The organism is Psychrobacillus sp. NPDC096623, from assembly GCF_044762655.1.
Lineage (GTDB): Bacteria > Bacillota > Bacilli > Bacillales_A > Planococcaceae > Psychrobacillus.
In genome coordinates, this window is the sequence record NZ_JBIWER010000002.1 from 865,071 (window position 1) to 922,329 (window position 57,259).

The window sequence follows — 57,259 nt, forward strand, 5'->3', positions numbered from 1 at the left end:
GCAATTTCCACTAATTTCTTCGAGATAAGTGGACGTGATAAAGCAGAAACTAATGGATATTTATTCTCATACCATGTATGAGCTTGAAGAGAGATCAATGCATATTCATTGGCAAATTCTTCTCTTGCATCGATCATATAACTTTCGATTGCTCCAACCTCTAGCGCTTTGTTTTTCACGAATGCAAGGTCTTTTCCTTCACCAACGTCTAAACAAACAGCTACAACATCGTATCCTTCATCCTTTAACCACGTAATTGCAACTGATGTATCTAACCCGCCTGAATATGCTAAAACCACTTTTTTGTTCATTATTAAATCCCTCCGATGAATTTATATACAAGTTTTTAGTATTAATATACATAATGTATCATGACTTGTGTATAAATACAACTAATATTTAATAATTATAAGTGATTATTCATTTTCCTCTTTTTCTACCCGCTGCTCATTAACCTCATCCGAAATTAGTGTAAATGCAATGCCGCGTTTATTCAGCTGATTTTCAATTTCTTGAATAACATTCTGCAAAACTGTTAAACGTGCATATAATTTATCGTCACCTTGGACAATAAACCATGGTGCGTCCGAACAATTAGTCTTGGCAAACATATCTTCGGTTGCTTCTAAATACTGATCATATTTTTCTCGATTTCGCCAGTCCTCGTCTGTCAGCTTCCACATTTTATAAGGGTCGGTTTTGCGTTCTATAAATCGTTTCAATTGTTCTTCCTCTGAAACATGTATCCAATGCTTAATAACAATGTAATTTTCTGCTGATAATGTTTTTTCGAATTGATTTATTTCTTTAAAAGCTCGTTTCCATTCCTCTTTAGTTGCTAGTTTTTCCACTCGCTCCACTAAAACTCTTCCATACCAGGAGCGATCAAAAATGGCTATTTGTCCGTGTTGTGGCAGCTTTCTCCAAAAACGTTGTAGGTAGTGATAGCGCAATTCATGGGGCTGAGGTGCAGAAATAGGATGTACTATATATCCTCTAGGATCTAAACGCTGTGTTAATCGTTTAATAGCGCCACCTTTACCTGCAGCATCCATTCCTTCAAAAGCAAGTATTAGTCCTATCTTTTCTTCTAAAAGAATCTGCTGTAAGCTTAACAACTGATATTGAAGTTGCTTTAATATTTTTTTATATTCTTTTTTAGAATGTTCAAAATGGGTTGCTTCTAAATTATTTAGTCTATTTTTCAACATAACCCCTCCGATGTTTTTTTAACTGTATACCCAATTATCTAATAGATTAATATTTTCAATGTTTTGTTCTAAGATAACCTAGATAAAATAAACCCAGTCCTTTTTAAAACATGTTTCTATCTTTTGCGAAGGGCTTTGTGTAGCTTTAAAATAAAGATTAATCATAAGCATCTTCCACTGAATAATAAAGACCCATTTTGACAAAGGATTGATCAAAATGGGTTCTTATCCATCAGATTTAAGTTTGTTTTTTATAAAAAGATTGATTTTTTTGGAAAGCGAATTTTTAACTAAAGCACTCGTTAGTGTAAGAAGAAAGAATCCTTATCTCTTTCATAACAAGTTTCATACTCATCTTTAATTATTATACTAATACAAGCCGCACCACTTTCATCATAAATTCCTTTTCCTATTTGTAATTCAACACTTCTATCCTCCCCAGGAAATTCAGGTTCTTGATTAATGATATTAAGAGTATCCTCATCTACCCAGCCCATAATCCATAGCCATCATTTTTGTATCTATCTTTATTTCGACTAATCCAGTCTTTTGTTTGTTGAAAACTAAAAGGTGCAGGGTAAAACTTCATTGTTTCACTGTCGGAAAGAATACTTTGCAAAGGAGTAATATCCTCATCTTTATACTGTCTTAAAAGTAACCTCTGCGTTTCAAGAACAAACATTTCTCATCACCCTTCCTATGTAGTAATCCCTAGTTTTAACAATTACTTTAGATATTGATTAGATAGCTTATTTAACTAAACTGCTGCGTTAGTTCAATAAGAAAAAATGCTTTACTCCTTATTGAAGTAAAGCACCTATTAATTCAATTTCATGTTTCTTATTTTAACGATTCGTTCCACACTAAATCCAACTACTATCCCGATAGCAATTGGAAGTAATGCAATTTCTGCATCAAGAATCGAACCGTCTTTTAATGGCTCATTTTGAAACATTTTGAACTCTAATGCAGCTATATTAAATATAAAGCCTATTACATAAAGTAATACCATTGTTCCTAATGATGATAATAGTGGAAGCAATAAATTTTTATACATAAAAGACCTCCTTTTTATTAAATAAACCTCGATAGTTAATTCACTGTGGAAAAGCTTCTCTAAAGGGTGCCCCTTGTTCTACTAAATCATCCGTTAGTTGAATCAGGTAAATTAGTTTTGGTGCAAGTCATATTGGGCTTTCAAAAACAAACGTTAATTGCCAAGTTAGCTGTATATAACTAACTATTGAATTGAGCTAGAAAATTCAATTTGTTTCAGATCTACCTTTTTAGCCCACTCACTATCATCCCAAATATTAGGGTTGCCAATTGTTAGATTTTCTCCCCGTACCATGAAATCATAACTATCTTTTGTACCCGTATACCAGTCAACAATAACTAACTTGCCGTTTACATTACGTACGAGAAATTCAGTGGGTTCACCATAACTACCTACTGTCTTTTTAATTTCCACAGGTAATTTTAAATAGAGAAAACCCCCGGCTACGTCATCAGTATACTCCACTTCAAAAGTGCCAACATCAACACTTTTCACCAAATTATCAGTAAGATTGTGCGTTAAGTACAAGTCAAATTGGTATTGAATCTTCTTTTGCGTATACTGTTCAAGGTTTACGTTACCGATAAATGCACCCATTTCAATATTCGAGCCGTTCCAGACCGCTTTATAATAGTCAGTAAGCACTCTCGCACACATTTCATAAGCCGTTTCAGAATCCTGAATTGATAGTCCTCCTTTATTTTTAGCTACATATTCAGGGGGATCCTGTAAAACATTCCTTTCAGTGTTGAGCGTAATTTCTTTGTTAAGAGCACTAACTTCAATGCTTTCCTTCGAGACTATGGTTTCAGGTTCTTCGTCAATTAATTTATCTGTATTTTGTTCACTTTCTTTATTCTCCATTGTTGTACTACAACCACTTAAAGTAATAAGTAAACAAAAAGTTAACAAGATCTTCAGTCGGGCTTTCATAAAAACTCTCCCATTTTTTTATGAATTAGACGAAGTATATATAATAATGTTACATATTCAACTAACCTGCGACCCTGCGACGTAAGTTCAATAAGAATGCTGCTCTTAAAGGAGCCTCTTGTTCTACTAAAGCACACGCTAGTTGAAGAATAGTCTCTAATTCTACCCGCTTCTTCAACACAAGTGTAACTGGAAAATGTTTTACTTTTTATTTTTATGATTAGAATTTAGTAATTCTTCCTCTATTTCTTCGTCTGACACAAATACCTCATCATTGTTTTGCCTCTTATTTTTAGGAATTAACAATAAAATGCCCAAGATTAAAACAATTACAATTAGCCAAACAGAAATAGTATGAAGCTCTTGCCCTGCTGCCATAGCAACTTGCAATATAATTGAGGCTGTCAGTAATGATAAACTAATTATTAAAAGTCCAAATAACCTGTACATAACATCCCACCTTCATAAAGTCGTTACTGATAGTTATTCTAAATAATAATTAGTTTTCCTTCTTCAACTAAACTGCCCCGTTAGTTCAATAAGAAAAAAGCTATCCTTACAGGCAGCCTCTTATTTAACTAAAGCACCCAAAGTGAAGCTTATTCAATAATCGCGCCATTTAATTGAATATCTAAAATATCATCTGAGTTATAGAATCAATTAAGTATTCCAGTTGAATATAAACATATTTTCTATCGATTTGAAGGTATCTTGCAAACGGAAAACGAATGGTTGGAGCTTGCTTATCCCGATAATGTGTACGGCCTACAAATCATTTGGCTCCTTTATTGCGATTGAAACGATCGTTTTTACGTAATAGTCAATGCTCGTGGTCCTCCTGTTGTTCCTTCATGACGCTTAAGATTGTGAAGCTTTCAACGTTGGAATCCTGCTGACACCCTTCCAGTGTATAGGTGAATAATTGCTGTCCCTCCTCTGATACCAGCGCCGAACAGGTCATGTTCACTTTGGCGGGGCTGTCTCCCCGATCCTTATTTTTTGAAAGATCAATTTCCAAATCGAATAAAGATCCGTCGAAAGATAAATTGTACAATGTTGGATTTCCTTCCGGCGTATAATTGGCAATCCGTACGGAAGCCACTTCTTTCGCTTCAATGTTATCCAAGAATAGTTCAAAGCGAGGGAAATTGTAAACAGGTCCATTCATATTAATGACATCGCCGTTTTTAACCGCTGTTTCGCTATCATACGAACAAGCGGATAGCATGCATGTTCCGAGAAACAATAATAGATACAAAAGTTTTCTCATATTAATCCTCCCATGGTATCCATGATATTTCACCTTCACTGTATGCACTAAACCATCATTCTATCCCACAGCAATCCATAAAAAACATTTCTGAAGGGGGTTTTTATGTTAACTTCCGCAAGTTTTCATAAACTGTTCACAGACAAATTTGACGTAATTCTATGTTTCTTTTAGTGCGATTGATACATCATTGTCGGCTTATTCACACCAAATTTTCTACTGCACAAATAACTTTTTTTACAAGAATATTTATAAAACACATCTAATTTTAATCAAATTTTCATTTATATAAACTAGACTGACGTTATATTTAACATTAAACTACTAGGGAGCATCTACGATGAGACCAAAATCGAATGCTAGGAAAAATACACACTTTTTATCCAACTATATTCCAAACCCAACAGAACGAAAAACAATTGTGATCTGTATAACAATAAAGCTCCCCTTTTGTTTAACTCTACATATTTAACTTATTCAACATCAATTTTAATACTCCTAATGGAAGTTTAAGAAAAGAGTATTATTAGAAATACTATAAATGTAAAAGAAGCAACGTCTAAATAGAGGTTGCTCTATTTGACTAAAGCACCCGAGAATAAATATTTCATTGATGATACTCAATTAACCAGCAATCTTGATATTTCCCCTCGTGAAGCTCTCGACTTGGAAGTAATTTTACTTTGTTAAAACCACATTTCTCATAACATTTTATCGCCCTTGTATTCCGTTTTTGAGGGTCCATAACTATTCTGTCTGCACTTTTATCTTCGATTAAAAATTTAATCATAGATGTAATAAGTAATGTGCCGATTCCTTTGTTCCAATACTCTATCTCACCAATAAATTGGTCCATTCCATAAACATTTTCGGTAAAATACCCATATTCCTTTTTCGTTTTATCATCTAATTGATAGAATTGAATATAGCCAATTTCGTTGCCATCATATTCCACAATACATTTAACTTCTTCATCTTCAGCAGCAAAAAAAACTTCATTCACTTTTTCTAAATCAAAAGGATTATCTCTACCTTCATAGAATTCAAGAACCAAAGGGTCTGAGAGCCATTTTGCTAACAGGACATTATCTTCTTTTTCTAATTTTCGCACTTTTAATTTCCCATTATGAAACAACATAATAATTCTCCCTCCCATTATAAAAAGTTGTTTATATAATTCGTTTCATTAATTCATAATTCCTAATGAGTTGTTTAACTAGCCTTCCACTTTAAGTTCAACAAGAAAAAGGCTTTACTCCTAATTGCATCTTTAGTTCAAAAAGAAAAAGGACTTTACCCCTTCTTGAAGTAAAGCACCCGTGCACCCGTTAGTTCAATAAGAAAAAATTTTTCTTTTGGTCGGATACGTCTCATGACTTCATCCACCGTCCAAAAGAAAAATGAAGTCATAATTCCAGCGATAAAATTTAGTTCCCCTTCTCCTACCCAATAGTTATTAAAGTTTGAAAAGAAATCACTTGATTCAAAGATTATGCCATAGACAAATGCAAAAGACATACCAAAAAACAAATGAATTAGTAGCGCTAAAGTCATTCTTTTAATTCCTCTGAATCGTTTGGTTAAATAATCAGATAAAAAAGTTACAGGAACACCGTAAATTAATATAATCGGTGAAAATAGTAGGCTATAAATCCCAATCATAGGTATCAATTCAAATGGTCTTTCCCATTCACCAAAAATAAAAACTAAGATGAAAGTAATCGACAAAATTGTTGCAAAGAAAAAAGTTATAGCCTCCCTTTAATCAACCATTCTCCCCCTTTTAGTACAATAACTTTGTTATCCTAACCTGCTGTATTACTTCAGTAAAAAGGCTTTACTCCTTCTTGAAGTAAAGCACCCGTTAGTGATGTAATTACTGATTATTAGGGTTCAATATAGATGTATTTTTCTTCCATTCTCCGCCACCAATTTGTTCCCAGTAATCGCCCGTTTGTTTATCAAAAATTCTAAAATAGTCAGTAGCTATCATAATATGTTCGTAACGGTTTTCGTTTTGTACTTTCTCATTTTGACTTTCAACAGACTCATTATTATTAGTCTTCAAAGCCTCAGAAATGAACCAAGAACTAATAACAATACTTACACCTAAAAAGATAATCGAAAATGCCTGTAAATTCTTATTCATTCAACTTTCCGCCCCTTAGTTTTACCTTCTATATTTTACCATAAATATCCAATGTCTTATTAAACTAACCTGCCCCTTTAGTTCAATAAGAAATAAGTGCCACCCCTTCTTGAAGTAAAGCACCCGTTAGTAGAAAATAGTCTGAATTACCTTCAAAGATTTTTCTGTTTTTAAGTTAAATACAAACAAAAAGTGTATTATTTATATTTTTCGTTCAGATAATTAATTTGTTCAACAGCTTCATCTACATGATTTACATCAAAAATTCGGATATTTGTATTAAGTTCTTTTTGAAAAGTCTCTGCTTCTTTGCTATTTTCACTTGGGATGATCATGAAATGAAAACCTGATTTTTCTGCGATTTGTATTTTTTCCTTGATGCCGCCCACAGCTGTTACTTCTCCTTTTCCATTTATGGCTCCAGTAACAGCAATTGGTAAGTGATTTTGAAAGGTTCCATTTATCATCAATTCAGTTAGTAATAAGGCAAGCCCTGCACTATTTCCTATCGCTTGATCGTGATTAAAGTAATCGGTAAGTCTTTGCTCTTCTTTCCCGAAATATTCTCTTAAATCCTCTCTCATCATCTCTTTTGGCGATTTTAGCCCCAACCAACTTAGCAGAGTCCTATTCTTATTTTGATAACTCATTGGATTGGTTAATCCGATAATAGTTAAAACATCTTTATGCTCTTTGGTTAATTGCTCCTGAACCGCCTTTTTACTTTCCATATTATTTAATGTTTCAATTTCAATACTGATAATAAAAATTCCTGAGCGTTCTACTGTCTCCCTAGGTTCAAAGTAAATGTCTGCTATATGTGTTTGTGAAGCGAACCCTATAAGAGGCAGCTCATAGCAAAATAACAGCAAAAGGATGGATAGCGAGATAGTCATTTTTCGTTTTATCCTATGTTTCTTTCGGAATACCACGATAGAGAATGACAATATCAGCAAGCTAATCAGCAAGATAGCTAAATATGAAATTTCATCAATAACATCTTGAAGATATAAGAAAAGAAATAGAAGGTAAAAAAGCAGTGTTAAAGAGAAATGTAAGCTAGTAGAAAAACGTTTTGCATTTTGCATGTTTATCAGCCCTCTCTTAAATTGGGTAACTGGGAAGTATTTCTAAGCAATTATTCTTAATGTAGTTTACGTTCTAAATGAAAAAGAGGTTTCAAGTTATTTACCTTTAACAATTCTATCAATGTCTCAATATAAATCAGTAGTGAAAAAAGGCACTGTAAAGTTTAGATTTTAGGTAGTAAAAAGGCTCAGTTCATCTGAACTAAGCCTTATCTTTTATTTTCCTTCTTCAACTAAACTGCTGCTTGATCATAAGAAAAAAGCTTTACTCCTTCTTGAAGTAAAGCACCCGTTAGTTGAAGAGCGACTTTAATCGCTGTTATCTAAATCATCATTTAGAAAAGATTTTTTGTCTTCTTCAGTTCCATTCTTTTTTTCAAGAAATTGCCCAATTATTGAACTGTTAATACCATTTTTGACTGCTGCTTCTATAACCCCATAAAGAGCTAATAATCCACCAATGGATACTACAACAAATATTACAATAAGCATATTAAGATTATCCATAAAATCACCCCTAAAATTCTAATATTTAATTGAACTAACCTGCACGGTTAGTTTAACAAGAAAAAGCTGCCCTTACAGGCAGCCACTTGTTTAGCTAAGGCACCCGTTAGTTTAAGTACATTTTTTCACAAACTATTAAGTTTCTAATAAAACATCGAATTCTTTAACACAGACGGCATTTCCAGTAATCTCTATATCATAATTCTCTTCATTCTTAGAAACTTGTACCATGACCCGACCATCTTTTTTAATTTCGTGACCTTGTTCAACTATTAGATTTAACGGTTCTTTAAAATTGTTATTTATGTATTTAGCATAAAATGCACCCATTACCCCTGAAGCTGTACCTGTAACTGCGTCTTCAATAGTACCTGAATATGGTGAAGAGAAGTGTCGAGCATGCATATCTGCATTAGAATCATAGGTATCCAAACAGAAAGGATGAATAGATGATTCAGGCATTTCCTTTAAAATTTCAGGAAACTGCTTATTATTTGGTTCCATTTTTTTAAAAGCACCCAGTTGTTTTATCGGTATTATAAGCGTCCAAATACCTGTACTTCCATAGAGTATCGGTAAACCAGCATGTAGGTCTGATTCTTTTAGTCCTATTGATTTGGCTAAATCTTCTTTTGAACCTTTAAATTCCTTGAATTGAGGAGAAGCCTGTTTCATTGTTATAAATATTTCACTATCAACTGAAGTATTAATTTTAATCGGTAGAATGCCAGCGTTTGTTTCAATTGTTAACTTTGTTTTATCTCCCAATAATCCTTTACTTTTTAAAGCATAAACAGTTGACATTGTTGCATGCCCACATAAATTCATTTCATGCCCTGGTGTAAAAAATCGTATTCTAAGGTCAGCTACATCCGATTTAACTGGAAAAGCAGTCTCATTAAAGCCTACTCTGAAAGCAATTTCTTGCATTTCTGCATCAGTCAATTCATCACCATTTAACACTACTCCCGCAGGATTTCCCTGATTAGGTTCTTTACTAAACGCATCATAATGATAAACCTTTATCGACTTCACAACTCATACCTCCAATTGGATATTTTAGAACTCCTTACATTTTACCATTCATTACTAATTTCTTGTTCAACTAAACTGCTTCATTAGTTCAATAAAAGGCATTACTCCTTCTTGAAGTAAAGCACCCGTAAGTGAAATAAGAAATGGGACGCGTATTCCACAATCGCACTCTTTAATTGAGTAACTTAATAAGTCTTAACCCAAAAATCACTTAATTCTTCTTTGCTATCGCCCCTGTCAGTTCAAGAACTTCAACTAAAAAAAGGGCATTAATCCGTCTTGGATCAACGCCCCAAATCTGAGTTTTTATTTCTAAAGTAATCACGAGAACCTTCTCTTATTCTATTAGGTAATACTTGTTCAAGTTCCACATTTAACCATGCAAATGTCTTATTATTTATAAATCCCCGCATTTGTTGTTCCGCCTCAAGCATTACTAAATTAATTGTACAAGTGGGATTACTGGTTTAGGTGCCTAAACCCCATAACTAGCCCTGAAATTCCAAAGAATGTACGAATAATTATTTAAATTCCACCTTCTTTTGAATAACCAACAGCGTTAATTCAATAATAAAAAACTTCATTCCTTCTTAAAGTAAGGCACCAATTAGTTTAAGTGAAATTAAGCACATAGTGTTGTCATACTATAATGGAAAGTAATGATTTATGATTTTCATAAGTCGTTCTGAATTCTCCGATGAGACACTTTCAGATAATCTTGCTCCAGCAATGATTGGAGCCCATTGAAAAACTTCAGACCTTAAAAGTCCACTCCTTTCACAATAAAGTCGCAAATACATATCAGCTAATTCAGACGAAAATTGGGAGTATAAAAGATAGGTCCGATATATATCAGCACGAATATCTCCTGCACTCGAATCAACCCAATCGATAACTACCACTCGGTTATCTGTCATAATCAAATTAAATAAATGAAAGTCACCATGACAGAGCCTATTCTCGTATGTAAATGATTCCAATCTCTTTAACAAATAAGATTTTTGTCTTTTATCTAATTTATTCACAGTCTCAATTTGACGGTATAATTTATCATACATTGGTTCGATTGCATCTGGAATTTTACTATGAATTTCAAATTGCATATCGACTGAAACATTCAAGTAATATTCTGCTTGTTCTTTATCTTTCAACATTAAATCTCCTAATGTTTCTCCCTTAACATACTCCATTATGATTGCTTGTTCTCCGTTTATCTTGGTAACCTCTAAAATCTTTGGTACAGAAAGTCCACATGAATAGGCAAATTTTTGTTTTTTTGCTTCATTTATGGATTCCGTATCTGGCAAAAAATCATTATAGACTTTTACTATTTTGTTATCGGATAGATAAATTTTTGCAGTATTTCCTGTTGCTATTGGATTACCTAAAATCATTGGGTTCTCTCCCTACATTTAAAATTAACCTGCTGCTTTAGTTCAACAAGAAAAAAGGCTTTACCCCTTCTTGAAGTAAAGCACCCGTTAGGGGAAAAGTGGTTGTCATTAACAATCACTTTCACAAAATATATTATATATATAACTTCACACTTAGAATAAACTCATAAACAAAATATCCTGCAAAACCAATTAATAGAATCCCCGATACTATTGTTAACCATTTAATCATATTCCGATTTAATGCTTTTCTTGTAATGGATATAACTGTTAGTAATCCAATATCATGTAGCAATATTCCACATAAAATCCCTAATGCAATAATGAAAAAATGACTTTCTTCGCTTGCATAATTTTTTGCAAGTACTACTCCAAATACATTCACCCAAAAAACAAGATTACCTGGAGATACAGCCACAAGAAGACCATTCCTATAAGAGCTAAAAAAAGACTTTGTTACTTTTTCTCCCGATAAAGTGATGTCTTTATCAGCATTTTTTATTGAATCGTAACCTAAATACAATAAAAACATAGCTCCGATAAGCCACATTGGAATTTGAATAATAGGTAACGCCAAGATAGAAGCAAGTCCTGTTGATAGCAAAATGATTAGCGCAATATCAATTGTCATACCACCTAACCCTACTGCCCATCCATGTATAAATCCATTTTTCAATCCTTGTTTTGTCATTTCGACAGTAATCGCCCCTACAGGCATTGCAATGGTAAGCCCTACCATTACATAAGCAAAATACAAACTCACATAACCACTTCTCTCATAAGTAAAGATGGATAATTTCTTACGTCCGTTTATATGAATAATTATACATAAAAAAATTTATTTTATGCAACAACTTCTTCTACTCCTATTGAACGAAAGCACCCCTTAGTTTAAGTGAAAGGTTTCACAATCTATCATAAATACATAGGTATCAGTATTAACCCGTTAACTTTAATTGAATAACCCCGCTATTAATTTCTTCTGGATAAAAGTTCTGTCTCTTAGCCACTAATAAAAACACATCTTTATAAAAACAGTATCATAATTAATACAACATTTTACGTGAAAGACGTGATATTAAATTTATCCTTCTCAACTTCCGATATCGAGTTTTCTTTTGCTTTCATCTTTTTGTGTATATGTCCCCCTGTATTGTACTTTGAACATTACCGTAAATTAAATAAATCATTTTCGGTAGAAAGAAATTAAGATTCATGGTAAAATCACATTAGGAAAATAAAGGCAATGTAACCTTTGGGTTCAACCTCGCTGAAAAGTAGGTTGGACCCTTTTTGCATTCTTAAACCTAAAGGAGGACTTTTAATGTTAAGAACAGAAATGCTGTTGCATCGGCTGGACGAGATCGGCAAATCACTCGAAAGAAGAGGGGGTGCACTATTATTGTTAGGTGTCGGTTCCGTTGGAATCGAGACTGCTCGGCTGGACGACTATTCAGATTTGGATTTCTTTGTCATTGTAAGGCATGACCAGAAAAGCAGATATATCGACCATTTGGATTGGTTAGAAGAAGTTCACCCTTTAGCTTATTCTTTTAAGAATTCGGAGATTGGCTATAAAATTTTGTTCGAAGACGGTATTTTTGGTGAATATGCGGTATTTGAGGAATCGGAGTTGATTAATGGTTCTTATACGGAAGGGAGAGTCGTTTGGAAGGATCCCTCCTACAACAATACGGGAATTTCAAAACCTTCCAACCCGATACCTAGCCCCAAAAAAGACTCCTTAGACCATCCTTTGAACGAAGCTTTAACTAATCTCTATGTGGGACTCGGCCGCTTTGCCAGGGGAGAACGCCTATCAGCGACGAGGTTCGTACAAGGTTATGCTGTGGACAGGATTTTATCCGTACTTCATTTGATAGAGCAAGAGGTAGATTACTTTCCCGATCCTTTCGGAAACGAGAGGCGCATGGAAAAAAGATACCCTCGTTTCGCGGAAATGATTGCAGACATGATACAGGGATATGATCATGTACCTGAATCTGCACTTCGTATTTTAAGCTTCATAGAAGAAGTGTATCCAGTTAATCGAGAACTAAGCGATGAAATACGACGTTTAGCCAAAATATCCTGCCGATAACAAAGGAGTTTAATCTTATCATATAAAAATAGCTATCTATTTCCCATTTCTGCCATTACTTGTTTTGTATAAGCAGAATAGATCAAAAACAGAGTTAACCTCTCAAAAAGAGACAAATTTCTCTATCAGGAAATTTGGATTATTAGTTATACCTCGAAAGTCCGTTAAACAAATTAAGACTAGGCTGTTTACAAAAAAACTCACCACGTTGTACTGGGCTTCCATTGTTTGTTTTGTATCTAATAATGAAGTCCAGTGCATTAAGGAATGCTTTCTAATACATTCTTCACCGCTGAAGTATTTCCTCTAATTATACTAAACTGCCCCCAATTCCCTCTCGTTTCATATCTGTTAGACCTCCAATTCATTTTTTACTCAACTAACCTGCCCCGTTAGTTCAATAAGAAAAGTGTTTCACTCCTTCTTGAAGTAAAGCACCCGTTAGTTGAACAAGGTTCAACACTTGCACACCATCAATTGGTTCCCATAAGGATCTTTAAAATTAAACCAATGGTTATGCTTAATTTCTGTTGTTAATTCGACATTTTTACCTCTCATATACTCATATGCTTGTTCTATATTATCAGTGTTTAAATGAAAAGGTGGAGTTTTGAAGATATTATCCTCTGAATAGATTTTGCTATCTAATACAATTTCTGGTCCATTCATAGGCACTATATATAAATGACCATATAAAACCTCACCATCTACTGGTAACCCTAATATGTCACTATACCAATTACGTGCTTCTTCAATATTACTTACAGGAATAAAAACTGTTCCGATTTTATTTAATATAGGATTCATAAACTACCTCCAAAAATCAACTTCGAATATACAAGATTTATTCGCTACAATTTATATATTCTCCTTCTTATTAAACTAAACTGCCCCTTTACTTTAGTTTATAACAAATAGAGGTTCCAAATTTAAATAAATTTCCATTTGAAATAATCATAAATCAATTTTTCTTATTAAACTAAACTGCCCCTTTAGTACAATAAAAAAAAGGCTTTACTCCTTCTTGAAGTAAAGCACCCGTCAGTTGAAGAAGAAAGTATCGTGTAGTTTAAGAGTTTCAGTCATTTACTCGTTTAATCCTTTATTATCACTTGCTCACTTAATAAAACGTTTTATATTCGCGATTCCTAGCGTTATCCCTTATAGAAAAATTAAAGCTTGTATTAATGCGAGAGCAGCAGTTCCTATTATTGGTGCAATTTTTAACAGAATTAACCCATCAGTTGTTGAAATTAGTGGATCAAGTGGGTCTTTTGCAGGTGAAGCTAGAAGATTGATGATTCGTTCCCATCTATTAGATTTCATTGGGAAATCCGGTATATCTATGTGATATTCATCCAACTTCGTACACAGATGATGTTCCTTATTAAAGGGATCCTGACTCATATTCATCTCTCTCCATTTCTTCTTTTAATTTTTTGATTGCTATGTGTAATCTTGATTTAACTGTCCCTTTCGGAATTCCAAGGATTTTTGCTATTTCCTCTTGTGGCAAATCGTGATAGTAGAAAAGTATTACAACGGCACGCTGTATTTCAGGGAGCTTTGCAACGGCTTCCCGAATGGTCATTCTGTCTAATTGATGAAATTCTTCGGTCTGTATCGGAGTAAGAAAGGGCAAAAGGTTGCTCCATAACCTGCGACGATTTAATTTTGTTATCATCAATCGATATGCAATTTGAAAAAGATATGATTTTAGTTTTCCTTTACTTGGATTGTAATCGTACTTATAACGTTGTAGTTTAATAAATGTGTCTTGAACAATATCAATGCTTAATTGCTCATCTCTTGAATAACGGAAAATAAATGAATAAAGAGATTGTTTTAATAGAGTGTAAATAATTTCTAACGCTTCGTTATCACCATTTTGATAAGCGATCATTAATTCATCTTCACGTTCACTCAATCTCATCGCCCCAGCGTTCCTTGATAGCTTTCAACGTCATAGAGACTCTACAAACTAAATAAATAATTGATACAAGTGTCCATACTTGTGCTTGGTTTGTAAAAAATTGCACAAAAACATTTTCAACTGTTTCACCACTTGAGACTAAAAAGTTAAGAGCCTGAACACAAATAATGGAATATACGGCTAGACCAAGTGTAAGTGTATCGAAAACGTTCCATCTTAAATATATTTTTGTTTTCTTATAATTGATTTTACGATTTTCACGGACAACATATTTGCGATCCATTGGAATAGCAATCGCTAAAATTAAAACCATTAAAATACCTCCAACGATAAGAGAAACAATCCAACCAGTACCCATTTGTAACATCCCCATTCTACCTTCTTTATTAACTATACAAATGAGAAGACAAAAAAGTTCATTTAAAATGTAAAAGAGTTTTTTGTCTTTCCTTATTCAAATAAAAGTATTGAATTGGACGTTAAAAAAGAGAATTATCTCGATATAGGTTTAGCTTGTCAAAGTTGGTTAATGAAAGATGATTATGAAACTAGCTTTCATAACAAATAGTTTAGTTGTACGATAAGGTGTGATTCAATAGAAATAGATGTGAAGTGTTGATTTTTTTATATTAAGATTTTCAGCAATCGGGTGCTTTAATCGAAGAATTCGACTAACCTACTGCTTTAATTTAATACGTTTGAAACGAATAGCTGTTCTAATTTAAAATAAACTTTCCATTTAAAATTATCAAAACACCATTTTTCTTATTGAACTAACCTGCCCCTTTAGTTTAAGTGTAACATTTCACAATGCATATCTGAGATCAACTTAATGTTTTGGACTTAAAATAGACCATCGTAATAATGGTCTTGTTGAAATAAAGCACCCGTTAGTTGAATAACGAAATTATAATTTTATTTTTTTTATCATTTTAAAATTAGACAAATTGACACCTCTACGTTCCACGGTTTGTGAACAAACAATTTTGTAGCCCCGATGTTCAAAAAACGGCTTAGCTGTAATACTTGCCTCCGTATCAATTTCTAAGAGATTCAATTTCTTAGCCTCAGATTCGAGCATATCAATTAAAGCTGTGGCTATACCCTGGCCTTGATAATCTTTATGAACATATAGTCTATCTAAGTGACCATTATGCGTTAAATCGCTAAAACCAACTACTTTATCATTAACTATAGCAACAAATGTTATATTTTGACCCAATGATTCCTTCCAAGACATCATTTTAGATTCTTGTTCGTCTCTTGGTGCCCAAGCATTCAATTCTGATTGGGAATAGTCTTTCGAGTTTACTGAATGAACCGTTTCATAAAACAAAGAAACAATTCCTTCAGTATCGGTTTCATTATACTTTATAATCTTCACACTCTATTATTCCTTCCATTATTAGGATAAGTATATTCTAATATATTCTTCAACTAATCTGCCCCGTTAATTCTATAAGAAAAAAGCTACCCTTACAGGCAGCCACTTGTTTAACTAAAGCACCTGTTAGTTGAACTTATTTACGAGTTTCTTAACATTTACAGCTCGACGTGATTGTTCTTTTAAATTTGAGTTTTCTTCAAGGTCAAACAATACTGCCTCACCTTTGGTAAGTGATTTAAACCCATCCATTTGAATACTACTGAAATGTACCCACACGTCATCCTCTCCATCAATTGAAATCCAGCCCCACCCCTCATCTTCATGATAAATTTTACATATTCCTTTAATGTTATATATCATTATAAAGCTCCCAATTTTTCATAAGTTGAAAACATTATGTTCTTCAACTACCTGCTTCGTTAGTTTAAGTGTAACATTTCACAATGCATTCTGAGTTCTACTCGATGTTTTGGTTATAAAAATAGACCATCGAAATGATGGCCATGATTAGCTAAAGCACCCGTTAGTTGAAGAAGATATTCTTATTTTTCAAATGCCTTATTAACTGATTCAAAAGCATGAATTACTGTTGTATCAAATAATGGAACTTCGGAATCCTCTTGTTTTATTAATAATCCAATCTCTGTACATCCTAATATAATCCCTTCGGCACCCTTATCAACTAAATTCTTGATAACTTTTTTAAAATATTCTTTTGACGCATGATTGATTTTCCCTAAACATAATTCTTCATAAATCACTTCATTTATAAGCTCTATATCTTCATTACCTGGAATTAATACCTTTATATCATTAGCTTCAATTCTTGATTTGTAAAAGTCTTGCACCATCGTATATTTAGTTCCAAGTAATCCAACTGAAATTACTTTAGTTTTCTTTATTTCATTTGCTGTTGCATCAGCAATATGTAGAATTGGAATATTTATTTTTTCTTCAATATAATTTATTACCTTGTGCATTGTGTTTGTACAAATAACAATAAAATCTGCACCTGCCTTTTCTAAAGAGAGTGCCACATCCCCCAAAGTGTGTCCAGCACTTTCCCAATCACCATTAGCTTGATAACGTTCAATTTCGTCAAAGTCAACGCTATATAAAATGCATTTGGCTGAATGTAATCCGCCTAATTTGTTCTTTATTTCTTCATTTATTAAACGGTAATATTCATTTGATGATTCCCAACTCATTCCACCAATTAAACCTATTGTTTTCAATGCACTAATCCCTCCTTATAGATTGTATGTGTAAGATAGAATATTATAAAATCCACCATAAGATCCTATCTTCTTTAATTTCGACAGTTAAAGAACCTTTTCCTTCTTCAATTAACCTGCACCGTTAGTTTAAGTGAAAAGAATCACAAACTTCACCGCTTATTTGTTTGTAAAATCAGTTTGCACTTTAGCACTTAATTAAGAAAGTCCTTTTATAAAGAAATACCCCTCAGATAAAAATCCAAAGGGGAAAAGCTTTGCGACTTTATTTATAAAAACCATACTTTTTATCAAACTTCATTTCAAATCCACGTTTTGGAGGTTGATAATCTAATGGCATTTGTCTATCTGTCGCTATTTCCCTTCCTTATTTTTAAGCATTTATGTGGGAAATGAAATTGTAGCAGCTGGACGCGGGGAACGCAGATTGCTTATCCTTTGAAAGGGGTCGCTCTTAGCCTTGTACCCCACCTGAACGGAAATCAGTAGTATTATTCATTCATTTAAGTACCATGAAGATAGCGTACAAGGTACATTTTTTATATACATTCTTTTAATAAAAAAAGACTTAATACACTTTAGGAGAGAACTACGTCTACTTAATATTCTAGGAAATATGCACTTTCTTAAAGTGTTCGACAACTGGAAATGGATCGTAATATGGATGAAGAAGTTTCTTCCATTCCTGATATTCGCTCGACTCTCTAAATCCAATCACATGATCTTCTAGGCTTTCCCAACTCACTAGTAGTAAATATTTCCCCTTAGCTTCTATACAACGTTGTAACTCGTGGTTTATATAACCCGGCATTGAAGAAATAATTTTTGATGCTTGACGAAAAGCATTCTCATAATTTTCTTCTAAACCCGCTTTAACTTGTAACATCACAGCCTCTAATATCATGTTACTGCTCCTTTACGTTCTAAATTCTTTAATAACTCACTTAATGTGATTTCCGCCATGGAGTCTATTCGATCATCAAAATTCTCAAATTTTAGGTTTCTTGTTACATTATTTGGAACAATAATACATCGAATCCCTGCCTTTTTAGCTGCACTCAATCCATTAAGTGAATCTTCAAACACAATCGTTTCTTTTGGTGACAACCCCAAGTCCATAAGTGTTTTATGATAAAGTTCGGGATCTGGTTTAATTTTGCTCACATCATCTTTTGTATTAATAACTTCAAAGTAATCTATTATATTAAGTCGCTTTAAGTATGTGTGCACCCACTGCTTTGAAGAACTAGAAGCTAGCGCTATCTTCATATTTTTTTGCTTAGCTGCATCTAAATATTCTTTCACACCTTCACGAAGTACAGGTACTTTCATCTTTTCTTCATATCTAAGTGTTGCATACTCTTCAATCAATTCACAATTGACTGAATCACCAGTGATTTCCCGGAAGTAAGGGTATAAAACATCATTTCCAGTTCCAATACATTGAGAATATCCTTCTAAATCCAAACTAATTTGATGACTTTCCCAAAACACTTCTTTGAATGCCTCATACCAAGTGGTTTCTGTATCAACAATTAAACCATCAAAATCAAAAATAACTCCTTTAATCAATTTCAAAACCCCATTTTTTTTATTGAGTTGTTAAAAAAATTCGTAAAGTCCACCATCGAAGTAATTAAACTCTCCGTTTGTAATCTGTTGTAACCTATATCCTGTATAAAAGGCATCTAGTAATTCCTTATCAAAAAGAAAGGATCGAATAGCAAGCGCTATATCATATCTTGGATCTCCAAAGGCAGTCTCAGATAGGTCAATAAACGTATGAACCTGATTATCCGTAACTAGTACATTATCTATCGTACAATCTCCATGAATAAGCGTTTGTGGTATAGTATCCGGTTTGTTTAATATCAAATTTTCTAATAATTGCTGATTTCCATCCACCTCATAGTTTTTTAGATTGAATGCAGCTCTTTTAAGTTGCATATCTAACCAGCATTCCTGTTGTTTCCATTTTAGTGGTGGATCAGTTACGTGTAACGTTCTTAACATAGTACCAAAGCTATGAATGAGGTTCGTTTTTTCCTCATCTGTTTTAGCATCACTCAATGCCTCTCTTAGTGGAATCCCTGGCTCCATACTCATGAGAAGGTAACTATTATTTTCATCCTCTACAAAGTCGAGATAGGTTGGTATAGATAAAGCAGTATTAGCGTTCAATTCTTGCATAACTTTTGCTTCCTTTAATAACCATGTTCTATACTTTGGTAAAGAGGAACATTTGCAAACATAGTTCCCTTGATCAGCATGAAAAAATTGCACTTTAGAAGTTGCGCCTTGTCTTTTAGGATAAGAAGTCCTCAGTACATTTCCAATTTTTTTTTGAAATTGCTCCGGAATACATTGATTTTTAGTGTTTTTCAACATGTACACCTCATTTTCTACATTTCGGTTGTCATAGTTCATATTCTCTATCCACTTACTATAATCCTGTTGTGTTCAAAGATAATGTGGACACAACACACAAATAATTGTCTAGTTGAATTGTTTAATTGTTACGATTATTATACAAATGTGACATTTTTGTGAAAATTGGATATTTTCCACAATCCGACAAACTTTGCATTTTCCCTATTATACAATGAACAAGTTGCTACATTACCTACAAGAAAAATACTCCAAGAAATGAAGCTAAATACACACTACGGAGGAAATATTTTGAACAGTCATATGCACCAAAAATCATTATTGCTACAAATCGAATTAAAGAAAAAGGAAATGTATAAAAAGGCAAATATTCTTGGATTTACCCATCCAATTGTCGTTACTTGTAGTCAGGAGCTAGATGAATTACTAAATAGATACCAGCAAAAAGCTTCATAAATATGAAATATACAGGTACCTGCTTAGCTTCTACACTAAGTTAGATAAATTTACTTTCTCTTTTAAAAAACCGATTTCTTCATTATTTGAGGAAAATCGGTTTTTTTTATGCTTTAGGAAACTATAAAATCCTTGTTAAGTGGCTAACATAGGCGCTTTCAATTTGTAGCTACTCTTATGTTATTTTTTTGTAAAATACTTTTTCCCAACTGTTTCGACAAACGATGGAGCTATCGCGTATAGTTTGCTTGTAATACTCATATAAGAAGGAAGATCAATCTCTCGCACTGGTTTTTCAATTACTTGTTTAATAGACTCTACAACTTTTTCCGGAGTCAATAGATGTTTCTTCATACTACTTCTATAGCTACCTGTCTGATCAGCTAGGTCGAGAAAGGGAGTATCAATTGGTCCAGGATTAATAGTGGTCACCTCAATACCAAAATGCTTCAGTTCCATCCGGATAGCATTTGCAAATCCAAGTATGGCATGCTTAGATGCTGCATACACAGATGCTTTAGGAGTAGCTACTTTCCCTGCTTGAGAAGCAACAAATATAAAATGACCACTTTCGCGATTTTTCATCTTTTCTGCAAAATACTTTGTCAGCTGCATTGGTGCCAATACATTTACCTGTATCATTTTTTCCATATCTGCTTCATCCATCTCCAATAAATAGGAAAAAGTCCCAACACCAGCACAGTGTATAACAGTATCAGGTGTACCCATGTCATTAAAAAGCGCATCAAAGAACGGAGCGTTTGATAGGTCTGCTTCAACTGTATTTATACCACTAGTCGATAAATTGTTTAATACAATTGTATTTCGACCGGTAGCCCAAATCTCATGACCTTCTTCATGTAGCGTTTTTGCAAGCAATAAACCTACTCCACTCGTTGCACCGGTAATTAAAATTTTTTTAGGATTGTTCATATAAGAAAATTCCTTTTTCATCTCGTCTTGCTGTAATTAGTTCTTCTTCTATTAAATAATCTGTTTGGCCAATCGTTTCAGATAGGGTTAAACCAAGTTCCTTTTCGTAAACCTTCGGAAATAGTTGTTTTGTCAGCTCGAAAATTGTTTTTTCACCTTCACTTAACATATCTAATACTTTAAGCGCTCGTTCTTTTTGTTTTTCCAGTCTAAATGTAACAAGCTCTTGAATATTATATACTTCGTTGCCATGCCCACTATACACCTTTTCGACAGGGAGCTGTTGAATCTTTTTCAATGAAGCATTATATTGTAACAACGACTTTTGACGGGTTTGCTTAGGATCTAAAGGTGGTTCAATTAAAGGATTAGATGAAACCTTTTCCAATATAAGATCTCCTCCTATTAGGACCTGTGAGCTTTCATACCAAAATGCTAAATGGCTTTGCGCATGTCCTAACGTTTCAAGTACTTGAATATCCGGATGCCCAGGCAATGAGTCCCCGTCGTATAAATAGTTGTCTAATGTTCGACTGCCAAGGAGTCTTAAAGGTCTTCTCATTTTTTCTACCCAATGAAAATACTCCTCCGGTACACCTTCCTCTTTTAAGCATTGAAGATAAAAACGATCATGATACTCTAAAAATGCTTTATCACGTGTCATCCATACTTGATTGTATTTGTGACCTAGAATGGTTGCTTGCTCAAAAGCATCCGTCCATCCAGCATGGTCCGGGTGATGGTGTGTTAAAACTACCTGTTCAATATCGGATAGCTCATAACCAGCCTCTTTAATCCCTTGTTTTAATGCTATTAATGCTTCTTCTGTTTTGGGTCCAGCATCGATTAGTGTCAAAGCATCCCCTTTAATTAAGTATGCGTTTACATCTCCTACAGCAAAAGGAGTAGGAATTATAATTTTATGTATCATTTGGATTCTCCTCATTAATGAATAGTCATTCATTACATTGTACCTTTATTTATGTAAGTCGTCACGAAAATATAGTTGACTTTTTATAACAAGATGCATATAATTTCATTAATTCAGAATATTAAAGCCAAGATGAAGACTAGTACATATATGATGGAGTTAAGAGAGTGAAATGACCCGCTGCAAGTTTCATCTCCCGCTCGTATATCGAACCTACTTCGGAGCTACTATGTAAACATGGTCGTACCTTCTCGATACGAAGGATTAAGTTGTGCTGAAAACATTCAGCAAATTTAGGTGGTACCGCGGAAAACAAGTGTTTTCGTCCTTATAATATATGGGACGAGAGCGCTTTTTTATTTTGTTGAAATAAGGCATGACTACAAGGAGGAATTATAATGACGAACATTGTGTTTGTTGGGGCTGGTGCTATGGCAGAAGCAATTATAAATGGTTTAACTAAAGAAGAAAAAATTTCACCTACCTTTATCCATGTTATGAACAAATCAGACGACAGACAGCTTGCCCATTTAAAAGAAACGTACAATGTGCAGATCGTATGCGGACAGAGAAAAGCGTTAACGGAAGCTGATATCATTTTTTTAGCGATGAAACCAAAGGATGCGAATAACGCCTTAACTAGTCTGGCACCATATATAAACAACAAAGTAACGATTATTTCTGTTATTGCCGGCATCAGTATCCAGACCATTACAAATTCTCTTGGAAATAGACCAATTGCACGAGTAATGCCAAATACATCGGCAGCTGTAGGCATGAGTGCATCTGCTGTATGCTGGAATGCACTTGTTTCAGAAGATTCAAAACTATTAATCATTAATCTGTTAGAATCGATAGGCACAGTCAAAGTAGTAGCCGAAGAAGATTTACATGTTGTTACTGCACTTTCAGGAAGCGGTCCAGCCTACTTCTACTTTTTTGCTGAACAGTTTGAATCCGCTGCTGTTGAACATGGTTTAGACAAAGGAGATGCTCGCCAATTATTCATTCAGACGATGGAAGGTGCTGCACAAATGCTTAAAAAAGGAGATGTGGAACCAAAGGAACTCCGTAGAAGAGTGACGAGTCCAGGCGGTACCACAGAAGCAGGCATAGAACAATTAATGGAACATCAAGTGAGGGAAGCTATCTTTGCTTGCATCCATGCTGCGCAAAATAGATCTCGAGAGCTTGGTAAATTATTTGAGTCCTAAAATAAGATTCCGAATGAAGTACATCTCGTTCGGAATCTTTTTATACTTTTTGTTTAACTAAATCACCATCTACCCAAATATATTCTGCAAAATCTTCTGCGATATAAATAGGGAAACGATAATCTTCCACTTGCGCAAGCATTTTGTTTAAGTCGGATGACAGGAAACGAGCGCTAATATGATTGACAATTAAATGTCTAGCATTCGCTTTTTGGCAAACCTCTGCTGCATCCACTATTGTCGAATGCCCATAAAGGCGTGCAAGCTCAGTAGTTTCTACGTCGAATGTTCCTTCATGAACGACCACATCAGCATCCTCACTTAACGTTATAGAGTTTTCACAGTATTTTGTGTCTCCCAATATCGTTACCTTAAAGCCTTTTCTCGGTTCTCCAGTCACTTCTTCACTCTTGATCACTCTTCCATCTGAAAGTACCACATCTCGTCCATCCTTTAATTGCTTTAATAAAGGACCTCTCGGAACTCCTAGCGCATCCGTTTTATCAATAAATAATTCCGGTGCAAGTGCTTTTTGCTTGACGGTATAGCCAAAGCAAGGCATAACATGCTCTAATAGTTTTGCTTCCACGATAAATTGTTCATCTTCAAATACGATACCCTCATCAATTTCTATTATAGAAAAAGGATATTTAACATGCGTTCTCGATACAGCAAGCGTTACCTCTATCCAATTCTTAAGTCCTGTTGGTCCATATATTATAAGCGGCTCTTCCCCACCTAAAAATGAACGGGATCCTAGCAATCCAGGAAGTCCGTAGATATGATCTCCATGTAAATGTGTAATAAATAGTTTTTCCAGTTTACGAGGCTTTAATGACGTATGTAAAATCTGATGCTGAGTTGCTTCCCCACAATCAAACATCCAAAATGTCCCTCGCTCCTCTAATAGTTTCAATACAGTGGATGTCGTATTACGTTGTTTGGACGGCATCCCTGCGCCAGTACCTAAAAATAATAACTGCATTTTTGCTCACTTCCTTTAACAAGATGGGACATAAAATAACTATAGAAATCTTAGTAATACCAACTTGTAGTTACTTTTGTAAAATCCTACAAAATATCAACATTTATTTATTATTTAAATAACATTAACATTAGTCTAACTCTAAATTTCTTGTATGTAAAAAGTAAAACTGCAAACAATAATTAAAACTTAAAGGGGCGTCCAAAACTTATGAAATTAGAGTCATTGATAAAGCCATTAGGTATTCACATAAGTCAAGAAGACGTGTCCATTGACATAAAAGGTCTGGCTTTTAACTCCTCTAAAGTAGAGCAAAATTATATATTTGTTGCAATACCAGGGACCATGACAGATGGACATAAGTATATAGAAGATGCTATTTTAAATGGAGCTTGTGTTGTTATTGGCGAAGAGAATCTTTCAGCTTTAGGTGTGCCCTATTTTCGGGTACCCAATTCACGAAAAACCTTAGGATTACTAGCAAAGATTTTTTATAATAATCCTACTCAACATAAAATAATGATAGGAATCACAGGAACAAATGGGAAAACGACTACCTCTTATATGCTTAAACATATTTTGGAATCTGCAGGAATATCCTGTGCACTATTCGGTAGTGTTTCGACGATTATTAACGGAATTGAAAACGAGTCTACACATACAACTGTTGATGCAGTAACTATAAATGAGCTTTTAGCAATGTGTAACGACTCGGTTGTCATAATGGAAGTTTCCTCTCACGGTTTGGTTCAATCTCGGGTGGAGGGTCTTCAATTTGATTTTTGTATTTTCACTAATTTAGAGCAAGAACATTTAGATTACCATGAAAATATGGAATCATACTACTTAGCTAAACAATCTCTATTCAATTATTTAAAACCCAATGGCGTTGCTATAATCAATTCAGATTCATCATGGGGTGAGCGACTATGTTCGTATGTCAGCTCTTTAAATAAAGAGGTTATCAAAATTAATGGTAAAAATCCAACATATATCGTAAATGATGAGGAACTTATATCGATCAAGGAAACATTACAATCATATTCGCTAAACAGTCAGATGAAAGGGAAGCATAATTTAGAAAACGCTTCGCTTGCATTTTCAACGGCAATCTCCTTAAAACTAGAACCTTTGAATATTGAACGTTCGTTAGAAAATTTCAACGGGGTACCAGGAAGATTTGAGTTTTTTCAGCATCCTAAGGGAGCAATCTGCATGGTTGATTATGCTCACACAGCGAATGCCTTTTCGCATATTTTAGAAACGGCCAACTTATATAATCCCCAAAGAATCATACATATTTTTGGATTTAGGGGAAATAGAGACGTCCAAAAAAGAAAAAATATGGTTCAAATCTCATTAAATAAATGTCATCTTTGTATTTTGACATTGGACGATTTAAATGGCGTACCAGCAGAACAAATGATTCAAGATTTATATTCACTGGATCCAATGAATAGGTGCATTATTATTCCGGACCGAACTTTAGCTATTCAATATGCATGGGAAAATGCTCAAACGAATGACCTAATAGTTATAACTGGAAAAGGTATTGAAAAGTATCAACAAAGTTTTAGCTTACCTACGTTTTCTGACATGCACACGTTAAATTATCTGAACGATTCATCTTTAGTTCAGTAACAGTAATCTTAATTATCATGATCATCTAGGAAGTCTTTACTGAAGCTTGTTTTCGATTCCAGTGAAGGCTTCTTTTTTACCTTCATTCCACGCTTTATACTATTTTCTCCAAATTTCCCCTGCAATTGCTCCACGAGCTTTAGAATTGGCTCTTCTTTTGCATGTTCTTCAAAGTTAAAGATAGATAGCTGCTCTACTGATTCTCCTTTATCGTACACATTGTTGACAGTTATACCCAATAGGCGAATCGCATCACCGTTCCAAGAGGCGTGGAATAAATCTAATGCTAATTGATTTATTTCTTGTTCCTTATAGAGACTGCTAGTTACTGTTTTACTTCTCGTTTTGTTTTTCCAATTAGCATCCCGTATATGTATTGTTAAGGAACGTCCTGCCAAATTTTTGGCATCAAGTCTGGCAGCCACCTTTTTCGATAATCGATTAAACACTTTTTCCAGTTCCTCTATGTTGGACACATCATAAGGCAATGTAGTAGAATTGCCAACACTTTTCGTATCATAAATAGACTCGGGATCAACGGCTCTATTATCTGTACCATTAGCCCGATTTAGCAGGCGAATACCATTCTTCCCTAGTTTTTCTTTCAGCAAATATGGATTGGCAGTGGCCAATTCTCCTATAGAGTTAATACCAATAGATTCCAATTTCCGAGCAGTGCTTTCTCCTATACCATGCATCTCTATTACGGGAAGTGGCCATAATATATCACTCACCTGTCTTTTCCGTAATACAGTTATTCCCATTGGTTTTTTAAGATTGGACGCCGTTTTAGCGAGAAATTTATTAGGGGCAATTCCAATTGAACTAGGCAAATCTAGCTCTCGTAAAATGCGATCCTGGATCGATTTGGCAAAGCCAACTGCATCATTGTTCAACTCAACGTCTGTCACATCCATGTACCCTTCATCTATTGAAACAGGCTCAACGAGATGCGTATATGATCTTAAAATCTCGAACATTGCTTTGGAAGCGATTCGGTACCGTTCGAAATTCGGGGGCAATAAAATCAGTTCTGGACATTTTCGTTTTGCTTCCCATACAGACATCGTAGTATATATACCTTTGGCTCTTGCCTCATATGAGCATGTAACTAGTATGCCCCGTCTTTCTTTAGGATTACCCGCGATGGCAATAGCCTTTCCTTTTAAAGAGGGGTCATGTGCTTGTTCAACCGATGCATAAAAGCTATTCATATCGAGGTGAAAAATAATTCTATGTTTACTAGACAAGCCATTCCCCTCCTTTCCACTCACTCACGCTTCATAGATAGATGTTCTATATAACTCATTATACATTGAAATAATTTCATAATTAAATATTAACTAGTGATATCCTAGAAACGTTGATTTGGGCTCCAGGTGGACGCTTTCCACTCCAATCAACAATATCAACTTTAAAAGAATTAGGCTATTTTAAAGCTAAGGGGTGATTTTATCAATCTTTTTTACTAAAGCACCCGTTAATTGAATAAAAGAATTTTTTATTCGGGTCGAATACGTCTCAGAACTTCATCTACCGCCCAAATGAAAAAGTTATAGCTTTCCTTTTAATCAACCGTTCTCCTCCTTTTAGTACAATAATTTTGTTAAACTAACTGGCCCCGTTAGTTCAATAAGAAAAAGCTGCCGTTACAGGCAGCCACTTTAATAAAGCATCCGTTACATAAAGAAGAAAAGCGACGATTACTCCACACCCAATTATTGTACAGGTCAGTACTTATTTTTTAGGCATAGTATATGTCACAGAAAAACCATTGCTTTCTTCAATTTTCATATAAATTTCATTAAGAATTTCTAATGCTCTTTCATTTGATTCGTACTTACCTAAATTTTTACTCCAGTGATCCATAGTGGCACTACCAATTACTCCTTCTATTTTCTTTCCGTCTACTGTAATCTCTTTTGCGTTTATCAAACTTTTATCATCTTGTGTTGCAATCCATAACATAAATAATCATCCTTTCGTTTTATTATTTGTTAATACAACAATCTGGTCCGATTATTGAATATAAGTTAAACAATAGCCTGCATCTTTAGTTGAATAAGAATAAGGCTTTCCTTTACAGCATTGATCCGCTAAAGCACACCGTTAGTTGAAGAAGGATTAGGACTTGATATCTTTCAATTTCGTTAACAATTTGGGTTGAAGCCTGCTTCAAATGCCTCTTTCAATTTAACCTTTTTCATATAAATTGTTACAAAACATACAATTATATTGAGTTATTTAATTATTTTTATTAGGAGGATACCTAATATTGTCAAAAGGTGAAGTTGTCGATCAAAATAATCAAAATTCCGATACAGAAATTCATGCGGTACGTCGTGCTGTGATGGTCGCATTATTAACTACAATGGGCGATGCAATTTCAGTCACTTCCACAGTACTCAAATCAGAAGAAAATCATAAAGAACAACAAAATAAAATAGACGAACTAAAAAATATGATTCAACATCTCAACGATTTAACTGAAAAAGTAAATAATCTTAATCAACGAATTTACAAGATCAAGGACATTGTGTAATTATTTATTCATATTGGAGGCTACTTTCTAAATGAACAATAGTGAAAGTAATAATAATAAAAATAAAAATAAACAAAGTTCCAATTCATCTATTCGTGCAGCAGAGCTTGCTGTCCTCGGCGAACTATTCTCTACAGTCGGTGGTGTGATATCCACTAATCCGCTGTTCTAGCATTAGAAGAAGAACGACAAGAACAAAGTGAAAATAAAAATGTCTAGGAATAACTTGACTATTTAAAATCTGAAATAGAAAAACTAAAAAAACTAGTCAATTACTCTTAATTACGGTTACTTACTTATTTTTTACAGTTAATTAACAACATAATAAAATCAAGGATGTGTAAAAATGAAAAATGATTTTCAAAAGGAGAATAATCCTGAATCACCAGAAATTTATGCAGCTAAACTCTCATTAGTTGGAACGACACTTTCTACATTAGGCGATGCTCTTCAGACAATCGCTGCTGGGATTACATTACAAGAATTAGAAAAAACAAATAATCAAAACTCCCAAAACCAAACGGACCAATCCAAAAAACTAGAAAGTATGCAAAAGCAAATTGATCAATTAACTAGAAAAATAGAAAGAATGGATCGTAGAAATAAGTAAACATACTTTGGGATCAGGTTATTCATCTTCAACATAACATTTCAAGTTAGTTGAGAAAACAATATCACAATATTTGTCAAATTGGACCCTTAACAATATAGGCTACTGTCAGCCCTGTTCTGCTAAAGCACCCGTTAATTGAAGAAGAATTTCATTACTACATTATTTGGTGTTATAAAGTTCAAATAATTTTTTCCCATCGCTTGTTCCGATGATAGTAGTAAGTGGAACGAGATTAATAACCACGTTTAAGTAAGATACAAAAATAAAACTATCTAGATAGTTTCGAAAAACTCCAAATTCATATCCTGTAAACAAACCAAATACAAATGCAGATAGAAAATTAAAGATTACCCCACCCAAGAAAAAGAATGCTTTCTGTGTATTACTAAATACCTCAATATTCTTAGGAACAACACATCCACCTACGAAATAAGCTTTCTTAATAGCAAATGCGTTTTTCTTCCATAATATCTCTCCATTTCCTATCGCAAATTCACTTATTTCTCCTCCAAATAACTTAACAAAAAAAGCGTGACCTGATTCGTGAATTAGTGCAATAAAAGGAAAAATAAATAAAGCAATGATTACGAAATTTATTAAAAAGTCCATCTTTCACCCCCCCTTTATGATATCTACGAAAATGGGGGAAGAACGTTTCATATTTTATTAAACAAACCTACAGCTTTAATTGAAGAAGAAAAAAGGCTTTACTCCTTCTGGAAGTAAAGCACCCGTTAGTTTAATAATATTAGTAACACAAAATTGCTACTGTAAAACTTGGAATTGCCATCAAAGCTGAACTAAAACTAACATTATTTTTTTGATTTCTACCTTCGACTAATTAAGTTGCATAATCCAATTCCACCTTTAAAAGTAGTAACCATTTCAATGTCCCATATCACAATAGATGCTAAGACAACCATCAGCTTGACCTAACCTTTGCTCTCTATAGTCTGATTTACTGTCATCTCAATGCAATAGAGCAATTACGAAATTATCAGCGGGTGAATAAGGGAAAACAGCTTGTACGGGGGGAACCTGTTACTTTTCCTACATGTTCAAACGAATGTAAAACAAAGGGACGATTCTCGATTCAAAAAATTAAAACGTCCCCTGATTCCTAACATAGCTTATCATTTTATGGTATTAATAATATTTTCCCCTTGCTTTTGCGGCTTTCTAGAAAACGATGCGCTTTGTGGCCATCTCGCAATGCAAATACCGCAGGCTCAGATACCGTAACTTTCCCCTCTTCTATCCAGCGGAATAACTCGGATGAACGGGCTACTCGTTCTTCTGGGGAAGTAAGGACATTCCAAAGATCACCACCAGTCAAAGTCTTTGACGTATCCATCAACATTCTTGGGTCAACCGGAGATGGGTCTCCTCCTGCCATTCCATAAAAAACGACCGTCCCACCAATGCGAGTTGCTGTAAAACTATCCTCGAGCGTGGAGCCTACTGAATCATAGACTACATCCACACCTTTTGCATTTGTTACCTCTAAAACTTTTCCCTTCCAATCATCCGAGTATATGAAAACCTGATCTGCCCCAGCTTTCTTAGCTGCGGACGCCTTCTCCACAGAGGAAGTTAAGCCAATGACCCTTGCACCAAGGAGTTTTGCAATTTGGACGAGCAACTGTCCAACGCCCCCTGCCGCTGCATGAACTAGAATTACATCATTCTCCTTAACCGCATAACTATCTTTTGTTAAATAGTGAGCAGTCAAGCCTTGTAACAACACGGAAGCCGCATCTTCAAATGAAATAGTCTCTGGAAGAAGAATTGCCTTTTCCATCGGAACAGCTACTTGTTCCGCGTTAGAATGTGGGACATCAGCAAATGCAACATGGTCGCCAACACTTATTCCTTGGACATTAACTCCCGTCTTTTCAACGACTCCGGCCCCTTCATAACCTAAAATAAATGGGGCAATTCCTGTAAGATGATAGTTCCCTTTTCTTCTATATATATCTGCAAAATTCAATCCAATTGCTTTCATCCTTACTAATATTTCATCAGGTCCGATAACCGGATCCGCAATTTCAAGATATTCTAGTACTTCCGGTCCTCCGAATGTATTAAATACAAGTGCTTTCAAATCAACTGCCTCCTCTTATATATTTTTCTATACATTTTAAATTATGATTGGAAATGCAAATCAGTTTCTCTTCTTTTGGATGGGTAGGGTGATAGATAAAAACTGCACTTACTTATGGTACGGTTCACCACAATTATCCTTAACTAATTTACTTAGTATAAGTCAGCAATTCTTCCTTCGCAATATGGCCCGATTGTTGAATAAGAGCTAAAGACGATTCTTCCACTAAACTGCTGCTTTAGTTCAATAAGAAAAAAGGTTTTACTCCTTCTTGAAGTAAAGCACCCGCTAGTGCAATAAAAAATTATATTTTAACGCTTTTCTTTCAGTTTCGTAGCCATTAAGGATTTCTTTTATAATATTAAATGATTCTTCTGCGATATTTTTGTTAGATTGTTTATTATAATTGTAGGTTATTAAAGCCTTCCATAAAGCCCAACCCCTAGCTCTATTCCAAGTTCCTGCATCAAAATTCAATGCATTCTTAAATCTCTTTCTGCTACTATCATCAAAAAAAGTCCACGCCATTGCAGCATCACAAGAAGGGTCCCCTACACCTAATATTCCAAAATCAATAACCGCACACAATTTACCATTTTTAATTAATATATTTCCTGGTGCTATGTCACCGTGGACCCAAACTGGTTCACCAGCCCATTGTGATGCTAATGCCAACTCCCAAATTTCATTCAATAAGTGTTTATTAAAGGTATTTATATTATTAATGGCTTCTCTACACTCAATATCGTATACACCAATATCCCCGCCTCTATAAAAATTATGTTCTCCAGCTAAGGGACCTCCACTTGCATCAATTGATTGTAACTCAACTAAAAATTTACCCAAATCATTTGCAAATTGATTAATATCATCTATATTTTCTAAAGTTAATGTCTCTCCATCCAACCATTTGTTAACAGACCAAGGATATGGGTAATTCTCACTTGGTTCTCCTTTAGCTAATGGTTCAGATATTGGTGTAGAAAGATGCCTAGCTAAGAGTGGCAACCATTCTTGTTCTTTTTCAACTTGGGGTACATAGGCTTTATCACTTGGCAACCTAACGCTCATACTTTTACCTAAGTGAAAAGTTCTATTATCATTACCCCCTTTTTTAACAGGCTTTATTTCCAAATTAGACCACTTTGGAAATTGTCTATTTATTAACTTCGAAACTAAATCTACGTCGATTTTTATCATTTAATTTCTCCCTATAATTTTATTTATTCATCACCCAAAACCCGGTTACAGTTACAGTTACAAATTTATTTAATAAACGCATCCTCATCAACCCCTTAATGTTTTGAATAGTCTTCCTCTACTCCCTCTTTAACTTTAAACCCGCAGTTATAAACCCAGCCCCTGTTAAAATGGATCCAATTAATTCAATAATCTCCTGACCATTCCCTAAGAAACTGGCTCCAGCAAATACAATGTTACCTAGCAAAAATAAATATCCTGAAATAGATGGTAAAACCTTCTCACGAATGATTGATATCCCTAATAAGAACATTCCTAAGACAAATAGCAACGGCCCAAAAGTGTAAATGGGCTCCGTGACAGAGGTGCTAAATACCATTTCAACTTCTTCGCCAGAAGCGAGTGCTATTTCGACATAGACAATCGCAGTTACGATGATATTGCCAATAATCCCTAAGATCATAGCTACAAAACCTAATAATTTGTTGGGATTTCCATGACTATATAAGCCGAAAAAAGCAAAAACCAATAATAGATGGGCAGCAAAAACTAATGAACTCCCTATTGTTGAGCCGTTTGGATCTGCTCCAATATTGAGGGAATGTGCGACTATAAGAAGAATTCCTGAAATGACAGATGTATAACTTCCTAGCCGTTTAATTAATTGATTCATAAATTCTTTGTCTCCTTGATTTTATATTCTAGGGATTAAGCAATGGTTGTAGAAGATATCAAACCGAATATAGCGTGTACAAGAATGAGTGGAACGAATCTGCACGTCTAAATGGTATGTTGACCTTAAGGACAGTTAGTAAACGATTTTTGGGAATATTATTCTATCTCCCTTGGTCCTTTTTAGATTCTTAATCTAATCTGCTAAATTAGTTCAAGAAAAAGTGCCACCCCCAGCCTTGAAGTATAGCATCCCTTTTGTCCAATAATTTACATATATTAACTTATTCGCCACAATCGCAAAAAAACCTTCTTATTGAACTAACCTGCCCCGTTAGTTCAATAAGAAAAGTGATTCACTCCTTCTTAAAGTAAAGCACCCTTTACCTTAAGTAAAACCTTTCACATTCATAGTTATATAAGAATGTTTGTAGATAAAGACTACAACATTCCCCAAAATAAATTGGTTTGTGCGGTAAGGAAGAGAATAATTAGTCCTATGGAAAGCACTTTGATTATTTGTTTTTGAGAATGATATAAAACAAAAATCGTAGCAATCTAAAGTAGAAATTCCAATATATTTCTAATATCAAAATACCAAAACCCAAAAGTAAAAGCCTGTCTTGAAATAAACACAAATATTATAGATGAAATAGAAATAGCAATTATACCTGTCCCTTTTGCATACCAAGATACAAAAGCCAAAAATGGTGAAATACAAGTCATTATAATCCAAATCATCATATAAGATTTAGGAAAAAAACCAGCTACCAGAACTGTGTATAGATAATAGCTACCTACCATACCTACGAAAAACAAAAAAACATTTACAGCAGACAGAACAGGCGATTTACTATATACAGATATAACTACCGCAAGGAAAATCCAAACCCCATGCGAGAAAAAAAGTTCCTTAAATCAAATATTTCGAGAAGATAAGGTAAATATTTACTTGGGGTTGTATCAAGCACCTTGGAAACAACGCCTAAAATAACTCCTGCGATAAATATTAAAGTCGAATATAAAAACTTCTTTGATAGCGATATTTTCATTGCTCTACGAATCTCATTTAAAAAGTCTATCATTTATTCTCTCCCAAATATAAAAAATCTCTTAAAAATGAAGTTTACAGAATCATAGTATAAAGTCCAAAAAACCATACGAAGTTATTTTTCACTTCGCATGGTTTCTCTTTCTCGGCATTATCTCACAGTTCTATGTTTGTTTCTCCCCGATTACCCATATACACACTGGAATATGTTCTGCCACGCTAAATTTGTTGACATTACACCAGGATGGGGTATTGATTAACTTACACTCCATTATTCCATAAGCAAATCCGACCAGTTAAGTAAACCGGTTATTTAACTAAAGCACCCATTGTTTAAGTACATTTATTCACAAAGTTTCCTTTTTACATTGGACGTAGAAGAAAAGTGAAGCTCATTTATACTGCCTATTGATCGCGAAATTAAATAACCCTTTTTACAAGTATCTCCTCAAAAGATTGTATCATTAAACAATCTTGCTAACTTTTACCTCCACGAGACCATATGACCACTGGAATTAGTAATAAGGATATAATCGCTCCAACCAATGATAATGTTGGATAACTAGAAACTGATACAATGATTCCAGACATTGCCCCACCAGCAGCCCCTGACAACGCAATCAAAACATCCACTGTACCTTGCGTTTTAGCACGTGTGGAAGTTTCAGTGGAATCAACTATAAGTGCAGTACCACTTATCAACCCAAAATTCCATCCTATTCCAAGTAAAGATAGAGCCATTACTAGAAGGATCATAGAATCTCCTGGTGCAAAAGCGGCTATTATTCCTGCCAGAAGCAACGTAGTTCCAGCAGCAATAGCCATCACAGTACGCCCCAACTTATCAACAAGTATACCTGTAACCAGTGAAGGCAGATACATGGCACCTATATGAAAACCAATAACCAGTCCTACTTCTCCCAAACCATGTCCATGATGAATCATATGAACTGGTGTCATTGTCATAATAGCCACCATTACAATTTGAGTTAGGACCATAATTGTTGCACCAACGATTATACCTCTTTTATTTTCTGTTTGTTCAATTGTTGTCATTTGTCCATTATTACTAGGTTCTTGGTTGGTCACTTCTATCATTTTAGCTATAACGAACGGATCTGGACGAAGCATTATGAAAAGGAAAACACCTGCTAAGATATATGCTGCCGCTGCTAAAATAAATGGACCAGCAAGTGATGGAATACCAACAGAAAGAGCAAAATTCCCCATTACATTCACTAAGTTTGGGCCTGCCACTGCGCCAAATGTTGTAAAAACCATCGTCATACTAATAGCTGTCGCTCGCTGTTTACTATTTGCTAAGTCCGTACCAGCATAACGGGCTTGTAAATTGGTTGCTGTCCCAGCACCATAAACCAGTAGGGAAGCAAATAATAGTAAAATACTATTTATTATTGCTGCAATTATCACTCCAATAGCTCCAAGTCCACCTATTATAAAACCCGTTGCCAGACCTGTCCGACGTCCAAACGCTTGCGAGAGTCTCCCAACAAATAATGCTGCTCCTGCTGACCCTAAAGTTAGTAAAGCTGAAGGAAGTCCAGCATACGCATCCGTACCGAGCATTTGTTGTGCAAGAAGTGCCCCCACTGTTACACCTGCTGCTAAACCTGCACCTCCAAAAATTTGTGAAATACTTACTACGAACAACGTACGCTTGTATAACGTTTTTTGCTTTTCTGGTGAATGAATGTAGCTTTGTAAAGAAGCTGTTTGGCCTTCTAAAGCTTCTTCCTTATCTTTGGGTATCATAATTTAAACCTACCTTTCTACAAATCTAATTCTATATCTAATAACCCTTCAACAAGATTTGATTCATCATATCACGCACAAAAAAACCACACAATTTTATCATTGTATGGCAAACAATGTAAGGTAAGAACGTTAAGTAACTGTTTAAGGATAATCAATCCTTGCTCAAGCTCTTCGCGCGTTTTTGGGGCACCACAAATTCAACCCTTAAAGGTATCCTGTTTTCCTCGTATCCAACAGATAAATCGGATAGAGCAAGCGTAGAGTAAGATAAAATTCCTACTTGCCAAATAGTACGAAAGTCAAAATTATAGAAACAACGATATATAATCTTCTCACCGTTCCCACCACCTTTTACGATTATACGGAATCCTAGTCGGTTTGTTTCATACTTATTGAACTAAACTGCCGCTTTTAAGAAGAAAAAAGGCTTTACTCCTTCTTGAAGTAAAGCACCCGTTAGTTGAACATGCACCTTCTCTTTTATTACACATTATCTTCGTAATGCTCATCATAGTATAGTTTTCTTCATACGATTACTTGAGGTGAATAAAATGGAATTACTTTCTGAAAAGGATGCATTGAACTGGATACTTTATGTTCTTTACTTCGGATTTCCTATACTAATAGTAATAAATTTAGGTGTATTAATAACTTTAATCCAATTAAAGAGAAGAAATAAAAGATAAAATATAACCCTAAAGTAACAGAGTAATTGTTCCTTCTTTTTTTGAACACTAATTTTAACCCCGTATTAATTGCGTCACATTTTTTATCAAATGCGACATAAAAAATCCCCTTCGCTTATCGTAGGAAAGCACCCGTTAGCTTAAGAAGAACAGCGACGCTTATTAGACAATCGCGCCCTTTTGTTGAAGATAAAAAAAAGTGCCAAAATCTTTGGTATCCAAAATATAGAGATATAGAAATTATTAAACCTAAATGTCATAAAAATAATTAATGTCGCACAAATACTTACTAATACAACTGCCATAACAACCCTCTTTCACTTCTGAATTCTCTAAAAAACCTTTATTAATGATCCTGCCCGTTAACTTATTACCAATTATTTCAAATCCTCATCATTTACACAATACGTTATTCCAGATAATGGCCCGATTATTGAACACAAGTTAAACAACACTCTTCAACTAACCTGCCCCGTAAAAGTACAACGGGGGGGTATTATGAAGTTTTGATGTTAATCAGTACCTTCACCTTGACATAAATAGTTCATATTTTTATGATTGATAAGAAGGCAAATAAAAAGGGAGAAAGAATTATGAACTCACTTAACAACATTTCTAATCATCTTCTCAGTAATAAAGAATCATTGGCTATTGAAATTGTTAACGGTGTTCTTAATTCTCTGAATCAGGATATTCCTAAATGGGAACAAGATCAAGCTGTTACAATGTATATTGAGTTTGTAAGTTTTATAGGTGAATACATAATTAGTGAAGAAAAAAAAACACCTGAATTACTATTAGTATGGAGTAAAAAGAATGCAGCTATGGTTTCACTTGATGGGAATCTTTCTACTCTAGTAGTTAGGTATTTGCCAACGAGGGATGTTATTACTGATATATTAACTGAATTGGGATTGGAATATAATCTTAGCTTGAAAGAACTAAGTAAGCTTATAAAGCAGGTAAATCATATGTTAGATATAAGCCTTAATGAAACTGTTTCTAATTATGAATTTCTTGTGAACGAGTATCAAAAGATGGCGCAGATTGAATTAGCAGAAGTATCTACCCCAATTGTTCCTGTTAAGGACGGCATAATTGTCCTGCCATTGGTAGGAAACATCGACTCATACCGGATACAATATATGATAGAAAATCTACTTCCTAAAATGTCTGATTTAGGGGTAAATTGTGTTATCGTTGATTTTTCAGGTGTTTATAAATTAGACAAAGAAAACGTCAAATATCTTAACCAAATTGGACAAATGCTTCGTTTAATGGGAATGGACATTATATCAACTGGAATTAGTCCCAAATTGGCTCAATTGGCTATTAATGAAGGAATAGATTTATCTGGCAGCAAAATTTATTCTAACTTAAAAATAGCATTGGAAAGTTTTGAATAACACTTAGGGTTTTATTAACTTAGAGACACTTTTTATGGGTATCTTGGATCGTTTTCACCCCCTTTATTGATTAGTGTGTTAGAGGCATCTTTTATTATTCACTGATATTACTTCTGATTTAACCTGAATTTAGTTTTTATGTTCAACAAAGAACTTTACTATACAGTTAATTAAGTTGTGGACTATATTTTCGCCAATTCTATAGATGTTTTCACGCAGGAAATATTCCTTTGTCTTGATTCATTTCTTTTTTTGTAGCTCTTATTGAACTAACCTGCCCCGTTGGTTCAATAAGAAAAAAAAGTTCCCTAAGCAACCAACCCATGACCTTTAAAACTAAAGCACTCTTAAATAGAAAAAATTCATTTTTTTGCCTTTATAACTATAAAAGAGGGTCTTCTCTGTTCATTAATCAATTTTGGCATTTTTTCTAATCCGGTTGGAATTGACTGTGGTTCAATAATTTTTTCTAATACAAGACCGTTGTTAATTAGCGTATTAATTAATGTTGAAATCGTTCTATGATATTTAATAACACCATCTATATACCAATGTTGCTCTCTTTCTCCTTCTTCTTGGTAATTATCCAATGCCCAATGTAATCTATTTCCCTCTTTATCGTCAATCCAATTGTTCATCTCTTTTCGTGCAGTTACAATTGGATGTTCAGTTGAAAAAATATATTCTCCGTTTTTATTCAATAAGCTAGTAACTTTTTCAATTATAGCCGAGTAATCAGCTATATAATGAACAGCAAGAGAGCTTATGATTAAGTCAAATTTCTGATTTTGTAATTCCAAATCTTCTATTGAGGTACAAATATAATCTATTTTCTCGTGTTTGTTTTCTTTGTTAGCATGTTCGATCATATTCTTTGAGATATCTATTCCTACAACCTTTGTGGCACCATTTTCTACACAGTACTTTGCAAATTCACCAGTTCCACAACCTAAATCCAATATGTTCTTGCCATTAAGGCTTGAGATTGCGGATTTTATCGCAGGTTGTTCAACAAAGTCATTGTAGGTTATTCCACTATCTCTTAAAGAAGTATAACTTTTAAAGAAGATGTCATTATCATAGATATTTTGTTTCATTTTAATCCCTCCCTAAATTCTATTGATTCTAATTCTAGAAATTACTAAACAAACCCTTTTTCTTATTAAACTAAACTGCCGCGTTAGTTCAATAAGAAAAAAACCACCCTTACAGACAGCCTTTTGTTTAACTAAAGCACCCGTTAGTTGAAGAATTTCTAATTCTTTTTTATACTTTTTTGATATTTACTATGTCCATCGATTAAGCCAACGAGTTCAAAGTTATTGTTTATATAAAAGTTATTTAATTTAGTATTATCTGCAACACAATCTAACTTAAGATATTCTTTATCACTTACATTGTCTTGTATCCAAGTCAATATACTTTTACCTATACCTTTCCTCATATAGGTAGGAATAATTGCAAGTCTATGTAGATAGAGGGATTTTGAAGAAATATCACTTCCCCAGATATCCCTATCCCATTCACTTTGTTTAGATAATAGTGTGAATGTAGCCACAATATCCTCATCTTTCAAAACAATGTATGTTTCGTTATTAGTTATGGCTTGTTCAATCTCTTCATCATCACCACCATCTAATAGAAACTTCCATTGGTTTATTTCATTGTCCTTCATCCATTGTGCTATCTGCTTTAACATTTTAATAATTACACTACTATCGTCATTTGTAGCAATCTTTATTTTATAACCTTCAACGTAATCCAAGCTCTTTTTACCTCCTTTAAAATATCTTTTCTCCTTTTTTTATTCAATAAACTACTCCAAAAAACCTGCGTCGTTAAATGAAGAATATTCTATATGAAAACCATTTAGACACGACTTTTCACCATGATACTCAAATGCCTTATTAAACTAAACTGCCCCGTTAGTTACATAAGAAAAGCTACCCTTACAGGTAGCCACTTGTTTAACTAAAGCACCCGTTAGTTGAAGTACAATCATTACAAATTTCATTAGAAATTAAAAAATCGCTGCCACAGCAACCATTATTCAACAGTATCTAATAATTCTACATCTACATTTTCAGTGTCTTTCCAACTATAATACTTTTCTAAATGCCATTTATCTTTGAGCCTTCTATATTTGTTCTCTTCAATCCACAAATGTAAGTCATTATAGGCATCCATTATTTTATAGTTAACGCCTTTATATCTTGAAACAGCATATCTTTGAGGAGGAACTGATAGAGTCACCATATCAGAAGGAATATCTTCGTACTCTTTAACTTCAACACAAACCCGATACCCATCTTCATCATCAGTACCATTCTCTACAACAAATGCACCAAATTGGAGTAATGGATTAACGACATGCTTAATTTCATTCATACGTTCACTTAACTGTAATGACGCTTTAGCGATCTCAATTAAATATTGGTCACCAGGACATAAAACTCTAAACCCAACTAACTTTATTTCTTCTAGTTCTTTAATAGACTTATTTTGTAATGTTGTTTCTGACATTTTGAATTCTCCTTTCATTAATAGACTATTTCTACAAAAAAATCTCAAATACCTTCTAATTTCACTAACCTGCCCCGTTAGTTCAATAAAAAAAGCTACCCTTACAGGTAGCCACTTGTTTAACTAAAGCACCCGTTAGTTGAACAAGATTTATTACAATCAAGTTAGGTAGAAAGGAAAAGCTATTGGAGCTTCTTTACAAAAGTATTCATTTTTTTCTATTAAATTTGTGAAACATGATGATTCAGTAAATCACCTTGGATAAATTAGGCTCTATTGATAACACTTCTGTATTTACCACCTATTCCTCATACATCATTTTCCTCGTCATTCCACCATCTATGACAAGATTAATACCTGTAACAAAATCATTTTCTTTGGCTGTTAAATAAAGACAGGCTCGTGCAATATCATCTGGTTTTCCTACGCGCTTTGATAGATGCTGTTCATGATCAATTTTACTTAATTTTGAATAATCTCCTGTTTCAATCCAACCTGGGGAAATAGCATTGACTGTAATCCTATCTTCGCTAAATGAGGCTGCAAGTGCATGTGTAATGGCTACGATGCCACCTTTTGTGGCAGCATAAGATTCAGAATTTGGCTCAGACATAATGGCCCTTGTGGAGGAGATATTCACAATTGATCCACCTTCCTTATTATGTCGCATATACTTTGCTGCTTCACGTGAACCCAAGAAAACACTTCTTAAGTTTGTGTTTATCACATCTTCCCATTCTTCTAGCGAAATATCATAAGGGGACTTGAATAACGCTTTTCCTGCATTATTGATTAAAATATCTATCCGGCCATATGTTTGATTAGCTAATTCCATTAATCGAACAATATCTATTTCGAGCCTTACATCTGTTTGTACGAAAAGTACTTCTTTACCCTGTTCTTTCATCCTTGTAACTGTTTTTTTACCTGCTTTTTCGTCGATATCTGCTAAAATAACATTGGCACCTTTTTCTGCGTAATGTAGGGCAATTCCTCTCCCAATTCCATTTCCAGCCCCTGTTATGATCACTGTTTTATTAGAAAAATCCATAATAATTACACTTCCTTTTTAAATAAGCGCTAATCCTAGTTACAGAATTGCGCCCTATTCTTGAATAAACAATATTATCTTATGTTCCCGTACAATTTTATTTCGATACTCCATACCAAAATACAATCCAAGCTTCTTCAAAGCGAATTAGAAAATCATCATAAGCCTTCAAATGAATGAGTTAGATTGAAAAAGGCTTTACCCCATCCTGAAGTAAAGCACCCGTTAGTTTAAGTGAAACTCTTCACAATATATCTTAATTCTTGTCAATCAGCCTTTTTATTGCACTAACGACTACTTCCAATTTTCTTGATTAACTAAACACCCTCTATCTATTAATTAATCTATATTTTATATAGCTGTGTAAAATGATTATACATTCCTAATGGGAAAAATAGTCAATTATAAATTCAATGTCATAAACAGACTGTTTGGGTCATCAGAATATTTATCAAAAGGCTCGCAGTATGAAAACCTAAAGCTTTCATATAGTCGGTAAGCTGGTTGGAAGGCCTCGATAGAGCCTGTTTCAAGACTTAATTTTGTATAGCCACGCATTTTAGCTTCATTAATAATATGCTGTAATATGGCTCTAGCCACACCTTTTTTCAAATGCTTTTCTACTGTTCGCATGGACTTTACTTCTCCATGTTTGTTAGTTAGTTCTTTTAAAGCTCCACAACCCATAATTTCTTCGTCTTCCCAGGCACTATAAAAAGTAACATTATCTCGCTGGAGTCCTTCAACATTTAAGGCATGTATACTTTCTGGAGGGGAGTTTTCAGCCATACCAGCTAAGTGTGTACTAATAAGTTCAATAGTTCTTTTATCTGTAAGGTCATCTAATTTAATTTCCAAATTGTTATACCATCCTTTGCTTATATTTTTAGGTTTTCCAAACAATATATTCAATGAACCTTTTCAAAAATCTGAATTCTACTTTAACTAAAGGATACAATGTTTATTTCCTTATAAAAAACTTATTAAACTAACTTCCGCCTTAGTTTAAGTATAACATTTCACAATTCATAACTGAGATCTACTTGAAATTTTGGGAATAAAAACAGACCATTGAAAGGATGGCCATATTTTGCTAAAGCACCCGTTAGTTGAATAAAAAGTATTTGGAAAAACGAACGTTTAAGTGAATATATTATCCCGACACAATGGCTTTCTCGCCACTAAACAAATTGGGTGTGTAAAGGAAAATAATTAATTCTCTTAATCTGGGTACGCATCATATAAAGTATTGTCTTCGAAATGGACTAAAGAAAGATTATCCGTTAATTTAACTTCTAAAGAATAAATCTTATGACTGGTATCGTTTTGTAAGATAATATAATAGTTTTCGCGATTATTATCATATCGAACGCCTACATTTCTAAAATTTTCATCTTCATTATATTTGGTTATGATGTAATCCATTGAATGTTCAAACACAGCAACTTCATTCTTCTTATGGTTATTATAAATCCAAATTGAAAATGCTATCACTATACAGAGAATAACGATTACTATTTTTGGGGCATTAGATAATACGCATATCTTTATTGTTCTCAAGTGATTTCACCTCTTAGGTTTGTTGATTCTGATTTTGTCTAGCTTATTCAACTAAACTGCCCCTTTAGTTCAATAAAAGAGTGCCAACCATAATTGAATTAACACTCTTTATTTTTTTTAGAAGCCTTTATTATAAAAGTTGCTGGAATTAGACTTGCTTTTTGTGTTGAATACCATCTTGAAGGATTTTCGGAAGGTGTATGCGGTATCGCAACTTCATCTATCACCTTTTCTATAATAAAATTTGAATCGATTAATGAATTTATATATGTACTAAGTTTCCTATGATAGATGATAACTTCATTATGCCATGCTTCATTAAATTCTGGCCCTTCTTCAAGGTAGGACCTCTTAACAATAAAAGATCCATTTTCGAATTTTATACGATCATGAAATGGATGCTCCCAACTAAAAATAAAAGTTCCGCCTGGTTTCAAATAACTATTAATGTTTGCTAAAGTACTGTTAAGATCCACTGTCCATCCAAATGCGTATATGGAATAAACAATATCAAAATAACTACTTGGCAACCCTGGATTTACCTCCATTGGAGATTCAAACAACTTTACATTATTGTGTTGATTGCCTAATAATTTTGATGCCGTATTGATTTGTTTACTTGATAGATCGATTCCCCATAGTTCAGTAGCTCCATTGTTACTCATATATTGCAATGAATGTCCGCTGCCACATCCTATGTCTAAGACCTTCTTTCCAGAAATACTGCCAAACAATTTAAGTTGCTCTTCCGTTAAAGAAAAAGGTCCATACTCAGGAAGAGCTGTCCGTCCGAAAAAACGTTCTGCTGATTTTTCCCAACCATCTTTATTAATAGTTAACATTTTATTGTGATCCATTTTTCCCACCATCCTCATTGCAATTAATTTTTCTTTTCAAACATATCTTCTTCAACTAAACTGCTTCGTTAGTTCAATAAGAAAAAGCTACCCTTACAGGCAGCCCCTTGTTAACTAAAGCACCCGTTAGTTAAGATTTACAGTATCATTTTTAGAAATATACTATTGGATTACAAGATACTTTAAATGTATCTTCGTTATTTTTTTCCGTATAGCATAGGTAACTTATTACATCATCTGGATCATCCACCTTTGGATTATTCGCATCGGTAAAATAGACAGAATATTCGTTCCCGCTATTTGGTACGGCTCTTACTAAAGCAAAAAAACTTTGATAAGGATACCCAGCATTTTGTATATAGTTTCTTATAGCACTTCTTGGAGTATTATCATTGTGCAATATTGGAGCTAAAATTGGTGGGGAAATAATAATTAATACTAAGATAATACAAAAAATAAAAATAATTTTCCTTTTTCTCATATCTATCCCACCTTTCTATGTTCTACAATTTTGTTTCTCTTTTACAATGTATTATACCTTCTCTTACTGAAGTAAAGCACCCGTTAGTGAAAGAGGGTCTGCCATCTTTTGAAGTTTAATCAGACCATTTTTCCTCATCAGAAATCCATTTATTTTTATGTAAGTCAAAGGATTTATCGTCATCGTGGAAACCGAAATAGGCAGGTAATTTTATACTTACCCCATCTGCTTTATTCCAACACGCAACAAACCATTCCACAATGGCTTGTTCTTCAGCTTTGGATATTATCTCATCATTCTGTTCATGAAACTCCCAGAACTCGTCTGACTTATCAGTAGGAAGTTCGTAGTATTGCATATCTTCAAGTAATTCGTGACTACCTGCAAAAATACTACTATCGCTTCCTTCGTAAAAAACTTCATTTGCTTCTCTGTCCATAGAAAATATCATAATGGAAAGGTCGAATGGTTGAATAAAAACCGAGAAATCTAATAAATCTATTTCATTGTAATAATTAAAACCAAGTATTTCTCTTATATTTCGAATCAACTTATCAGAGTTCTTTTCAAGATTTTCTTTTAATGAGCTAATGTATTTTTCTATTGTAAACAACTTATTCACCTCAAACTCCTATTAAATTTTCAATAAGTATTTTTATCATTTAACGCTAAAAACAAGGTCTAAAAATATTGTACTCGTTATTCAACTAACCTGCGCCGTTAGTTCAAGAAGAAAATCAGTTACCAATGGCAACCCCATGATTTTTTACTAAAGCACCCGTTAGTTTAAGTGTAGACTTTCACAATCTTATTCCTCTACAAAAGAAAAAGGACCCCAAAGAGAGTCCTATTAGTTATTAATTGTTTTAATTCGGAAAGCATAAATTCCATCACCTTCATCCCAACTTGCGTGAATGACAAAAATGAATTTGCCTTCAAGCTCCGGTAATCTAAATTCATGGGTATTAGATCTTTTAAGATCCACGCCATTGTTCTCCCAATTACCAATTTCGATTGAAGAAGGTTTGTAATCAAAGTTAATTGATATTGTTTTCCCGCTTGGAACTTCATTCATCTTCACCTTTTCTACAAGTTCAGCTGGGGATGCCGAGTCAGCATTAACAACTTCTCCATTTTTTGACCAAGAATATGTCCCCATTGCAAAAGAAATTTCTTGATTATCAACTGTTATAGTCGGATGAGGTGGCTTTAAATCTTAATTTTCATTTAATTGGCATCCAGTTATAAAAAATATAAAAACAAATATCCATAGGCATTTTTTTCATTCTAGTACTTCCGCTATAAATTTTATGTATACGTGATCTTAGCTAAAGTACCTGTTAGTTCAAGAAGGTTTATCAGATTACCGATTCCTTCTTGAAAATTTAATCTTTATTGAGTTTCTACTGTGTTCTTCCTGGTAGATGAGAAATTTATTAAGCCGAATAGTAAAAATAACATACTAACTGCCCATAAAACTCCTGCAATTCCAAGGCGTAGAGAAATTTCTTCAGATGCCATCGGATGGTTAACATCAAAACTGATTGCATTTAATGCTTGGCTTATTGCCCAACTAAAAAATATAAAAAAACCAATAACCAATCCATAAGCCATTCTAAATGGCTTTCGTTTTTTTGAAAACATTAACAGTAATACAACAATAAACGCTATACCCATTATGATTGTAAATCCACCTATTAGCATACCCATTGTTTCTTGTTCCATTGGCATATTTCTTCACTCCCCCAAAAAACATTCTATTGTAATTTACATATATTAACTTATTCGATACCATACAAAAAAATCTTCTTATTCAACTAAACTGCCGCTTTAGTTCAATAAGAAAACAGGCTACAGTTATTATTTCTTACCTCTTCACAAAGGACGAATGATCTATATTAAACTGTCACGTTGCTTCATCAAAAACCTTTTTACTATAATCCTAACGCAAAAGAGTCCACTAATTAATAGAATTAATAATAAAGGTCCTACTAGTAAGCGTCCGGTAGTAATTGCATTTGAAGATAGGATACTTGGAACAAACGAAGTAATCAACCTAAAATAAGGAACATCTGAATAAGCTAGAATAATATTTTCTAACATCATGTAACAAAAAGGACCTGTAAACACAACAAAGATATTTTTTAAATATATCCAAAGTACAAAACCAAATGTAGCAACAACAAAACCTATAAATGCCCTCCAACAACTAAGAACAAGTCCATATAAGAACGGATGATTAACAAAATAATAACCAGCATAGTTTTCTATGGCATAATCCGAACCATGTGGTATTACATCTGGGATAAAATATAAGGCAATAATTAACCCTATAAAAGATAAAACAAAAGTGATGATAGCACCACTGATTGATGAAACTAACCACTTGGCAATCATGTACTTTCTCTTTGATTCCCCGGCATTATTGGAAGAACCATTACCTTTTTTTCGATCACAGAATATTAACCAACATGCAGGAACTACAGCAAAAAAAGGAAAAAAGAGTGCAATTAGCTCACCTGATTGTTCCCAAACTTCAATATTGTAATTATAGAAATAACCATATTGGCGAATAATAACGATCCCTCCACTAAACAATAGAGCTGTAAGTAAAGTAATAAGGTGGGGATATTTTAACTTAGAAATTTCCATTTTCATAAAATGTAACATAACTATTCCTCCTTTATTGTTAATCTTTAATATTTTCAAGATTTTTCATATCTTTTTAGAATTGAATTTTTCTTTAACTTGTTACTACTTATTTGGATTCACCGTTACACCAAATTCAGATGCCCGAATCATTTCTAAATCTTCTAGTCTTTTTAACTCTGCTGCTGTACCCGTTACAACTACACCTATTATCTCGATATTTTCAGCAGCTAGTTTCGCAGAAACTCCTTTTAGATTGTTATATATACGATTAAATTCCCCAAAGTATTTTCCATCTTTATAATTTAAGCCCATTTGTAAAGCATCAATAAAATACGTCTCACTCATAGATGAATCGATAGAGTTTTCACTAAACCCGTAAATTTTAGTAGCCAATTCAGTCGAATTGGAATTATACTCGTTTATGTTTGTGTTTAATGATTCAGTGTCTTCTTCTGAATAAGTATCTACCCAGTACCATTTAAGTGTAATATTCTCTGGAATTAATTCACGAACTTCTTTCAGTGTATATTTTTGGTTAAATGAAACCCCTAATTCGACCAAAGTATCATCTGTAAAATTATTTAAGGTATTTAGGTCATTACGAATTTGTTTGTACAATACCTCTGGATGATAAAAACTCAACATTCTTTGCTTTGTCTCACGATCATAATACCTTACTAGTCCATCCTCTTTGTCTTCTAACTGTATCGGGGAATGATTTCCTGTAAAACGACTTATCCCACCAAATAGACTATACATAACAACTTGATTACTCCAATCTACTGGAATCCCTTCAATCTCTTTATAACGATTAAACGTTAAAATACCTTCAAATACACCATTTGATTCGTTTTGGCTTCCTAATAGCACAATATTGGGATTAGTGATTCTGCTAAATAATTCGATATCCCGCATCGCCTTTTCTTGGCTTCCTCTTATGATAATAAACCAAGAAAAACTTAAAGTAATTATCAGAAATACGATGACAAATAAAGAGATACCTATATTTCGAAGAATGGTTTTTCTCTTTGCTTTTTTTACAACCTTTGAAATAACACTTGTTGACTTCCCATCAAATAAATCATTTAATTCCTGTTCTATTTTATTTTCCGTCATGTTTGTCCTTCTCCTTTCGATACATGTCTTTAAAGGATTTTCTTGCACGAAATAAATAAGTTTTCAATGTTCCTAGATTTAAGTCCAACATTTCAGAAATCTCTTGGTAGCTTAATCCAAGTACATATTTCAACAAGATTAGTTGCTTATGTAAGGGGGGGAGTTGATTCAGTATGTCTTGAATTTCTTTATTCACTTCAATTTGTTGAACATAATCTTCTGGTAAAAGTGAATCATCTACCAGCTCAAAGTTACCAAAAGATATATACACCTCCCTTTTCTGTCTGCGACACAAATCATAATAATGGTTAATTGCTACACGAAATAACCAACTATACGCTTTGTTTGGGTCAATGGAATCAATATATAAAATAAATTTATAGATGGATTCTTGGATAATATCTTCAGCATCTTGAGGGGTTGCACCATTTTTAATTAAATATTTAAAAATATTTACTGTTTTTTCTTGTAAAACTATGTACAGTTCATCATGCCGACTCAATTACTCCCCTCCTTTTCATTTATAAGACCTTTAACATTGAAAAAAGTTAACATTTAAATATGAAATTTTACTTAAAGATTTTCAAAATAAAAAGTATGTCCTATTAATAGAATCATACTAGAATATGATAATTCGCTGTTTAACTGGTATTACAAACTTAATTCTATATTTCTGGAGGATTGCCCAGTTAATGAAAAAAATATTTATTATTGTCATCCCCCTTTATTCAACTAAACTGCTTCTTTAGTTCAATAAGATAAAAGGCTTTACTCCTTCTTGAAGTAAAGCACCCGTAGTTGAGGAAGAAGTTATTTATTTTCTTTTGTACTTCCTAAATATTCACCGTTTTTTGGATTAAAAAAGACCTCAGCACTTTGACCATTTATTTTTCCATCGACTCCAAGAAAAATGTGTTTCTCATCTCTCACTAATCTAAAATGATATCCGTGTGAGAAAGGGTCTTCTGTTGGGCTGGGTTGTAAATTAAATTTCTCAACAGCGATTTTAATAATTTGGCTACTATCTATTTTAACTTCTGATTGTGGAATAGTTAGTTCTTCAGAACTGTCACTTATTATGTAACTTTTTAGTTTGCCTTTTTCAATACCAACTATCATCTGACGTTTAACTGATGGCAAAGAGAAAACTCCTTGCCAATCTCCTTTTTTTCCATTTTGACCACTTACAATTTCATCATCAACACTGTTCATAAATACAAGAATTGTTTCTTTATCAAATTGTTTACCTTGTTCTAATAATAAATTATATGCTTCTAAAAGCGTTAATTCTTTCTCTGGTAACGAGAAAAACGAATCTACTTCATACTTCCCGTTCTCTATTTTTTCTTTAGCATAACTTAAGGGAAAAAAATTCCCTATCGTTGCTTGTATAGGGAATTTGGCGAAAGCTGAGATAGAACCCACCAGTATCAAGATAAAAAAACAAGTTGATATAGTTTTCATTTTGCTCACCTACAATCTATTGTGTAGGGTAGTTTCTCCACGCTTCACATAATAATACTTATTGAACTAAACTGCCGCGTTAGTTCAATAAGAAAAAAGGCTTTACTCCTTCTTGAAGTAGAGCACCCGTTAGTTTAATAAGAATATCTAAATACTGTTAATAATTCTAACTCCATTGGGGTCAACAATGTTCGATGATAATAATCCATTTATTACAGCTTCTTTAATAGTAACCTCATCACCAACTTCTGAAATTATATTATTAGCCGTTTTATTAAACAGAATGGAAAGGTCATTATCTAATCCTTTCTTTTTAGTTTCCAACTTTAATTCTTTTATTTTTATGTTATCAGTCATAGGGTCTATAACGTCTGTGTTTGTTTGGAGTTCTATCCTAAATCTATAAGGTGTGGTGATAAAGGTTCTTCTTTCTCCTCTATTAACTTCCCAATTCATTTTTTCTGCGTTTTCACATATCTTATTTTGTTCTTTTTCTGATACCAAAAAGCCAATATGATCAAACATAATTTTCTTGCCGTAACCGAAAGTAATATTTATATTCCCTTTTCTTACCTCTACAATTCGAAAAAGAATTTTTTTCTCTCGAAAGTCATTCCACGTTAACGGTGGATTAAACGTTTGAAAATCCCCATCATATTTTCCTACTCTTTGAAATATACGAAAGCCATTATCCTCATAAAATTTTTCTGTTTCTTCAACATAAGGAGTCCAAAAATGATAATGAAAAAGCATTAAATTCACCTCTTAATTAAAGTCTGTTTAATTATCTTTTCGATACAATAAGGAATTCCTTCTCTTTCTAAACCGCCTCGCTTTAGTTGCATTATGTACTAAACAAGGTTCCATTTATTGCTTCAATATAACGGGTTGCAGATCTTTGTACACTTTGCTTAGCCTCTTCTTTAATGACACGATTAAACGCATCATATAATCGATCAAACTTCAATTCTTTTACCCTGTTTGTAATCCTTTCAATCGTAACTCTTGGAAGTGGAATAAAATTCGCATAACTATACATAAAACTTACCCATTGACGGTCAGCAACGACCCTAATGATATCTCCAGTCAATAAGATTCCGTTCTGATTGCTTCCATTTTTCCATTCTAAAATTGTACCACCCTTATAATGACCGCCAACTCTCTGTATGATGATACCTTCTTCTAATTCAAGTGACTCACCAGTCCAAAAAACTATTCGTTCACTTGGTCTCGTCACCCATTCTTTATCATCTTCATGAATATAAATCGGAGCATTAAAAGCTTCCGCCCATTCTACTTGACTTGAGTAATAATGGGGATGAGATAAAGCTATTGCATCTATTCCACCTAAGTCTTCTATTTCTTTAATCGTAATTTCATCAATATATGAAATACAATCCCACAACAAATTAAAGTTCTTATTTTGTATAAAATAGGCTGTTTGCCCAATTCCAAAACTTGGACTAGTTTTTATGCTATATAGTCCCTCTTCTTCGAAACTAATAGTATTTTTATATGTACCATCTTTAATCATAGTTTCTAATGTTGTCCAAGTTTGCCCTTTAACACTTATATATTGTCTTTCTTCACCACAAATCTTACATTTCTTTGGTTTCTCAATAGAATTTTCATACTGAACTCCGCATGTCTTACAAATATAATAATTCAAAACAATCCCTCTTCCCGAAAAATTCATTTTAGTCTGTGTTATCTGAAATCAATTGTAATTAATTGTATCATTATAAAACATGGGTCACTCTAAGCCTTTTGAATGATAATTCATTCACATTCTTCGTTATTCAACTAAACTGCGCCGTTAGTTCAATAAGAAAAGCTACCCTTACAGGCAGCCACTTGTTAAACTAAAGCAAACTTTAGCTTAATTATATTTTTGTCCATTCTGTTCTTAACAATGAAAAAATTAAGGCATCGTGAGATTGATTATTTTGATAGAGGTATCCCCTCAACAAACCTTCCTTAGTAAAACCTAAACTATTTAATAAATGTATAGATGGCTCATTTTGCGGATAAGTCACTGCACCAATCCTAAACAACTCCAAATATTCAAACGAGTATCTTAATACTTCTTTTACTGCTTCGGAGGTAATTCCTTTACTCCAATGTGAAGGGTGTAATTCATATCCAATCTCAGCTTTTTTACTCCAAGTGCTAAGGTTGTTTAATCCTAATGTACCAACAAAATCACCTGAGTCTTTTATTACAATGCCCCATCTTATACCTCGTTTACTCTCATATGCACTTTGAAAGGACTCAACTATTTTTGAAGCATCCTCAATACTTTTCAAGCTATCCATTCCGTAATACTTAGTCACTTCATCTTTTGACATAATTTCGAAATAGCTTTGTGTATGTTCTTCTTTTACTTGAACTAAATTCAGTCTATTCGTTTCCAGCTCAGGAAATCCCATAAAATCTACCCCTCGATTTATCGTCGTATTTTAATCCTTGTTAACTAAACTGCTGCGTTAGTTCAATAAGAAAAAGCAACCCTTACCGGCAGCCACTTGTTTCACTAAAGCACCCGTTAGTTTAATAACCAAGGGACATTCATTTGAAACTCAAATTGAATTACTGGAGTTGGAAAATCTTCTGGTACTAATACTAAATCATTACTAAAGCCAATCTCAATACCTTTATAATTAATAAAAGTTGGTGAAGAAACTTCACTGCCTTTCTTTGTGGGAACCCATAAATTTGGACCTTTAATTATCCTACCAACAACATGATAAAAGCCTCCATACAAATGTGTACCATCTTCATTTTCCATATATTCAGAGACCTCACCTTCTTTACGAGGGTCTATACCAAGTAAATTAAAAATGTTCATAATGTCTTGGGAGAATATATCACAAGCTAAAACATAATTTGCACAAAAATCACAGCTACACCCTTCAGTAATTAAATGATAATTCTTATAAAATTCTTTTGTTCGATTAACATCTATTTCAATATCCCAGGAACCAACCTTTATTTGGTCCATAATATCACCTTCACATTCTTATTTATCTTATTCTCTATCTTTTCTTATTGAACTAAACTGCCCCGTTAGTTCAATAAGAAAAAGGCTTTACCCCTTCTTGAAGTAAAGCACCCGTTAGTTGAATAAGAACAGGAAAATTTTGCTGTATTAGCTTTTTATAGCTTTCCCAGCACCAAAAGTGATTAGAAGGATTAACATTAGAGAAAAGACTAAAGCCCAGCTATTTCCTTCCTCCAAATAGGGCAGTTAATACCACATCAAACGAAGGAACGCCCAACGCACTCAGCAATGGTAATGCAAAGGCTGTTGAAATAACACCCATTACGAAAGCTAATATAAATATTTTTTTCTTTTTATCCACAAGGTTCACCCCTTTTTCAACTATTTTAACACAACATTTAAAATTATCAGTCAATTAAACGTAATTTACATTATGGACCAATTGTTAAACGCAAGTTAAACAACACTCTTCCACTAAAGCACGCGTTAGTTTAATAAGAAACCCTGTATGGAAACAAAGAATATAAATAAAGAAACTATAATGAACATATACCCTTCAAATCTTTTTCTGTCTCTTTGAAGTTCGACTAACCCCGTTACCAACATAAACGCCCCTAAGAAGAACATCATAAACGGCATTAACTCAAATTTTCTACTTATTAAACCATAACTAGCGAATGCAATAACAATTATTCCTAATAAAATTCTAATTATTTTCACCAATGCCCCCCTTAAATTTTTTCGCTCTTATATTAAAGCCTGTGCATCTTGGTAGAAATCCTTATTCAACTAAACTGCTGCTTTCTTTAATACGTTTGATACGAATAGAGGTTCCAAATTTAAATAAATTTTCCATTTAAATTATCAAAAATTTATTTTGCTTATTGAACTAACCTGCCGCGTTAGTTTAAGTGTAACATTTCACAATGGATGTCTAAGATCTACTTGAAGTTTTGGATAAAAAAATAGACCATCTAAATGACGGTCTTGTTAAACTAAAGCACCCGTTAGTTGAAAAAGAATTTAATATTTTCTATAAGGATTCAACTTTTTTAATTACACCTTCATAATTAAGAAATATCTGAAAGTTACGTTCCTTATTTAGCTTTTCAAGTTCATCCTTGGTGTAATCTCTATACATTGTTTCAAAGACAAGGAAATATATGAAACCATCAGTCGTGTCCTTTAAAATCATGGGTTGTATTGGTCCCAATGATTCCTTCAATATAGAAGAATCAGTTACAACCTCAAAGTTAAGAGACATTCTTTCCTCATTCGAGAGTTCTTTTTCAGACAACAACGATACTTCATACCTTACTCCAGTAAGAGGCGTATCTGAAGCACTATCATTCAAGTTAGCAAATTTACTATTAATTTCACTTATCTTAAATGGAACAGAATAGGTTTCGTTTTCGCTAACATCTACATGGTCACTTTCCACTTCTTCCTCAGTCTTTACTGATTGCTTAGGTTCATTAACCACTTTTTGATTGGTACATCCTGATAAAATTAATAGTCCGAGTACAGTAAATAAACAAATATAAATTACTTTCATAATTCTCCCCCTTTGCTTAAGGATTTACATATATTAACTTATTCAACACAATCGGAAAATAACCTTCTTCTTCAACTAACCTGCTTCGTTAGTTTAAGTGTACCATTTCACAATGCATTCTGAGTTCTACTCGATGTTTTGGTTATAAAAATAGATCATCGAAATGATGACCATGATTAGCTAAAGCACCCGTTAGTTGAAAAAGTGTAAACAACCTAATTGAAGAACAAAAAAGAAAGAAAACTATAGGTTTGCATTTAACCTTCTACGATTTGGATGAAAATCGGGTTAATTCTATAATCTTTACCTTTGTAATGAATCTGGATGTAATCAAGTTGATACATCGTGTGTTCTTCTCTTTTACTGGGACTCCATATTTCAGCGTTTTCTTCCCACCACAATGTAGGGGAAGTCATATTTGGTCCCATCACACACTTATCGTCTTTAGATAGATTAACCCAAACACCTAATAGGTTAGCGTAAACATGTTTCAAAATATCACCACCAATCTATCAATAGTTTAGCAGAAAAAAATTCCATATACTCCAACAAATATGGATGTAAATTTTTATTAAATGTGTCTTTCTTATTGAAGTAAATAGCTTCCTTAGTCAAAAAATCTTCCCTTAAACTAAAGCACCCGTTCCTTCAAGAACTATAATTGAGAATCCCAATTTATAAAGGTTCAATTCTCCGTTTTTCATCCTCTATATAGTCATAAACATTCAATATTTCTTTGTCATAGTCGTTTTCGATTTCAAAATACCTAACACCTACTTGTAAACATTCTGTTTTAAATTCTTTATGTTCCTTGATTAGTTCTTTTACCGTTCTTTCTTCGGGCCAATTACGGAGTTCAACAGCATTCCTATGTTTCACTATTTTTGTTTCGAAGTTTTCTTGAATATAATTCGTCGAAAAACCTAAGAATACTGGAATGATTTTTTCTGAATAATTGATGTCAAAGCCCTTCATATAGTGAGGCGATATATAGCATCCTTCAATAATGATATGTTGTTCATTCTCGATATTTGTCATAATAATCCCTTTTAATATTGGCCAGAGCTTATCTCCAATGAATTCGGTACTATCTAGTGGTGTAAATCCACAATTCTTATCCCCTCTGTACAAGCCCATTTTTAAATGGTCTATAGAGAGATAAGAAATATGATATTTTTCTAGTAACTTTTGAGCCATCAATGTTTTTCCAGTACCACTTACAGCACTTATTAAAATAATCATTTATTACTCCAATCTAATTTATTTGTTTATTACACTAAACTGCCGCGTTAGTTCAATAAGAAAAAGCCACCCTTACAAACAGCCACTTGTTTAACTAAAGCACCCGTTAGTTGAATAAGAAAAACAGCTACCTAAAGTTGGTTAGAAATAAAGTTTTTTATCTAAAATATCCCTAGAATCCATATTTTTAAGTTAAATTGGCTTACATTTCTTTCGGAAAGAACCTATTCAAATAATGATTCTCTAATTTTCCCATCTAGATTTTTAATCGCCAACATCGAATTATTTTGAATGATGCCTGTATCAACAAAACCAATTGAATAGTATAATGTTTTAGCTATGACATTACTTGTATGATAAAAGAGGTTTACATATTCTGCTTCCCCATATGGCATAGTTTCAATATCCATCAACATTTTTTCAAAAGCAAGCTTGCCATATCCTTTTCCTTGGTAACTTTTATCAATCATATTATGCCAAATAAAATAACTCTTCTTGCCATAAAAAACTTCATTTTCAAATGATTCATGATCCATCGTATCGTAAATATACATCGAAAATCCAACTATAGTTTCATCAGCATAAATGGCTAGTGGAGTCGCAGGTATACCGTCTGCGTTCAGCACATGAGCGTCTGCAAAGCATCTGAGGTTAGTAGTTTCTAATATAAATTCTTTCTGGTTTTCTCCAACTTCAAGTGCTATCACTTCATCAATGTTATCCCTGGTTATCTTTCGTAATTCAATCATTTTTTTTATCTCCTCTCCTAAGACAAGCTACTTTCACAATTGTTTAGTTTCTCCGCGTTTAAGACCTATTTCTCTTCTAAAATTACTCATTTAATTAATCATTCGGTCCCACTTAGTAATACCTTCTTGTTAAACTAACCTGCCACTTTAGTTCAATAAGAAAAAGGCTTTACCCCTCTTGATGTAAAGCACCCGTTAATTGAGCACTTTATCTATACTTTTTCAGACTTATCCTTTAGAAATAATCCGATTAACGTAACTACAAATCCACCAGTTACAATAAAGAACTCTATACCACCACGCAATATTCCACCATATTCTTGTATCCAGAAACCTAAAATCATTATTGCAATACCAAGTAACATTATTTTAGTAGAACGCATTATTCTGCCCCTTTTCTTATTGAACTAACCTGCTGCGTTAGTTAAATATTGCGGCAATGGGTCACATCATTCATAAATACTATTAGATAGATTAGAAACATCTAGTCCTGTAACGTTTTGAAAGCCTACTTCAAATTCCCTTTGAATTTGAGTTTGAATTAATATTTTGTTGATAACATCGCTACCATACTCATTAATTATGAATTGAATGGCTAAATTGGATTGTAAGTATATATCGTATAAAGGGTCCGTTCGATAGGTATTCCATTGCTCATGTGTCGTCAATTCGTTTAAGGGCACTATTTTAGATAATGTGTTGGGAACTTCCATACCATTCATGCCAATATATTCAGCTATTCCTTCTGAAAACCAGAGGGGTATATCGCTATCATTCATTTCTAATTCAGATAGTTTCTGAGTAAATACATAATGAGTATATTCATGCATAATATTTTTATTGTATAACCAGACAGTTGGTCCTACATTTTTAATAATACCTTCTCTATTTTCGGGTAATATTCCGAACATATTCATGCTTGGCGAATTAAATCCGGTAGAATATTCTAAACCAGAAAAACTCTCTATTTCATTATTATTTTTAAATATAACTACATCATAAGGTTTATTATAACTACCAATAATTTGTTGATTTAACTTAATTCCATAATCAAGAGCATTTTTGGTTGCAAGTAATAATTCTTTATCCGATTCTAAATAATATATTGTT

General features: G+C 33.6%; 71 protein-coding genes, 2 pseudogenes and 1 other annotated feature (2 of these 74 only partly in view). Of the genes and pseudogenes, 8 read left to right on the forward strand and 65 right to left on the reverse strand.

Annotated features, from left to right (window positions below; genetic code table 11):
* From ACIQX2_RS08995 to ACIQX2_RS09075, 17 genes and pseudogenes are all read right to left on the reverse strand, one after another.
* Window positions 1-311, reverse strand: the 5' end (the start) of a protein-coding gene (locus tag ACIQX2_RS08995) for an argininosuccinate synthase (protein WP_340779670.1). The gene continues 898 nt to the left of window position 1, outside the view; 311 of the gene's 1,209 nt are visible here — the first part of the coding sequence; it begins with the start codon at window positions 309-311; its stop codon lies beyond the left edge, outside the window.
* Between the two features lie 105 nt (window positions 312-416).
* On the reverse strand, window positions 417-1,211 hold the full coding sequence (locus ACIQX2_RS09000; RefSeq protein WP_402848834.1) for a polyphosphate kinase 2 family protein: 795 nt from the start codon (window positions 1,209-1,211) through the stop codon (window positions 417-419).
* A 302-nt stretch (window positions 1,212-1,513) separates the two neighbouring features.
* Window positions 1,514-1,708 (reverse strand): hypothetical protein, encoded by a 195-nt coding sequence (locus tag ACIQX2_RS09005; protein ID WP_402848836.1) that lies wholly within the window; start codon window positions 1,706-1,708, stop codon window positions 1,514-1,516.
* Window positions 1,702-1,893 (reverse strand): annotated as a pseudogene (locus ACIQX2_RS09010) (GNAT family N-acetyltransferase); the annotation flags it as partial. The gene ACIQX2_RS09005 and the pseudogene ACIQX2_RS09010, both read right to left, overlap by 7 nt.
* Before the next feature lie 138 nt (window positions 1,894-2,031).
* The gene (locus tag ACIQX2_RS09015) at window positions 2,032-2,268 is read right to left on the reverse strand and encodes a hypothetical protein (protein ID WP_402848839.1); all 237 of its coding nucleotides are present in this window, start codon (window positions 2,266-2,268) and stop codon (window positions 2,032-2,034) included.
* A 183-nt stretch (window positions 2,269-2,451) separates the two neighbouring features.
* Window positions 2,452-3,201 carry a hypothetical protein gene (locus ACIQX2_RS09020; RefSeq protein ID WP_402848841.1) on the reverse strand — a complete coding sequence of 250 codons (750 nt, stop codon included), beginning with the start codon at window positions 3,199-3,201 and terminating at the stop codon, window positions 2,452-2,454.
* 201 nt (window positions 3,202-3,402) lie between these two features.
* Window positions 3,403-3,651, reverse strand: a complete 249-nt coding sequence (locus tag ACIQX2_RS09025) for a hypothetical protein (RefSeq protein ID WP_402848844.1) — start codon at window positions 3,649-3,651, stop codon at window positions 3,403-3,405.
* Window positions 3,652-4,021: 370 nt separating this feature from the next.
* A complete protein-coding gene (locus tag ACIQX2_RS09030; RefSeq protein WP_402848847.1) occupies window positions 4,022-4,471 on the reverse strand; it encodes a DUF4362 domain-containing protein in 450 nt (149 codons plus the stop codon).
* A gap of 607 nt (window positions 4,472-5,078) precedes the next feature.
* A complete protein-coding gene (locus ACIQX2_RS09035; RefSeq protein ID WP_402848850.1) occupies window positions 5,079-5,609 on the reverse strand; it encodes a GNAT family N-acetyltransferase in 531 nt (176 codons plus the stop codon).
* A gap of 155 nt (window positions 5,610-5,764) precedes the next feature.
* Window positions 5,765-6,025 (reverse strand): hypothetical protein, encoded by a 261-nt coding sequence (locus tag ACIQX2_RS09040; protein ID WP_402848852.1) that lies wholly within the window; start codon window positions 6,023-6,025, stop codon window positions 5,765-5,767.
* A 322-nt stretch (window positions 6,026-6,347) separates the two neighbouring features.
* The gene (locus ACIQX2_RS09045; protein ID WP_402848855.1) at window positions 6,348-6,620 is read right to left on the reverse strand and encodes a hypothetical protein; all 273 of its coding nucleotides are present in this window, start codon (window positions 6,618-6,620) and stop codon (window positions 6,348-6,350) included.
* A gap of 197 nt (window positions 6,621-6,817) precedes the next feature.
* The gene (locus ACIQX2_RS09050) at window positions 6,818-7,708 is read right to left on the reverse strand and encodes a S16 family serine protease (protein ID WP_402848858.1); all 891 of its coding nucleotides are present in this window, start codon (window positions 7,706-7,708) and stop codon (window positions 6,818-6,820) included.
* Window positions 7,709-8,017: 309 nt separating this feature from the next.
* Entirely contained in the window at window positions 8,018-8,215 is a 198-nt protein-coding gene (locus tag ACIQX2_RS09055) for a hypothetical protein (RefSeq protein ID WP_402848860.1), read from the reverse strand.
* A gap of 135 nt (window positions 8,216-8,350) precedes the next feature.
* The gene (locus tag ACIQX2_RS09060; RefSeq protein WP_402848863.1) at window positions 8,351-9,250 is read right to left on the reverse strand and encodes a PhzF family phenazine biosynthesis isomerase; all 900 of its coding nucleotides are present in this window, start codon (window positions 9,248-9,250) and stop codon (window positions 8,351-8,353) included.
* 284 nt (window positions 9,251-9,534) lie between these two features.
* Window positions 9,535-9,714: pseudogene (locus ACIQX2_RS09065) on the reverse strand (Rrf2 family transcriptional regulator); the annotation flags it as partial.
* A 180-nt stretch (window positions 9,715-9,894) separates the two neighbouring features.
* Window positions 9,895-10,644 carry an aminoglycoside phosphotransferase family protein gene (locus ACIQX2_RS09070; protein ID WP_402848866.1) on the reverse strand — a complete coding sequence of 250 codons (750 nt, stop codon included), beginning with the start codon at window positions 10,642-10,644 and terminating at the stop codon, window positions 9,895-9,897.
* Window positions 10,645-10,777: 133 nt separating this feature from the next.
* The gene (locus tag ACIQX2_RS09075) at window positions 10,778-11,407 is read right to left on the reverse strand and encodes a LysE family transporter (RefSeq protein WP_402848869.1); all 630 of its coding nucleotides are present in this window, start codon (window positions 11,405-11,407) and stop codon (window positions 10,778-10,780) included.
* Window positions 11,408-11,968: 561 nt separating this feature from the next.
* Here ACIQX2_RS09075 and ACIQX2_RS09080 point away from each other — a divergent pair.
* Window positions 11,969-12,745 (forward strand): hypothetical protein, encoded by a 777-nt coding sequence (locus ACIQX2_RS09080; protein WP_402848872.1) that lies wholly within the window; start codon window positions 11,969-11,971, stop codon window positions 12,743-12,745.
* A 456-nt stretch (window positions 12,746-13,201) separates the two neighbouring features.
* Here the strand turns inward: ACIQX2_RS09080 and ACIQX2_RS09085 are convergent, their stop codons facing one another.
* The 10 genes from ACIQX2_RS09085 to ACIQX2_RS09130 form a co-directional block, all read right to left on the reverse strand.
* Entirely contained in the window at window positions 13,202-13,552 is a 351-nt protein-coding gene (locus ACIQX2_RS09085; RefSeq protein ID WP_402848875.1) for a VOC family protein, read from the reverse strand.
* A 354-nt stretch (window positions 13,553-13,906) separates the two neighbouring features.
* Window positions 13,907-14,152 (reverse strand): hypothetical protein, encoded by a 246-nt coding sequence (locus ACIQX2_RS09090; RefSeq protein WP_402848877.1) that lies wholly within the window; start codon window positions 14,150-14,152, stop codon window positions 13,907-13,909.
* Window positions 14,133-14,648 carry an RNA polymerase sigma factor gene (locus ACIQX2_RS09095; RefSeq protein ID WP_402849182.1) on the reverse strand — a complete coding sequence of 172 codons (516 nt, stop codon included), beginning with the start codon at window positions 14,646-14,648 and terminating at the stop codon, window positions 14,133-14,135. Before ACIQX2_RS09095 ends, ACIQX2_RS09090 begins: the two co-directional genes overlap by 20 nt.
* A 16-nt stretch (window positions 14,649-14,664) precedes the next feature.
* Window positions 14,665-15,051 (reverse strand): group-specific protein, encoded by a 387-nt coding sequence (locus ACIQX2_RS09100; protein ID WP_402848879.1) that lies wholly within the window; start codon window positions 15,049-15,051, stop codon window positions 14,665-14,667.
* A gap of 534 nt (window positions 15,052-15,585) precedes the next feature.
* Window positions 15,586-16,062, reverse strand: a complete 477-nt coding sequence (locus ACIQX2_RS09105; protein ID WP_402848882.1) for a GNAT family N-acetyltransferase — start codon at window positions 16,060-16,062, stop codon at window positions 15,586-15,588.
* A 126-nt stretch (window positions 16,063-16,188) separates the two neighbouring features.
* Entirely contained in the window at window positions 16,189-16,425 is a 237-nt protein-coding gene (locus ACIQX2_RS09110) for a cold shock domain-containing protein (RefSeq protein WP_402848885.1), read from the reverse strand.
* A 182-nt stretch (window positions 16,426-16,607) separates the two neighbouring features.
* Window positions 16,608-17,300, reverse strand: a complete 693-nt coding sequence (locus tag ACIQX2_RS09115; protein WP_402848887.1) for an aspartate/glutamate racemase family protein — start codon at window positions 17,298-17,300, stop codon at window positions 16,608-16,610.
* Between the two features lie 607 nt (window positions 17,301-17,907).
* Complete coding sequence (locus ACIQX2_RS09120) at window positions 17,908-18,204, reverse strand: antibiotic biosynthesis monooxygenase family protein (RefSeq protein WP_402848890.1); 297 nt, start codon at window positions 18,202-18,204, stop codon at window positions 17,908-17,910.
* Window positions 18,201-18,869 carry an HAD family hydrolase gene (locus tag ACIQX2_RS09125; protein ID WP_402849185.1) on the reverse strand — a complete coding sequence of 223 codons (669 nt, stop codon included), beginning with the start codon at window positions 18,867-18,869 and terminating at the stop codon, window positions 18,201-18,203. Before ACIQX2_RS09125 ends, ACIQX2_RS09120 begins: the two co-directional genes overlap by 4 nt.
* Before the next feature lie 33 nt (window positions 18,870-18,902).
* Complete coding sequence (locus ACIQX2_RS09130; RefSeq protein WP_402848893.1) at window positions 18,903-19,685, reverse strand: phosphotransferase family protein; 783 nt, start codon at window positions 19,683-19,685, stop codon at window positions 18,903-18,905.
* A 306-nt stretch (window positions 19,686-19,991) separates the two neighbouring features.
* Here ACIQX2_RS09130 and ACIQX2_RS09135 point away from each other — a divergent pair, with 306 nt between their 5' ends.
* Window positions 19,992-20,144, forward strand: a complete 153-nt coding sequence (locus tag ACIQX2_RS09135; RefSeq protein ID WP_402849188.1) for a Spo0E family sporulation regulatory protein-aspartic acid phosphatase — start codon at window positions 19,992-19,994, stop codon at window positions 20,142-20,144.
* A gap of 180 nt (window positions 20,145-20,324) precedes the next feature.
* Here the strand turns inward: ACIQX2_RS09135 and ACIQX2_RS09140 are convergent, their stop codons facing one another.
* The gene (locus ACIQX2_RS09140; RefSeq protein WP_402848896.1) at window positions 20,325-21,077 is read right to left on the reverse strand and encodes an SDR family NAD(P)-dependent oxidoreductase; all 753 of its coding nucleotides are present in this window, start codon (window positions 21,075-21,077) and stop codon (window positions 20,325-20,327) included.
* Window positions 21,064-22,008, reverse strand: a complete 945-nt coding sequence (locus ACIQX2_RS09145) for an MBL fold metallo-hydrolase (protein ID WP_402848899.1) — start codon at window positions 22,006-22,008, stop codon at window positions 21,064-21,066. The genes ACIQX2_RS09140 and ACIQX2_RS09145 overlap by 14 nt, the downstream gene beginning before the upstream one ends.
* A gap of 120 nt (window positions 22,009-22,128) precedes the next feature.
* Window positions 22,129-22,341, forward strand: a binding site (T-box leader).
* A 65-nt stretch (window positions 22,342-22,406) separates the two neighbouring features.
* Here ACIQX2_RS09145 and proC point away from each other — a divergent pair.
* Window positions 22,407-23,222, forward strand: a complete 816-nt coding sequence (gene proC, locus ACIQX2_RS09150) for a pyrroline-5-carboxylate reductase (protein WP_402848902.1) — start codon at window positions 22,407-22,409, stop codon at window positions 23,220-23,222.
* Between the two features lie 40 nt (window positions 23,223-23,262).
* Here proC and rnz read toward each other — a convergent pair whose 3' ends face one another.
* Window positions 23,263-24,207: a ribonuclease Z gene (rnz, locus tag ACIQX2_RS09155; RefSeq protein ID WP_402848905.1), complete on the reverse strand. Its 945-nt coding sequence runs from the start codon at window positions 24,205-24,207 to the stop codon at window positions 23,263-23,265.
* A gap of 210 nt (window positions 24,208-24,417) precedes the next feature.
* Between rnz and ACIQX2_RS09160 the strand changes: the two genes are divergently transcribed.
* Entirely contained in the window at window positions 24,418-25,848 is a 1,431-nt protein-coding gene (locus ACIQX2_RS09160) for a UDP-N-acetylmuramoyl-L-alanyl-D-glutamate--2,6-diaminopimelate ligase (protein ID WP_402848908.1), read from the forward strand.
* Window positions 25,849-25,856: 8 nt separating this feature from the next.
* On the opposite strand, the gene ACIQX2_RS09165 is transcribed toward ACIQX2_RS09160, so the two are convergent.
* The gene (locus ACIQX2_RS09165; RefSeq protein WP_402848910.1) at window positions 25,857-27,098 is read right to left on the reverse strand and encodes a DNA polymerase IV; all 1,242 of its coding nucleotides are present in this window, start codon (window positions 27,096-27,098) and stop codon (window positions 25,857-25,859) included.
* Window positions 27,099-27,585: 487 nt separating this feature from the next.
* Window positions 27,586-27,816 (reverse strand): hypothetical protein, encoded by a 231-nt coding sequence (locus ACIQX2_RS09170; RefSeq protein WP_402848913.1) that lies wholly within the window; start codon window positions 27,814-27,816, stop codon window positions 27,586-27,588.
* 307 nt (window positions 27,817-28,123) lie between these two features.
* Here ACIQX2_RS09170 and ACIQX2_RS09175 point away from each other — a divergent pair, with 307 nt between their 5' ends.
* The 3 genes from ACIQX2_RS09175 (at window position 28,124) to ACIQX2_RS09185 (ending at window position 29,000) form a co-directional block, all read left to right on the forward strand.
* A complete protein-coding gene (locus tag ACIQX2_RS09175; protein ID WP_402848916.1) occupies window positions 28,124-28,390 on the forward strand; it encodes a hypothetical protein in 267 nt (88 codons plus the stop codon).
* A 31-nt stretch (window positions 28,391-28,421) separates the two neighbouring features.
* On the forward strand, window positions 28,422-28,562 hold the full coding sequence (locus ACIQX2_RS09180) for a hypothetical protein (RefSeq protein WP_402848919.1): 141 nt from the start codon (window positions 28,422-28,424) through the stop codon (window positions 28,560-28,562).
* 174 nt (window positions 28,563-28,736) lie between these two features.
* A complete protein-coding gene (locus ACIQX2_RS09185) occupies window positions 28,737-29,000 on the forward strand; it encodes a translation initiation factor 2 (protein WP_402848922.1) in 264 nt (87 codons plus the stop codon).
* 162 nt (window positions 29,001-29,162) lie between these two features.
* On the opposite strand, the gene ACIQX2_RS09190 is transcribed toward ACIQX2_RS09185, so the two are convergent.
* The 7 genes from ACIQX2_RS09190 to ACIQX2_RS09220 form a co-directional block, all read right to left on the reverse strand.
* Window positions 29,163-29,612, reverse strand: coding sequence for a site-2 protease family protein (locus ACIQX2_RS09190; protein WP_402848925.1), 450 nt, complete (start codon window positions 29,610-29,612; stop codon window positions 29,163-29,165).
* Between the two features lie 529 nt (window positions 29,613-30,141).
* A complete protein-coding gene (locus ACIQX2_RS09195) occupies window positions 30,142-31,107 on the reverse strand; it encodes a quinone oxidoreductase family protein (RefSeq protein ID WP_402848928.1) in 966 nt (321 codons plus the stop codon).
* Between the two features lie 288 nt (window positions 31,108-31,395).
* A complete protein-coding gene (locus ACIQX2_RS09200; protein ID WP_402848930.1) occupies window positions 31,396-32,307 on the reverse strand; it encodes an aminoglycoside phosphotransferase family protein in 912 nt (303 codons plus the stop codon).
* 118 nt (window positions 32,308-32,425) lie between these two features.
* Window positions 32,426-32,980, reverse strand: a complete 555-nt coding sequence (locus ACIQX2_RS09205) for a hypothetical protein (RefSeq protein WP_402848933.1) — start codon at window positions 32,978-32,980, stop codon at window positions 32,426-32,428.
* A gap of 557 nt (window positions 32,981-33,537) precedes the next feature.
* On the reverse strand, window positions 33,538-33,864 hold the full coding sequence (locus tag ACIQX2_RS09210; protein WP_402849191.1) for a hypothetical protein: 327 nt from the start codon (window positions 33,862-33,864) through the stop codon (window positions 33,538-33,540).
* Window positions 33,849-34,064, reverse strand: coding sequence for a hypothetical protein (locus ACIQX2_RS09215; RefSeq protein ID WP_402848936.1), 216 nt, complete (start codon window positions 34,062-34,064; stop codon window positions 33,849-33,851). Before ACIQX2_RS09215 ends, ACIQX2_RS09210 begins: the two co-directional genes overlap by 16 nt.
* Before the next feature lie 443 nt (window positions 34,065-34,507).
* Window positions 34,508-35,803: an MFS transporter gene (locus ACIQX2_RS09220; RefSeq protein ID WP_402848939.1), complete on the reverse strand. Its 1,296-nt coding sequence runs from the start codon at window positions 35,801-35,803 to the stop codon at window positions 34,508-34,510.
* Between the two features lie 1,282 nt (window positions 35,804-37,085).
* On the opposite strand from ACIQX2_RS09220, the gene ACIQX2_RS09225 reads away from it, so the two are divergent.
* The gene (locus tag ACIQX2_RS09225; protein WP_402848942.1) at window positions 37,086-37,898 is read left to right on the forward strand and encodes an STAS domain-containing protein; all 813 of its coding nucleotides are present in this window, start codon (window positions 37,086-37,088) and stop codon (window positions 37,896-37,898) included.
* A gap of 362 nt (window positions 37,899-38,260) precedes the next feature.
* Here the strand turns inward: ACIQX2_RS09225 and ACIQX2_RS09230 are convergent, their stop codons facing one another.
* The 26 genes from ACIQX2_RS09230 to ACIQX2_RS09355 form a co-directional block, all read right to left on the reverse strand.
* Entirely contained in the window at window positions 38,261-38,995 is a 735-nt protein-coding gene (locus ACIQX2_RS09230) for a class I SAM-dependent methyltransferase (RefSeq protein WP_402848944.1), read from the reverse strand.
* A 158-nt stretch (window positions 38,996-39,153) separates the two neighbouring features.
* On the reverse strand, window positions 39,154-39,663 hold the full coding sequence (locus tag ACIQX2_RS09235) for a GNAT family N-acetyltransferase (RefSeq protein WP_402848946.1): 510 nt from the start codon (window positions 39,661-39,663) through the stop codon (window positions 39,154-39,156).
* 281 nt (window positions 39,664-39,944) lie between these two features.
* On the reverse strand, window positions 39,945-40,421 hold the full coding sequence (locus ACIQX2_RS09240) for a GyrI-like domain-containing protein (RefSeq protein WP_402848949.1): 477 nt from the start codon (window positions 40,419-40,421) through the stop codon (window positions 39,945-39,947).
* 301 nt (window positions 40,422-40,722) lie between these two features.
* Entirely contained in the window at window positions 40,723-41,472 is a 750-nt protein-coding gene (locus ACIQX2_RS09245; RefSeq protein ID WP_402848951.1) for a glucose 1-dehydrogenase, read from the reverse strand.
* Window positions 41,473-41,874: 402 nt separating this feature from the next.
* Window positions 41,875-42,330: a GNAT family N-acetyltransferase gene (locus tag ACIQX2_RS09250; protein ID WP_402848954.1), complete on the reverse strand. Its 456-nt coding sequence runs from the start codon at window positions 42,328-42,330 to the stop codon at window positions 41,875-41,877.
* A gap of 800 nt (window positions 42,331-43,130) precedes the next feature.
* Window positions 43,131-43,889 carry a class I SAM-dependent methyltransferase gene (locus tag ACIQX2_RS09255; RefSeq protein WP_402848956.1) on the reverse strand — a complete coding sequence of 253 codons (759 nt, stop codon included), beginning with the start codon at window positions 43,887-43,889 and terminating at the stop codon, window positions 43,131-43,133.
* 151 nt (window positions 43,890-44,040) lie between these two features.
* Window positions 44,041-44,370, reverse strand: a complete 330-nt coding sequence (locus ACIQX2_RS09260; protein WP_402848959.1) for a hypothetical protein — start codon at window positions 44,368-44,370, stop codon at window positions 44,041-44,043.
* A gap of 115 nt (window positions 44,371-44,485) precedes the next feature.
* The gene (locus ACIQX2_RS09265; protein WP_402849194.1) at window positions 44,486-44,983 is read right to left on the reverse strand and encodes a hypothetical protein; all 498 of its coding nucleotides are present in this window, start codon (window positions 44,981-44,983) and stop codon (window positions 44,486-44,488) included.
* Window positions 44,984-45,220: 237 nt separating this feature from the next.
* Complete coding sequence (locus tag ACIQX2_RS09270) at window positions 45,221-45,529, reverse strand: hypothetical protein (protein WP_402848962.1); 309 nt, start codon at window positions 45,527-45,529, stop codon at window positions 45,221-45,223.
* Window positions 45,530-45,762: 233 nt separating this feature from the next.
* A complete protein-coding gene (locus ACIQX2_RS09275) occupies window positions 45,763-46,101 on the reverse strand; it encodes a hypothetical protein (RefSeq protein WP_402848963.1) in 339 nt (112 codons plus the stop codon).
* Window positions 46,102-46,263: 162 nt separating this feature from the next.
* Complete coding sequence (locus ACIQX2_RS09280) at window positions 46,264-47,040, reverse strand: hypothetical protein (RefSeq protein ID WP_402848966.1); 777 nt, start codon at window positions 47,038-47,040, stop codon at window positions 46,264-46,266.
* An 84-nt stretch (window positions 47,041-47,124) separates the two neighbouring features.
* On the reverse strand, window positions 47,125-48,138 hold the full coding sequence (locus tag ACIQX2_RS09285) for an anti sigma factor C-terminal domain-containing protein (RefSeq protein ID WP_402848969.1): 1,014 nt from the start codon (window positions 48,136-48,138) through the stop codon (window positions 47,125-47,127).
* Window positions 48,125-48,640 carry an RNA polymerase sigma factor gene (locus ACIQX2_RS09290; protein WP_402848972.1) on the reverse strand — a complete coding sequence of 172 codons (516 nt, stop codon included), beginning with the start codon at window positions 48,638-48,640 and terminating at the stop codon, window positions 48,125-48,127. Before ACIQX2_RS09290 ends, ACIQX2_RS09285 begins: the two co-directional genes overlap by 14 nt.
* Before the next feature lie 308 nt (window positions 48,641-48,948).
* A complete protein-coding gene (locus ACIQX2_RS09295) occupies window positions 48,949-49,602 on the reverse strand; it encodes a hypothetical protein (protein ID WP_402848975.1) in 654 nt (217 codons plus the stop codon).
* Window positions 49,603-49,749: 147 nt separating this feature from the next.
* The gene (locus tag ACIQX2_RS09300; protein ID WP_402848978.1) at window positions 49,750-50,355 is read right to left on the reverse strand and encodes a hypothetical protein; all 606 of its coding nucleotides are present in this window, start codon (window positions 50,353-50,355) and stop codon (window positions 49,750-49,752) included.
* A 91-nt stretch (window positions 50,356-50,446) separates the two neighbouring features.
* Window positions 50,447-51,271 (reverse strand): MBL fold metallo-hydrolase, encoded by an 825-nt coding sequence (locus tag ACIQX2_RS09305; RefSeq protein ID WP_402848981.1) that lies wholly within the window; start codon window positions 51,269-51,271, stop codon window positions 50,447-50,449.
* 214 nt (window positions 51,272-51,485) lie between these two features.
* Entirely contained in the window at window positions 51,486-52,031 is a 546-nt protein-coding gene (locus ACIQX2_RS09310) for a GNAT family N-acetyltransferase (RefSeq protein ID WP_402848983.1), read from the reverse strand.
* 116 nt (window positions 52,032-52,147) lie between these two features.
* Window positions 52,148-52,603 (reverse strand): hypothetical protein, encoded by a 456-nt coding sequence (locus tag ACIQX2_RS09315; protein WP_402848986.1) that lies wholly within the window; start codon window positions 52,601-52,603, stop codon window positions 52,148-52,150.
* 220 nt (window positions 52,604-52,823) lie between these two features.
* Window positions 52,824-52,964 (reverse strand): hypothetical protein, encoded by a 141-nt coding sequence (locus ACIQX2_RS09320; RefSeq protein WP_402848989.1) that lies wholly within the window; start codon window positions 52,962-52,964, stop codon window positions 52,824-52,826.
* A gap of 125 nt (window positions 52,965-53,089) precedes the next feature.
* Window positions 53,090-53,323 (reverse strand): DUF3953 domain-containing protein, encoded by a 234-nt coding sequence (locus tag ACIQX2_RS09325; protein WP_402848991.1) that lies wholly within the window; start codon window positions 53,321-53,323, stop codon window positions 53,090-53,092.
* Between the two features lie 313 nt (window positions 53,324-53,636).
* On the reverse strand, window positions 53,637-54,158 hold the full coding sequence (locus ACIQX2_RS09330) for a hypothetical protein (RefSeq protein ID WP_402848993.1): 522 nt from the start codon (window positions 54,156-54,158) through the stop codon (window positions 53,637-53,639).
* Between the two features lie 257 nt (window positions 54,159-54,415).
* Complete coding sequence (locus ACIQX2_RS09335; protein WP_402848996.1) at window positions 54,416-54,652, reverse strand: hypothetical protein; 237 nt, start codon at window positions 54,650-54,652, stop codon at window positions 54,416-54,418.
* Window positions 54,653-54,833: 181 nt separating this feature from the next.
* Window positions 54,834-55,400, reverse strand: a complete 567-nt coding sequence (locus ACIQX2_RS09340; RefSeq protein WP_402848999.1) for a P-loop nucleotide/nucleoside kinase family protein — start codon at window positions 55,398-55,400, stop codon at window positions 54,834-54,836.
* A 224-nt stretch (window positions 55,401-55,624) separates the two neighbouring features.
* Window positions 55,625-56,149, reverse strand: a complete 525-nt coding sequence (locus tag ACIQX2_RS09345) for a GNAT family N-acetyltransferase (protein ID WP_402849002.1) — start codon at window positions 56,147-56,149, stop codon at window positions 55,625-55,627.
* A 212-nt stretch (window positions 56,150-56,361) separates the two neighbouring features.
* Window positions 56,362-56,532, reverse strand: coding sequence for a hypothetical protein (locus ACIQX2_RS09350; protein ID WP_402849005.1), 171 nt, complete (start codon window positions 56,530-56,532; stop codon window positions 56,362-56,364).
* A 66-nt stretch (window positions 56,533-56,598) separates the two neighbouring features.
* On the reverse strand, window positions 56,599-57,259 hold the 3' portion of the coding sequence (locus tag ACIQX2_RS09355; protein ID WP_402849008.1) for a collagenase. The gene runs 188 nt beyond the window's last position; the window shows 661 of its 849 coding nt (coding positions 189-849); the start codon falls outside the window, past its right edge — the gene reads right to left on this strand; the stop codon is at window positions 56,599-56,601.

Bases quoted from the DNA above. Each gene is read 5' to 3' on its own strand.
- ACIQX2_RS09330 (WP_402848993.1), bottom strand. From the start codon at position 54,158: ATGAAAGTAATTTATATTTGTTTATTTACTGTACTCGGACTATTAATT.
- ACIQX2_RS09230 (WP_402848944.1), bottom strand. From the start codon at position 38,995: ATGAAACAAAATATCTATGATAATGACATCTTCTTTAAAAGTTATACT.
- ACIQX2_RS09295 (WP_402848975.1), bottom strand. From the start codon at position 49,602: ATGAAAACTATATCAACTTGTTTTTTTATCTTGATACTGGTGGGTTCT.
- ACIQX2_RS09120 (WP_402848890.1), bottom strand. From the start codon at position 18,204: ATGATATTAGAGGCTGTGATGTTACAAGTTAAAGCGGGTTTAGAAGAA.
- ACIQX2_RS09080 (WP_402848872.1), top strand. From the start codon at position 11,969: ATGTTAAGAACAGAAATGCTGTTGCATCGGCTGGACGAGATCGGCAAA.
- ACIQX2_RS09180 (WP_402848919.1), top strand. From the start codon at position 28,422: ATGAACAATAGTGAAAGTAATAATAATAAAAATAAAAATAAACAAAGT.
- ACIQX2_RS09300 (WP_402848978.1), bottom strand. From the start codon at position 50,355: ATGCTTTTTCATTATCATTTTTGGACTCCTTATGTTGAAGAAACAGAA.
- ACIQX2_RS09015 (WP_402848839.1), bottom strand. From the start codon at position 2,268: ATGTATAAAAATTTATTGCTTCCACTATTATCATCATTAGGAACAATG.
- ACIQX2_RS09020 (WP_402848841.1), bottom strand. From the start codon at position 3,201: ATGAAAGCCCGACTGAAGATCTTGTTAACTTTTTGTTTACTTATTACT.
- ACIQX2_RS09260 (WP_402848959.1), bottom strand. From the start codon at position 44,370: ATGAGAAAAAGGAAAATTATTTTTATTTTTTGTATTATCTTAGTATTA.
- ACIQX2_RS09145 (WP_402848899.1), bottom strand. From the start codon at position 22,008: ATGATACATAAAATTATAATTCCTACTCCTTTTGCTGTAGGAGATGTA.
- ACIQX2_RS09170 (WP_402848913.1), bottom strand. From the start codon at position 27,816: ATGTTATGGATTGCAACACAAGATGATAAAAGTTTGATAAACGCAAAA.
- ACIQX2_RS09100 (WP_402848879.1), bottom strand. From the start codon at position 15,051: ATGGGGATGTTACAAATGGGTACTGGTTGGATTGTTTCTCTTATCGTT.
- ACIQX2_RS09035 (WP_402848850.1), bottom strand. From the start codon at position 5,609: ATGTTGTTTCATAATGGGAAATTAAAAGTGCGAAAATTAGAAAAAGAA.
- ACIQX2_RS09280 (WP_402848966.1), bottom strand. From the start codon at position 47,040: ATGTTACATTTTATGAAAATGGAAATTTCTAAGTTAAAATATCCCCAC.
- ACIQX2_RS09275 (WP_402848963.1), bottom strand. From the start codon at position 46,101: ATGCCAATGGAACAAGAAACAATGGGTATGCTAATAGGTGGATTTACA.
- ACIQX2_RS09050 (WP_402848858.1), bottom strand. From the start codon at position 7,708: ATGCAAAATGCAAAACGTTTTTCTACTAGCTTACATTTCTCTTTAACA.
- ACIQX2_RS09085 (WP_402848875.1), bottom strand. From the start codon at position 13,552: ATGAATCCTATATTAAATAAAATCGGAACAGTTTTTATTCCTGTAAGT.
- ACIQX2_RS09240 (WP_402848949.1), bottom strand. From the start codon at position 40,421: ATGTCAGAAACAACATTACAAAATAAGTCTATTAAAGAACTAGAAGAA.
- ACIQX2_RS09245 (WP_402848951.1), bottom strand. From the start codon at position 41,472: ATGGATTTTTCTAATAAAACAGTGATCATAACAGGGGCTGGAAATGGA.
- ACIQX2_RS09315 (WP_402848986.1), bottom strand. From the start codon at position 52,603: ATGGACCAAATAAAGGTTGGTTCCTGGGATATTGAAATAGATGTTAAT.
- ACIQX2_RS09310 (WP_402848983.1), bottom strand. From the start codon at position 52,031: ATGGGATTTCCTGAGCTGGAAACGAATAGACTGAATTTAGTTCAAGTA.
- ACIQX2_RS09200 (WP_402848930.1), bottom strand. From the start codon at position 32,307: ATGATAAAAATCGACGTAGATTTAGTTTCGAAGTTAATAAATAGACAA.
- ACIQX2_RS09345 (WP_402849002.1), bottom strand. From the start codon at position 56,149: ATGATTGAATTACGAAAGATAACCAGGGATAACATTGATGAAGTGATA.
- ACIQX2_RS09040 (WP_402848852.1), bottom strand. From the start codon at position 6,025: ATGACTTTAGCGCTACTAATTCATTTGTTTTTTGGTATGTCTTTTGCA.
- ACIQX2_RS09095 (WP_402849182.1), bottom strand. From the start codon at position 14,648: ATGATCGCTTATCAAAATGGTGATAACGAAGCGTTAGAAATTATTTAC.
- rnz (WP_402848905.1), bottom strand. From the start codon at position 24,207: ATGCAGTTATTATTTTTAGGTACTGGCGCAGGGATGCCGTCCAAACAA.
- ACIQX2_RS09070 (WP_402848866.1), bottom strand. From the start codon at position 10,644: ATGATTTTAGGTAATCCAATAGCAACAGGAAATACTGCAAAAATTTAT.
- ACIQX2_RS09205 (WP_402848933.1), bottom strand. From the start codon at position 32,980: ATGAATCAATTAATTAAACGGCTAGGAAGTTATACATCTGTCATTTCA.
- ACIQX2_RS09160 (WP_402848908.1), top strand. From the start codon at position 24,418: ATGAAATTAGAGTCATTGATAAAGCCATTAGGTATTCACATAAGTCAA.
- ACIQX2_RS09185 (WP_402848922.1), top strand. From the start codon at position 28,737: ATGAAAAATGATTTTCAAAAGGAGAATAATCCTGAATCACCAGAAATT.
- ACIQX2_RS09000 (WP_402848834.1), bottom strand. From the start codon at position 1,211: ATGTTGAAAAATAGACTAAATAATTTAGAAGCAACCCATTTTGAACAT.
- ACIQX2_RS09005 (WP_402848836.1), bottom strand. From the start codon at position 1,708: ATGGGCTGGGTAGATGAGGATACTCTTAATATCATTAATCAAGAACCT.
- proC (WP_402848902.1), top strand. From the start codon at position 22,407: ATGACGAACATTGTGTTTGTTGGGGCTGGTGCTATGGCAGAAGCAATT.
- ACIQX2_RS09090 (WP_402848877.1), bottom strand. From the start codon at position 14,152: ATGAGTCAGGATCCCTTTAATAAGGAACATCATCTGTGTACGAAGTTG.
- ACIQX2_RS09055 (WP_402848860.1), bottom strand. From the start codon at position 8,215: ATGGATAATCTTAATATGCTTATTGTAATATTTGTTGTAGTATCCATT.
- ACIQX2_RS09340 (WP_402848999.1), bottom strand. From the start codon at position 55,400: ATGATTATTTTAATAAGTGCTGTAAGTGGTACTGGAAAAACATTGATG.
- ACIQX2_RS09215 (WP_402848936.1), bottom strand. From the start codon at position 34,064: ATGATAGACTTTTTAAATGAGATTCGTAGAGCAATGAAAATATCGCTA.
- ACIQX2_RS09190 (WP_402848925.1), bottom strand. From the start codon at position 29,612: ATGGACTTTTTAATAAATTTCGTAATCATTGCTTTATTTATTTTTCCT.
- ACIQX2_RS09030 (WP_402848847.1), bottom strand. From the start codon at position 4,471: ATGAGAAAACTTTTGTATCTATTATTGTTTCTCGGAACATGCATGCTA.
- ACIQX2_RS09350 (WP_402849005.1), bottom strand. From the start codon at position 56,532: ATGCGTTCTACTAAAATAATGTTACTTGGTATTGCAATAATGATTTTA.
- ACIQX2_RS09140 (WP_402848896.1), bottom strand. From the start codon at position 21,077: ATGAACAATCCTAAAAAAATTTTAATTACCGGTGCAACGAGTGGAGTA.
- ACIQX2_RS09220 (WP_402848939.1), bottom strand. From the start codon at position 35,803: ATGATACCCAAAGATAAGGAAGAAGCTTTAGAAGGCCAAACAGCTTCT.
- ACIQX2_RS09270 (WP_402848962.1), bottom strand. From the start codon at position 45,529: ATGGGGACATATTCTTGGTCAAAAAATGGAGAAGTTGTTAATGCTGAC.
- ACIQX2_RS09025 (WP_402848844.1), bottom strand. From the start codon at position 3,651: ATGTACAGGTTATTTGGACTTTTAATAATTAGTTTATCATTACTGACA.
- ACIQX2_RS09225 (WP_402848942.1), top strand. From the start codon at position 37,086: ATGAACTCACTTAACAACATTTCTAATCATCTTCTCAGTAATAAAGAA.
- ACIQX2_RS09255 (WP_402848956.1), bottom strand. From the start codon at position 43,889: ATGGATCACAATAAAATGTTAACTATTAATAAAGATGGTTGGGAAAAA.
- ACIQX2_RS09110 (WP_402848885.1), bottom strand. From the start codon at position 16,425: ATGATATATAACATTAAAGGAATATGTAAAATTTATCATGAAGATGAG.
- ACIQX2_RS09285 (WP_402848969.1), bottom strand. From the start codon at position 48,138: ATGACGGAAAATAAAATAGAACAGGAATTAAATGATTTATTTGATGGG.
- ACIQX2_RS09135 (WP_402849188.1), top strand. From the start codon at position 19,992: ATGCACCAAAAATCATTATTGCTACAAATCGAATTAAAGAAAAAGGAA.
- ACIQX2_RS09045 (WP_402848855.1), bottom strand. From the start codon at position 6,620: ATGAATAAGAATTTACAGGCATTTTCGATTATCTTTTTAGGTGTAAGT.